Raw genomic sequence first — 57,671 nt, forward strand, 5'->3', positions numbered from 1 at the left:
CAGCATAAAGCTGTAACGCTCACCATCATGGCGAATGGGGCGAATGATGGCCCCGCTTTCCGTGACGAGATGTAGATCTGGGTCGTTTGTCAGGTTTGACTTTGCAAGAGGAACTGAAGTCGTCTGTGTCAGACAACTAGTCCGTGCTTCCAGCTTTTGGAAAAGCGGTTCAACAAAGGACCGTTCCACTCCTAAAGGTGCACCGGCGTTCTTTTCCCAGCTTTGAACCGTACCACGTAAGGTGACAACAGTACCTGTCTGACGGAAAGAAGAACGGTTGCCTGTATCCAGATAGCTTTCTGTCAGCATGCCATCAGCCTGAATGACGGAATGCTGCTCGGTTTCCACATGATAGTAATCGTAGGAGGTAATGGATTTGTCATAGAAAATAGACACGCCATTCACCAGCATACGTACGGGCACAAACCGATCTTCAAAAAACAGGCAATGTTCTGCAGTAATCAGCATGTCTTTGTAAGGCACACCATCGGCAATGGCATCCTTCAGAACACGTACAGGATATCCGGCTTCATCATCTGGTAAGCCGGGCCGAACAACAGCATGCGCCTTGCCCACCCAGACAACGGGCCGGGTCACTTCCTTGTTGTTCTTCCAGTCGAAAGCAACAACTTCATCACCAATCTGAATATCTTCTACAGCTACATCACCTTCACTCATACGGATCATGCTGCCAGACAGAAAACAGACTTCGTAGTAAAGACCACCATTACCATCAGAAATAATTTTGTTTCCGATTTTGTCGGCATCAGGAATATTCAGATGAAAATCAACACTATTTCCATTTTCATCTATACCAATAAAATCAATACCAGAAGATGTGGTGTTGATGTTCGTGACGCTCTTCAGATCAACGAGATCAATTTTACCGCCATTTTCCAAACCGCTAATCACGTTGGTGGGCATGGTGTTCCCACTGATGGTCAGCAGAGAACTACTGCCTGCCAGAAGGATATCACCACTACCGGCAGCACCGTTCAGGATCAGCTGACCACCATTGCTTACCGTAGTCGTGCCAACCAGTGTACTTGCACTATCAACATCAACAATACCGCCGCTCTCAACCGTAGATGCACTGAGCACACCACCACTGATAATATTGGCTGAACCGCTACCCAAGATGGTGGCGCTGATAACAGTGCCACCCATGTCTTTCATGACACCGCCCGACACAGTTACAACAGTGGCTGTCCCAGCGATTTTACCAGTAGAGTCTGTTTGAACATTGAACTGCCCTGCGCCAACCGTGCTGCTGGTAACAGAGCCCCCCAGCACATTCAACTGAGCCTGGTTACCATCAACAGAATTGCCTGTACCTGAGGCACCGGCCTGAATGTTGATATAACCTGCAGATGCCGTAGAACTATCTACAGAAGCTCCACTAAGAACATTCAGACTACCGCCTTGTGTTGTAATGCCAGAAGCATAACCGCCAGCTTCAACATTGGCATAATCCTGTGTCTGATTGGCTGTATCTGTGTTGTTGAGCGTACCTGAGCCTGAAATGGTGCTATTTTCAAATACACCTTTGTCGCCCACAAAAATGGTGCCGCCATTTATAGTCGCATTGTCCACCGTACCACTGGAAAGATAAATACGTCCTACAGCCGTCCCACTGCTGCCATCCTGTACACCGCTAGCTGTTCCGCCCTTGTTAACCCACAACTCACCGCCTGATAGGGTGCTATCCGTCAGCGTGCCACCTACAGCATTTAGCTGGCCGCCTTCAAAAACAGTATTACCTGTTCCGGAACCGCCAGTGGATACGTTAATATAACCGGATGACGCATGGGAACTTTCTACAAATCCACCACTACCGATGTTCAGACTACCACCCATTGTGGTAATTCCGGAGGCCGTGCCACCGCTTAGGACATTAACGTAGTCCTGCGTCTGGTTGGCTGTACCTGTATTTGTGTAGTTGCCGCTTCCAAAAATATTGGAATCGCCAATCAGGCCACCGCTCCCAATTTCAACGGCACCACCATCAATACTGCCGTTTACCAGCTTTCCACCATTACTGGCATAGGCCAGAGCATAGTTGCTGATGGTATAATCTTTAACAATTGCAGTGCCACCATCACCATGCGCGCTGATGGTGGCGACTGAAGCCACGCCGTTCCATCCTTGTGAACCAAGAGCAGTTACATAATCTACAGTGCCCCCGTTTCCAACATTCAGTGTACCACCACCATTTACTATGACATCATCTAATGATGCTTGAGCATATGGGTTACCACTAAAAACGTATGTCGTCTGGTTTACTTGTGTCGTCATAAAATCAGACCTCTCTTAATTTTGAATTACGCAAAAAAAAAGAACGTGTATTTTTTTGTCTTGAATGTTTTTGTTGCATTAACAATACTTGAGGTGTAGGCGTTTCTGTGACTATTTTACATGGCAAGAGTAGGGATTCTGCCCTTGCGTAATTCAAGAGTTTTACAAGAAACCTTTGAGTATTTTTATGTGTTTAAGATTAAATGAAATCAGAGACTACACGCCGTAAAGTGGGATATGCCCGTGTCAGCACAATCGGGCAGACTCTCGAACTTCAATTAAAAACACTCAAGGAGTTTGGATGTCGCGGTATTTATCGTGAGAAGGCTAGCGGAGCCGATGCCGATCGTTCCGAATTAAGAAAACTTCTCAAAAATCTCAAACCAGGCCAGACCGTAGTCGTCACCCGTCTGGATCGTCTGGCACGTAGTACATTCGACTTGTTCTCAATTGTTAAAACTATTTCCGAACGCAAGGCTCTTTTTTACTCTCTGGCTGAACCCTGGACTGATACCAGCACAAGTACAGGTCGGCTTATGCTTGCAGTCCTTGGTGGCTTGGCCGATGTGGAACGTGACCTGATCCGGACACGCACCTCAGAAGGACGTGCACGCGCTCAGGCGTTAGGTAAGCGTATGGGACGCCCCACCAAAATTACCGATGCACAAAGACGCGCCATCATTGATCGCAGGCAAAGAGGAGAGCCTCTAAAATCCATTGCCCTCGCCTTTGCGATAAGCGAGAGCACAGCATCACGGATAGCGCGTAGTAAAGACAGTCATCGCCATTATGGTAGAAGGGGTGGAAAGACCCCGATAACGTAGAACTATGGACTGTCATGGGATATATAAAATGGCGGAGAGAGAGGGATTCGAACCCTCGGTACAATTGCTTGCACAACGGTTTTCGAGACCGCCCCGTTCGACCGCTCCGGCATCTCTCCTATATCGCGAGCTTATAGACACGCTTTTCTAGCCCATGCAAGTACGTGAACTCCATATTTCTATTGACGCGCCCTACCCTCACCGCTTAAAAAGCCGCCCTAATCCACACAGATGGAACCATGCTGCGCGTATTGTGCAGCCAAAGAAGAAAAAGCGACCAGAATTTTCGCCTGTATCTAACAAGGTACCGCGAGAATCCAGAGATCGGAAGAGACAGTTTATGTACGCAGTTATCCGCACCGGCGGCAAGCAGTACCGGGTTGAGCCCAACATGGTGCTGAAGGTTGAAAAGCTGGAAGTTGAAGCCGGCGCAACCGTTACATTTGATGAAGTTCTGGCCGTTGGTGGCGAAAGCGGCAGCCAGATTGGTGCCCCCACCGTGGCCGGCGCAAAGGTAACGGCAACCGTTATCGCTCAAGACCGCCTCAAGAAGGTCATCATCTTCAAGAAGCGCCGTCGGCAGAACAGCCGCCGTAAAAATGGTCATCGCCAGCCGGTTACCGTTCTGCGCATTCAGGAAATCAACGCAGCTTAATCCCGCACAGGGTATTAAGCTGGTTAAGACCACGGAGGACTTAGGTCATGGCACAAAAAAAAGCTGGCGGTTCATCCCGTAACGGGCGCGATAGCGCCGGACGCCGCCTTGGCGTCAAGAAATTTGGTGGCGAGCAGGTTATTGCTGGCAACATCATCGTGCGCCAGCGTGGCACGAAGGTGAAAGCTGGCGTAAACGTTGGTGTTGGCAAAGACCACACCCTGTTTGCACTGATTAACGGCAATGTTCGCTTCGAACGCCGGGCGGAAGGCCGCGTACATGTTTCTGTGGATGCGCTGCCTGCCGCTGCTGAATAAGTAGTTCGGTTTTTCCACCGCACGTTTTCCCGTGTGGCCGGAGCAGAAACAGGGGCCGGTCCTCAGGATCGGCCCTTTTTCGCGTTCTGGAGTTGAGTAAGGTATGTCATGAAGTTTCTGGATCAGGCAAAAATCTACGTCCGCTCAGGAGATGGCGGAGATGGCGTGACAGCCTTCCGGCGGGAAAAATATATTGAATTCGGCGGCCCCGATGGTGGGAATGGCGGGCGTGGTGGCGATGTTATTTTTGAAGCCGTACCTAACCTGAACACCCTTATCGATTTTCGCTACACGCAGCATTTCCGTGCACGCAAAGGCGGCAACGGTGCCGGGTCTGACCGCACAGGGGCTACGGCCTCTCCTGTTATCATCAAGGTGCCGATTGGCACTCAGATTATGGATGATGACCGCGTCACCTTGCTGGCGGATCTCAACGAAGCCGGTAAACGCATTACCCTTTGCCGCGGAGGGGATGGCGGCTACGGCAATGCGCATTTCAAGAGCAGCACCAACCGCGCCCCTCGTCGGTCTGATAAAGGCTGGCCGGGTGAAGAGCGCTGGGTTTGGCTGCGCCTGAAGCTGATTGCAGATGTGGGCCTTGTTGGCTTGCCCAATGCTGGCAAATCTACATTTCTTTCTGTTGTTTCTGCTGCAAAGCCCAAAATTGCAGATTATCCTTTTACAACCCTGCACCCCCAGCTTGGCGTTGTGCGCCTTTCCATGACGGAAGAGTTTGTTGTAGCGGATATTCCCGGCCTTATTGAAGGCGCGCATGAAGGCACTGGGCTTGGAGACCGTTTTCTGGGCCATGTTGAACGCTGCGCCGTGCTGCTGCACCTTATAGATGGTGCCGCTGGTAGCGTTGTAGATGCATGGCGCACCATACGGCATGAACTTGCCGCTTATGATGGCGGGCTAGCAGAAAAGCCGGAAATTATCGCACTCAATAAAATGGATGCCATGACCCCGCGGGAAGCTTCTTCCCGGCGTGCTGCGCTGGAAAAAGCCAGTGGCGCACCGGTCGTGTTAATTTCTGCTGCAACCCATCAGGGCGTGCCAGAACTTTTGCGCATGCTCCAGAATCAGGTGACCGAAACCCGCAAGAACGCGGATAAAAACCCCGCCTGAACACTTAGCTGCAAGCAGGCCCCTCTAGCCCCTTTCCTTTTACGGAACTGATCCATGACCGGATACACCAGCCCCTCCCTTACCAATGCCAAACGGCTTGTTGTTAAAATAGGTAGCGCGCTGGTGGTGGACCCAGAAAAACAGGCCCCGCGTCAAGAATGGTTAGCCAGTGTAGCTGCCGATATTGCATATCTGCGCAAACAGGGTACGGCTGTTACCGTTGTATCCTCTGGTGCTATTGCGCTTGCCCGGCACACATTGGGGCTGGCTGGCGGCGCACTCCGCTTGGCAGAAAAGCAGGCGGCAGCGGCTGTGGGGCAGATTAGCCTCGCACAAGCATGGAGCAATGCCCTTTCAGCCCACGGCCTTGTTGCCGCCCAGCTTTTGCTAACCCCGGAAGACACGGAAGACCGCAAGCGCTACTTGAATGCCCGCGCAACGCTGAACACTCTGCTGGAAATGGGATGTGTTCCCGTCATTAACGAGAACGATACCGTTGCCACTGCCGAAATCCGTTTTGGCGATAATGACAGACTGGCAGCCCGCGTTGCACAAATGACGGACTCGGATCAGCTTGTGCTCCTTTCTGATATTGATGGCCTGTACACAGCAGACCCGCGCACAAACCCCGATGCACAGCATTTGCCCGTGATTGAAACTCTTACCCCAGAAATTGAGGCCATGGGAGGTGAACCGCCTCCGGGTTATTCTTCCGGAGGTATGCGCACCAAACTATTGGCAGCGGGTATTGCAACGCGCTCAGGCTGCGCCATGGCTATTGCTTTAGGGAAAACATCCCACCCGCTCCGCTCTTTACTGGAAGGTGGGCGCTGCTCATGGTTTTTGCCGCAGGATTGCCCCCATACAGCCCGCAAGCAATGGATTGCAGGCAGCCTAACACCCGCAGGTGAGATTATGGTGGATGATGGTGCTGTAAACGCTCTGCAACAAGGTAAATCCCTTTTACCAGCAGGCGTGCTTGGCGTAAAAGGCGATTTCTCTCAGGGTGATCTGGTAGAAATTATCAATACTGATGGCATCGTGCTGGCACATGGGCTTGCTGCCTACGATGCAGATGACGCCCGGCGCATTGCAGGCCATCGTTCTACCGAACTTACAGATATTCTGGGATGGCATGGACGAGACGAGATCATCCATCGTGATGACCTCGTCATGATCTAAAACTTAATCGTTTGCCGGATTTTTTCTGGGCCAGTTCAGCACAGGTTCTGCACGGCCAGTATGCTCGTCAATACGCGGCATCTGAGCAGATGGGTTGGGCTGCGGAGCCTCATGTGAAAAATCTGGCCGGTACGGTGGCTGATTAGCATCTGGCGCGCGCTGCCGACGCAAGATTTCTGCACCAGTTTCCGCTGGTGGAGATTCTGGCTCGTGCCACGGCATGCGGCGCACCACCGGCTTTGCCGGGTCTGGCGCAAGATGCGGTGTTGGTGGGGCTTCTTCTCGCGCTTCATACGCATCAGAAACCTTAGGTGTCCGCAGTTCGGGAAAAACTGGCACTGCACGAGGTGCCGCAGAAGGTTTTTTCACCTCCGGCGGACGCACCTCTTCCACCACCACGCCGGGTGATGTTCTGCCGTCCCGCTCTGCCACAACAGACAAAGCTGGCTCCTGATACGCAGGAGCACCCCGCACGGCCTGCGCACGCAATTCGGCCTGAATTTCTTCCAACTGGAGAGAAATCTCACCCAACCGCCCTTTTACCCCAAACACGGCAAAAGGCATCATCATGAAAGCAAGCCCGAACAACACGCCAAAAGCCAGAACCAGAAGCTGGCCCCAAACAGGCATCCAATCAGGAAAAGACAGAGACATCATGGGAAATAGACCCGACTAGCCTTTTACATACCCAATGCGCGACGGTAGATATCCAGCAGTGTTTCCTGCTCTTCTACTTCAGCAGGTTCCTGCTTACGCAGGCGGATGATCTGGCGAATAACCTTTACATCAAACCCGGCAGACTTTGCTTCTGTAAAGATATCCTTGATATCTCCAGCCAGAGCTTTGCGCTCTTCTTCCAAGCGTTCAACACGCTCAATAATGCTTCTCAGCCGATCTGCGGCAATACCGCCAACAGCTGCATCTTCATCCCCGGAAATGCGTTCGCCATCCATGCTTCGGCCTCCTAAATTTATATACAAACACCCAACACTGCGCAGGCAGAACCTGCTAACATTGCCAGATAGTGAAGCGCGGGCTTATCGCGCCACGTGTATGTGGTCAATGATGCAGCACATCAGAACCCCTTGCAAACACACGGGCGGCCTTCCATAAGCACAGCACCTTGTTCTTGTTCTGGGCATTTTGCCCGCAAACCACGACTTTTTTACGGCGGGCACCCCCCTCCGGCTGACCAGCGAGAACCCTGCATCATGGCTCTTGTGAACCGCACGGAACCTTTTGACTTTGTTATCTTTGGCGCGACAGGTGATCTGACACGCCGAAAACTGCTGCCTGCATTTTTGCGCCGCTTCCATGCCCGCGAATTTGATGAGGAAGCACGGATTATCTGCACGGCGAGGTCTGAACTCACCACTGAGCAGTTCCGTAATTTGTGCAGCGCCACTTTGCACGAATTTGCCCCCGATATTGCCAAAGACACAGAAACGCTGAACCAGTTTCTGGGGCTTTTGACCTATGTGTACCTTGATGCCACGCAGGATGCCTCTCACTGGCCGGAACTCAGCGCCACGCTCCCTAACCCAGAACGCACGCGGGTTTTCTATTTTGCCACGGCACCGGCGCTGTATTCCGCCATTTGCGCTGGGCTTTCCCACCATAACCTGATCACTCAGCACACACGGGTTGTGCTGGAAAAACCCATTGGCACAGACCTACAATCCGCCAATGAGATCAATGAAGGTGTGGGCCGCTACTTTTCTGAAGATGCCATTTATCGGATTGACCATTATCTGGGTAAAGAAGGCGTGCAGAATATTCTGGCCCTACGCTTTGCCAACCCTGCTCTGGAACAGTTATGGTCTTCCCAGGCGATCGCCCATGTGCAGATTACCGCAGCAGAAACAGTGGGCGTGGGAGACCGCGGCTCCTACTACGACAAATCCGGCGCATTACGAGATATGGTGCAGAACCACCTTTTGCAGGTTCTGTGCATGGTTGCCATGGATGCCCCAGCCTCTCTGCGCGCAGATGATCTGCGGAATGAAAAGCTGAAAGTGCTTAACGCCCTGCGCCCCATGACACCGGATATGGTGCGTAAAAATGTTATCCGTGGGCAATACACAGCGGGCCGCGTAAAAGGGGAAGATGTTCCGGGCTACGTGGATGATCTGAAAACGGGCCGCCCTAGTGATACCGAAACATTTGTAGCCATTCGCACCAAAATTCGTACGGCCCGCTGGGGTGATACGCCTTTTTACCTGCGCACAGGCAAACGGTTGGCTACAAAAACCACAGAAATTGTAATCCAGTTCCGCCCGCAGGTTTGGCCTATTTTTACCAACATGCCCTCTCCCGGCCGGTTGGTTATCCGCATTGCCCCGCATGAAGAACTCTCACTTGTTCTGGCAGCGCGAGACCCCGGAGCAGGTGGGTTTAGAGTGCGCAACGCCACACTGCATATGTCTTACGAAAACGAATTTTCTGTGCAGTATCAGGATTCTTACGAGCGCTTACTGCTAGACGCTGTAAGAGGAGACCCTGCCCTTTTTATCCGGCGCGATGAAGTTGAGGCCTCGTGGAAATGGGTAGAGCCTATTCTGGACTCCTGGCGCTACGCTCTTACGCCGCTGGAACCCTACCCCGCCGGAAGCTGGGGCCCTCCAACCACCCGCGCACTTCTGGCGCGTGATGGTGCCCTTTGGCACGAAGATATGCTGACATGAACACACCCTCCCCCAAAAAAATGACTGGCCGCGGGCCATTTGCAAAACGCACTCTGCGCCAACATATCCTGCGTCGGCTGGCAATCGTTCTGCCGCTTTCTTTAATGATGATTCTGTTGGCCAAAACCGGCACGCTGGATCGACTGGTGGATTCCTACACCTTCAAACCCGCAAGCTGGTTTGATGATACAGCCTTGGTGCAGCACCTGCGCCTGAAGGTCACCCATAATGGCATGACGCATGATCGGCCGGATTGTCTGCTGTTTGTGGTGAACGGAAATGATGCGCCCACGGCATCACGCATTGATGTTATGGAAAAGCATTCCGGCACTTGCCCCGGCCCGAAAGATGATTTGCCTAAACTGTTTACGTTGCGTGTAGATAGGCTGAACCGCATTGTTTATTCGGATCAGGGGTCACCGGGGGTTTTTCACCCCATTCCATAACGCACTAAGGCTAATTTTATGCGGCAAAGGCTTTCTTCAGCGCCTTACCTCCCAAGCGTAAGGCCGCCTTGCCATGCGGCATAAAGGCGTAAAAGTTCAGAAACGCATGCAAGGCACCGGGGTAACAGTGATATATCACTTTAACTCCCGCCCGCTCCAAAGCCTGCGCATAGGCCGTGCCCTCATCACGCATTGGATCACATTCGGCTGTAATGATAACGGCTGGCGGTAAGCCTTGTAAATCTGGGTTTAAGCCCGGCGCAAAACGTGGATGCAGCCAGTCTTCTTCCTTTTGAATATACTGATCTCCATACCACTGCATGGACCTGCGGGAGAGAAAATATCCTTTCTCGTAAGTGCGGTGAGATGGAAAAAGCTTCTCTCCGTATAAGGATGGATAATACAACAACTGTATAACAGGTTTGGGCCCCAGCCCCGCGCGCCCATCCTGTGCCAAAACAGCAGCCAGATTTCCACCCGCACTATCCCCCGCAACGGCAACTTTACCCCCCCAATACCGGGCAGAAGCACCAGCAAGCCACTGCAAAGCAGCCTGACTGTCATCAATAGCAGCGGGAAAAGGATGCTCTGGCGCTAAGCGATAATCGGGCAAGAGCACAGCCGCCCCAGAAGCACGCGCCAAGCGGCAGCAAATACCGTAATGGGAATTCAACCCACAGTGCACAAACCCCCCGCCATGCAGGTACAGCAACGCGCCCCTTACCCGCCCATAGGGAATAAAAAGGCGCGCCCGCATAGGCCCCGCAGCACCGGGGATAGATAATGTCACGACCCTTCGCATCGGCACAGATGAAAGACGTACCGGAAAGGAAGGCGTATCCATAGCCTTGCGCAACCGCACAAGAAACGCAGCCATTTCCTGCGCTACATTATGGGGCCTGTCTGCTTCAGGCGCATCTTTGCCCGCATACTTCCGTTTAAGCTGCTCCTGCCATGTGATACAGCGCAGCAAAAGCCGAGATGGAAGATTGGGCCGTGCGGGCACAGAGTTTTGAGGCACATCAGAAAAATCAGACATAGCTACCTGATTACCGGCAATTTTCTGCATCGTCATGCCTTCATAACATCAGTTGCGGCTTGACCTGAACGCAAGCCCGACGCAGGGTGCGCTCCGTCAGGTGGTTGGGCGGTCGCTGTCCTGCTCTTTAACGGGTAGGAGAGAGGAAAGTCCGGGCTCCACGGAAGAACGGTGCCGGCTAACGGCCGGCGAGGGTAACCTTAGGGAAAGTGCCACAGAAAACAGACCGCCTTCCGGGTCTGACTTTGTAAAATCCTTATGGGATTTTATGGGACAGGCTGAAGGTAAGGGTGAAACGGTGCGGTAAGAGCGCACCGCTCCGCTGGTAACAGAGGAGGCACGGTAAACCCCACCGGGAGCAAAACCGAATAGGAACAGCAGAAACCCTTGTGGTTTCGGGGGTTCTTCCGCCCTGCTGTTCGGGTTGGTTGCGAGAGGCATGTTGCAAAACACGCCCTAGACGAATGACCGTCCAGCCTCTTTACAGAGGTGGACAGAACCCGGCTTACAGACCACCTGACACTCTCTTTATCTGTATTCATCCCGGTTTTTTCATCAAAAACAGAACATAAAAAGAACAGAAAACGGCAATCTTTTGTTTGTCGCCATAAAATCAATACATTCGTGTCAGAAATCTTTTCTGCATGAATACTTAAATAATGGCGGTTTTCTGCTGTTTTTTCTGTCATTTTAATTTGCGTCCCATAACATCCCATGCTATCCCATACCAAACCACAAGTGTGGTGAAGGCGGTTCTGTTCCCCGCTGAATTGCGAACGGAAAGGCTGATTCTGCAAAGGCTTCTGACGTACGTGGGCGTATTTCTCGGCACGCATGAAAATCGATTCGACGCCAAGGGGCGTATTTCGATTCCTGCCGGGTTCCGTTCAGTACTCAAAACGCAGCAGACGGAAGGTGACGCGCTGATGATTCTCCGCCCCTCCCATACCCTGCCCTGTGTTGAGGCATGGCCTGCCGTGGCTTTTGCACGCCTGACCGAACCGCTTGATCGGCTAGACATGTTTTCTGATGAGCATGATGATCTGGCGGCTGCCCTATATGCTGATGCTTACCCCATAGACCCCGATCGTGAAGGCCGCATTATTTTACCCGAATTTTTACGTGATCATGCCGGGCTGGCAGATAGCCCCACGGCTGCCTTTATGGGCGTTGGTCGTATCTTTCAGATATGGGAACCTCAGGCCGCGCAGCAGCGCCGGGTAGAAGCACGCCAGCGTTCACGCCGCGTTAGCATTCCGGCTACAGGTGGGGCAGATTCAAAAGGGCGCAATGAATGAACGCTCTTTCTGCCTTTACACCCCCTGAAACGGCTCAGGGCCATATCCCCGTTATGTTGCCAGAAGTTCTGGAATATCTTCATCCCGCAGATGGTGAGCGTATTCTGGATTGCACGTTTGGTGGAGGCGGCTACAGCTCTGCCATTCTAAAAAGCGCAGATTGCAATGTCTGGGGTATTGACCGTGACCCGGACGCAATTGCGCGCGGGCAGGCACTCAGCCGTCATTTCCCTGCCGCCAATGGCACATCTCGCCTCCATATGTTGCAAGGCAGCTTTGGCAACATGCAGGCGCTTGCCAGTGCCGCAGGTATTTCCACGTTCGATGGCATTGTGCTGGACTTGGGCGTCTCCTCCTTTCAGTTGGATGAAGCTGACCGCGGCTTTTCCTTCCGTATGGAAGGCCCGCTGGATATGCGCATGGAAAAATCCGGGCCATCAGCTGCAGATATCGTCAACAAGGCACCGGAAGCAGAACTGGCAGATATTTTCCATTTTTATGGAGAAGAGCGCCACGCACGCCGTCTTGCCCGCGCTGTTGTAAACGCACGTTCGGAAATGCCTTTTGAAACCACGACACAACTGGCCAATCTTGTACGCTCTGTTATTCCCAAAGATCGTTCCGGCATAGATTCCGCTACGCGCGCCTTTCAGGGCCTGCGCATTGCCGTGAATGATGAGCTGGGCGAAATTGAGCGCGGGCTTGAACAGGCGCTGAATATGCTGGCACCCAGTGGACGACTGGTTGTTGTTTCCTTCCATTCACTGGAAGACCGTATCGCCAAACGCATGGTGCAGCATGCCACGGGCAAGGATAAAAGCTTTTCACGCTATGATCCTCGCGCCGCAGGCACCCCAGCGCCAGAAGCCGATTTTGTGGCCCTTACACACAAAGCGCGGCGGCCCACCGATACCGAATGTAGCTATAATCCGCGCGCCAGAAGTGCACGGCTGCGCGCTGTCATGAAACGTGCTTCAACCCCTGCTTCCGTAAAAAAGGGCTAAGTCCATGATCCCCCGTCCATTTACATGCTGCTGTGCGGTTCTGGCGATTGCATCTGGCTTTTTCCTTTACACAAAGAAGCACCAGACCACCCTTCTCGATCAGCAGATTTCGCAGATCGTGAAGGAAACGGAGCACGTTCGCACACAAACATCCATCCTGCGCACGGAATGGGCTTTGGAAAACCAGCCTGAACGCTTGGCCCAGCTTGTGGCGCGGCATGAGGCTGGGTTGCAGACCATGAATCCTACGCAGTTTGTACGTATGGCTGATTTGGAAAGCCACCTGCCTGCGGTTGTAAAAGATGCCCAGCCGCCTGCACCGGCATTGGTTGCAGACAAATCAACCAATGTTGCCCCCCCGCCAGTTATTGCGCCCACAGTGCACGCACCGGCTGTTGTGGCTGATGCACGCCCTGCGCACGTAACACCACCGGCAGTTCCCCATCAGGCGCGCCCCGTGGCCGCACCAACTATTGTTGCTGACATACCGCATGTTGCAGCGGAACCTGCCCCTCGTCCACGCGCAACATCTGTAGCTGATGCCGCACCTGTTCTGCATGCACCTACCTTACATCATGACCACCCTCATACTGCGCCTGAACCCGTAGCTGCACCAGTGCGTGTTGCACAGACAACCGAGCCCGCCGTACCTTCGCACCCTGTGCACCATATGGCTGTAGAAACACCGCGCCCGCAGGCTGTTGCCTCCACCAACGTGGATGACGATGCACCTGTAGCCCCGGTTCGCCACAGCCTTACCCATGCGGCATCCCCTGCCATTCGGCACGTTGCACAAGCTTCGGATGATGATACGGCGCCAATCCGCCATCCTCTGCCAGTTGCAGCGGCTAGCTGGCATGCTACACGCCCGCATCGCGCATCTTCGGCACCTTCCAGCTATATGGAAGCGCGCGCGACTTCCGGCTATAGCAGCGGTTCTTTGCTCAGCCGCGGTGGTGATGCGCTGCCGGCTCCGGTTCCGGTTGCCAACTGATTTTTGTGGTTAAAGGCCTTTCTGACCTGACATGTCTGTCTCCCCCAATGACCCCGAACCAACGCGTACAGTAGGTGTTACGGGGGACGATTTGCGCGCCCGCGCACATCGGGACCAAATGCATGTAAGGCTTTTGGGTGTTGCTGGCGGTTTTTGCCTGATTTTTGCCGTTGTCGCCATTAAGCTTACTATTGCAACCGTCGTTCACCCCATGGCGCCAGAAAAGCGACAGATTGCGCCACAGGTTCCTGAAATTCCTAAAATTGACCCCAAGGGCAGCCTTGCTGGTGATTTCTCTCTGCCACAAGTGCACCGTGCTTCCATTGTGGATCGCAACGGCCAAACCTTGGCGCTTTCTCTGCCTGTTGCGCAGGTTTATGCAAACCCGCAAGAGCTGATCGACCCCAAGGATGTTGCGCACAAGCTAAAGTCTATCCTGAAGGATATAGATGAGCAGGAAACCGCTGATCGCCTTTCCCGCCCCAAGCAGTTTGTTTACATCGCACGTAATATTTCGCCCCAACAGGAACTGGCCATCAATAACCTTGGCATTCCGGGCATCTATTTCGAACCGGGCGAAAGGCGGCATTACCCGCTAGGCCGCATGGCCGCCCAGATTATGGGCACTGTTGATATTGACGATCACGGCGTGGCTGGGATTGAAAAATACTTTGATAAGCGCCTGCTTTCTGATCATCGCCCGCTCCATCTCTCACTGGATATTCGTGTTCAGTCTGCTGTGCGTGAAGAAGTGGCAAATGCCATGCAGACATTCCAAGCCATTGGGGCATGTGGCATTGTGATGGATGTGCGCACCGGTGAAATTATCGCCATGGTCAGCCTGCCTGACTTTGATGCCAATAATTTTGCCCATGCCACTAATGATGAGCGCTTTAACCGTGCGGTTACTGGTTTGTACGAACCGGGTTCTACCTTTAAGCTGCAAACAACGGCTATGGGGCTGGAAACAGGCACTATCCATATTTGGGATCGGTTTTCATCCGTACCGTTGCATATCGGACGCTTTACTATCCGCGATATGAAGAGTGACCATTTCTCTCCGTGGCTGACATTGCCCGAGGTGATGGCTTATTCCTCCAACCCGGCAGCCGCACATATTGCGTTGGATGTTGGGGGCAAAAAACAATCCGAATGGCTGCGTTCCATGGGGTTTTTCTCCCCCGTTCCGGTGGAACTGCCAGAAGCTGCACGCCCATTGGTGCCACATCAATGGGGTATTGCCACGGTTATGACAGTTGGGTTCGGGCATGGTGTGGCAGAACCCCCATTGGCTATTGTGCGTGGCACAGCAGCTACGGTTAATGGCGGTATTCTGGTAACGCCTACTTTGCTGGATAAGGAAGACCCAGCCAATGCCACAGCCAGCGCGCCCGGCATAAGCCCGCAATTTGCCAGCGGCATTCAAAATGCAGCGCTTGAGCAAAGCGTGGAAGATGATACTCAAAGCAGCGCGGCAGATGCCCCAGTTACGCCCGCAGGCCCGCGTATTCTTTCCGAAAAAGTATCCAGCCTTCTGCGTCGTCTTTTACGGCTGGATGTTACCCACGGCACAGGGCGCACTGCGGAATCTCCGGGGTATTTTGTGGGCGGTAAAACCGGCACGGCAGAAAAAATTGGCCCACATGGTGGCTACCTGAAGCACGTCAATATCTCGGCTTTTACAGGCATTTTCCCCATGAACTCACCGCATTATGCTGTGTATGTTATGCTGGATAGCCCCAAACCCACACCCCAAACCCACGGCTGGACCACAGCAGGCTGGAACGCGGCACCTACTGTTTCCAAAATTGTTTCACGCATTGGCCCCATGCTCCAGATTTTTCCAGATACAGAGCATGCTGAGCAAATTGATGCGCAAATGGCTCTGCCCCTGCACCCTGCAGTGCCGCGTGGCGTAAGGCCACTTGGCCCTGGGAACGATCCGGGAGACCCGCGTAAAGCGGAAGCCGAACACAAGGCAGAAAAAGAAGCCCTTAAACGTGCTATGGCTGAACGCAAAAAAGCGGCTGCGGAGGTTATGGACGAATGAGCCTTCCTCTTTCCACCCTTCTTGCTGCTGTAGGGCTTCCGGCTCTGCCCAAAAATCCTGAAATTTCTTCCATTACAGCGGACAGTCGGCAGGTAAAACCGGGCACGCTTTTTGCCGCGTTGCCGGGTGTAAAAGCCGATGGCCGGGCCTTTATCGCAACTGCCGTGCAAAATGGTGCAGCAGCAGTTTTGGCACCCGCAGATACACAATGGCCGACTGATGTACCCGCCTGCCCGCTGGTTCTGGCATCTAACCCACGCCACGCACTGGCGCTTATGGCGGCTGTTCTGGCGGGGCCGCAGCCACAGCATCTGGTAGCTATTACTGGCACAAATGGCAAAACCAGCACTGCGGATTTTATGCGCCAGATATGGGCGTTGCTGGGCTTTAAGGCCGCTGCCATTGGCACTCTTGGCCTTACCGGGGCGGAAGATACGTCCATTTCATTTCCAGCACTTACCACGCCAGATCCGGTTGCCCTTGCCAATGGGTTGGCAGCGCTTACTCAAGCTGGCTTTCAGCATGTGACGCTGGAAGCCTCATCCCACGGGTTGGAACAAGGGCGGCTAGATGGTTTACATCTTGCCGCAGCGGGTTTTACCAATCTAACACGCGATCACCTTGATTATCATCTGACCATAGAGGCCTATCGCACAGCCAAATTGAAGCTGTTTGATACCCTTTTGCCAGAACATGCCATTGTGGCTGCCAATGCCGATATGGATGCACAAACGCTCCAAGCCATCCGTACCATTGCCGCACGGCGGAACCTACGGCTAAGGCTGGTTGGAGAGCACGGTACAACACTCCGCCTTGTGGCACATAACGCTCTCCCCGCCGGGCAGGAATTGACCATTGAACACGATGGCCGCACGAGCACGGTTCTGCTGCCTATTCCGGGCCGCTTTCAGGCAGACAACGTATTGCTGGCTGTAGCCTTGGCCGCACAGGATAATGCCGAAATTGCGCGTATTCTCCCCCTTCTGCCCCATCTTAAAGGGGTGCGGGGACGTCTGGAACGCGCAACAGTGCTGCCCAACGGAGCCTGCGCCTACGTGGATTACGCCCATACGCCAGATGCACTGGCACGGCTTTTGGCATCTTTACGCCCCCACGCACGCGGCAAACTGATTGTTGTTTTGGGCGCAGGCGGAGACCGCGATAGTGGCAAGCGCCCTCTTATGGGGCAGGAAGCCGTAAAAGGTGCGGATATTGCCATTATTACAGATGACAACCCGCGCACAGAAAACCCGGCCTCCATTCGTGCAGATATAAAAACCGGCGCTCCGCAAGCGCTGGAAATTGCAGATAGAAAACAGGCAATAGCAGAAGCTCTTTCCATGCTTAAAGCAGACGACGTACTGGTTGTGGCCGGCAAAGGTCACGAACAAGGACAAATTATAGGCAATACCATTTTACCGTTTGATGATGCCGCCGTGTTGCGCACACTGGCGGGCCATCCATGAGCCTTTTGTGGACGCACGAAGAACTGGAAACCGCAACGGGTGGAACGTTTTTAGGAAATGCTCCTGTTTCCGTTACCGGCATCTCAATTGATACACGTTCCCTTGCCCCCGGAGACCTGTTTATTGCCCTCAAAGGCGACAACAGCGATGGCCATGCGCACATTGCTACAGCGCTAGAAAAAGGTGCCGCGGCCGTTCTGGCTCATTCAGCCGAAGGGTTAACGGACCCGCGTATTCTGCTGGTATCTGATACCATGCTGGGCCTTCAAAAACTGGCACTGGCCGCACGGGCGCGCTTTAAAGGTAAAGTTGTAGCCGTAACGGGCAGCGTGGGTAAAACCACCACCAAGGAAATGCTGCGCCTTTGCTTGGCACCTTCTGGCCCGACACATGCGGCCGAGGCCTCCTACAACAACCATTGGGGCGTGCCGCTTACCCTTGCGCGCCTACCGCGAGAGGCTGCTTTCTGTATCAGTGAAATTGGCATGAACCATCCGGGAGAAATTCTTCCGCTTGCCAAAATGGTGCAGCCAGATGTGGCCGTTATCACCACCATTGGCTCAGCGCATCTGGGCCATATGGGCAGTCTGGATGCTATTGCGGCAGAAAAAGCCTCCATTATTACCGCACTGCCCGCAGGCGGTATTGCCATTGTGCCGGATGATGCGCACGGCACACCGTTTTTTACAGCAGCAGCAGTAAAAGCGCAGGCTGTTTTGTGGCCCTGTGGTGTAAACCCTCAAAGCATTGCACATCTAAGCCATTTGCAAACTGGTGCTGATGGCTCGCACTTTGATGTTTCCATTTTGGGCAAAACTTTCAACGTCCACCTTCCCGCCCCCGGCACTCATCTGGCCCGCAACGCCGTTGTGGCACTCGCAGCTTGTGACGCCCTAGGTGCAGATGTTGCAAAAGCCGCAGCCGCATTGGCAGCTTTCCGCCCGGGAAAAGGTCGTGGTGCCCTCACCAAAATTGCCGGTGGGGCCATTACGCTGCTGGATGAAAGTTACAATGCCTCAGCGGCTTCCATCCGGGCTGCTTTAGATGTTGTGCGCCATATTCCTGCCACGCGCCGTATTGCCGTTCTGGGCGATATGCGTGAACTGGGTGAATTTTCCATTTCCGAACATCAAGCACTTGCTGCCCCTACAGCCAGTGCTGCTGACCTCGTTTTTTGCTGCGGATCCTACATGAAAACCCTTTTTGATGCCCTTCCGCCCTCTAAGCAGGGCGCATGGACAGAAAGCGCTGCCTTACTTGCTCCTCATGTCTGCGCGGCTTTGCGCAAAGGAGACGCCGTGTTGGTGAAAGGCAGTTTAGGGAGCCGTATGCGTGATATTATTGCAGCACTCAACGCACTTCCCGCAGTGGAGTGTGCCTAATGCTGTATATGCTGATTTCTCACGCTGCGCATGATGGACACATCACAATCCTGAACCTCCTGCGCTACATCACGTTCCGCGCGGGATGTGCGTGTATGACAGCCCTTGGCATCAGCCTGCTTCTTGGCCGCCCGCTTATTAGAATGCTGCGCCGTATCCAACGCGAAGGTCAGCCCATTCGCGCCGTTGGCCCTGAACGCCACATTCTGGAAAAAACCGGCACGCCCACAATGGGGGGGGTGCTTATTTTGATTTCTCTGGTGATCTCCATGCTGATTTGGGGAGATCTGGAAAACGGGTTTGTGTGGGCCGTTATGCTCACCACGCTGGGTTTTGGCGCCATTGGGTTTGCAGATGATTACCGCAAACTTGCGCGCCGCAACACGGATGGTCTTTCCAAACGCGCCCGGCTTGGTGGAGAATTTGGTATCTCACTTATCTGCGGGTTATGGCTGCAATATCTTATGCCGCCAGAACTGGCAAACCATCTGGCTTTTCCGTTTGTAAAAGACCTTCTGCTGCCTATGGGTATTCTCTACCCTGCGTTCGCCATGATCGTGATTACCGGCTTTGGCAATGCGGTTAACTTTACCGATGGGCTGGATGGGCTGGCTATTGGCCCCGTTATTGTGGCTTCCTTAGTGTTTGCCATTCTTTCCTATCTGGTCGGCAACCACGTTTTTGCTGATTACCTGCAAATCCACGCCGTGCCCGGTACGGGGGAACTGGCCGTATTCTGCGCCGCTCTTGTGGGGGCTGGCCTTGGGTTTTTGTGGTTTAACGCCCCTCCGGCCTCGGTTTTTATGGGGGATACAGGCTCTCTTTCCCTTGGTGGCGCACTGGGTTCCCTAGCCGTAGCTATCAAGCATGAACTGGTGCTGTGCATTGTGGGTGGCCTGTTTGTGGCGGAAACACTTTCTGTGGTCATTCAGGTGTTTTGGTACAAACGCACAGGGCGGCGTGTGTTTCTTATGGCCCCTTTCCACCACCATTTTGAGAAAAAAGGGTGGGCAGAACCCAAAATTGTCATCCGGTTCTGGATTGTCTCCATTGTTCTGGGGCTGTGTGGTCTGGCCACGCTGAAACTAAGATGAACGGCTTTTCACCCTCCCTGTTTTCTGGGCAACGCTTTGCTGTTTTCGGGCTTGGCAAAAATGGCTTGCCTGCAGTGCTTATGCTGGCCAGCACAGGTGCCACCGTACAGGTATGGGATGATGGTGAAGGCGGACGCAAAGGGCTGGCAAAAGCACTTTCCACTCTTGCGCCAGATGTTGCTGCACGTATTCAGTGCAAGCCGTTTGAAAGCCTAAATGGGTTTGAAGCACTTATTCTTTCCCCCGGCATTCCACACGTCTTACCCAAGCCACACCCTATTGCCCTTATGGCCAAGGAAGCGGGCATTCCCATTCTTTCCGATGCGGAACTGCTTTATCGGGCTGTGCGCAAATCTGGCAGCAAAGCCCGTTTTGTTGGCATTACAGGCACCAACGGCAAATCCACCACCACCACTTTGCTGGCCCATATTCTGGCAGAAGCCAAACTGCCCGTAGCCGCTGGTGGCAACCTGGGGCCAGCCGCCCTTGCCCTGCCTTTGCTACCGGATAACGGCGTATATGTGCTGGAAATGTCGTCCTACATGCTGGAACGTCTGGATACCCTGCGCTTTGATGCCGCATGTTTACTGAACCTGACGCCAGATCACCTGGACCGTCACGCAGGCATGGATGGCTACGCTCAATCCAAAAAGCGGGTGTTCACCGGCCAGACAGGCAAGGATATGGCTGTTGTTGGCATGGATGATACATGGTGCCGCACCATTGCAGCAGAGCTGGAACATGGACCTGCCAAATGTGAAACCATTTCTGGCACTAATCCGGCCTGTTCTTACTACGGCAAGGATGGCGCCATATGGCACCACAGCACATGCATAGCACAAACCGGGCTAAGCCTTCCCGGTGCCCATAATGCAGAAAATGCCGCTGCTGCTATTGCAATAGCGCGCTTTCTGGATGTGCCAGATGCAACCATTGCGCAGGCTGTAGCCTCCTTTCCCGGCCTTCCACACCGGCAAAAGCTTGTAGCTTCCTGCAACGGGGTGGATTTTGTGGATGACAGCAAAGCCACCAACGCAGATGCAGCCTCACGCGCCTTGGGGTGTTATGAAAAACTGGTGTGGATTGCAGGCGGCACGGCAAAAGAAGGCGGCATTGCCTCTCTCACGCCCTATTTCCCGCATATTGCACATACATTCCTGATCGGGCGGGATGCTCCGCAACTGGCCCAAACACTAAAAGAACACAACGTGCCTTTTACTATGGCAGAAACACTGGAAAACGCCGTGCCTGCGGCTTATACGGAAGCGCACCTTACGCATACGCCTGTTGTGCTGCTTTCACCCGCCTGCGCCAGCTTTGATCAGTTTTCTGGGTTTGAGGCACGTGGCCTGCGCTTTCAGGAACTGGCAGATGAGGTTTGCGCCCGGCATGCGGGCATGACAGAGCAGTGAGAGACTGATGGCCGGTTCTTCCCGCACCGATGATTCCCCGTTTGGCCGCTGGTGGCGGAATGTAGACCGGACAACTCTGATCTGCACCTTCATCCTTATTGGTTTTGGCTACATCCTTATGCTGGCCGCCAGCCCTGCTGTGGCCGTGCGTATTGGCGCATCGCGCAATATGTTCATTTTCAAGCAGGTGATGTTTTTAGGCATTGCGGGGGTTATCGTGGTGGGCATTTCCATGCTCTCCCGCAAGGCTGTGCTGCGCCTTTCCATAATAGGCGGTATGCTGATGCTAGGGGCAACAGCACTTACCCTTGTGCATGGCATAGAAATTAAAGGGGCGCGGCGCTGGATTGCCCTGCCCATGATGTCTCTCCAGCCATCCGAGTTTTTAAAGCCCTGCTTTGCCGTTGTTACAGGCTGGCTGCTGACGCAGCGCCGTGTTTCACGCTACTTTCCCGGTATGCTTATTGCCTTTGCCCTATATGGGTTGATTATGCTGCTGCTGAAATCTCAGCCGGACATTGGCATGCTTACGGTTATTACGGCCGTGTTTCTGGTGCAGCTTTTTGTAGATGGCCTCAACCTCATTCTGGTTGCATTTGGCTTTGGCTGCATGATTGCCGCCGGTATTGCTGCGTTTTTCATCTTCCCGCATGTGCGTTCCCGCGTTGAGCGCTTTATGCACCCCGGCGTGGGAGACCACTACCAGATTGATACCGCCCTGCGCGCCTTTGGCAATGGTGGCCTACTGGGCCGTGGCCCCGGTGAAGGCCGCGTAAAAGATCTGCTGCCAGATGCGCATGCAGACTTTGTGTTTGCTGTGGCGGGGGAAGAATACGGGCTGGTTGTGTGCATGCTCATTATCTGCGTATTTGGCGTGATTGTGGTGCGCACCCTGCTGCGGCTGATCCGTGAGGACGATCCATTTGTTGTGATTGCCACATCTGGCTTGGTAACAGGCTTTGGCCTGCAAGCATTTGTGAACATGGCTTCTTCCTTGCATCTTATTCCCACCAAGGGCATGACACTGCCATTTATTTCCTATGGTGGGTCTTCTGCCATGTCTGTTGCGTTGGCTATCGGCATGGTGCTTGCTCTTACACGGCAACAACAGGGGCGTTCCCTGGCTGGCAATAGTTTTGTAACCACACTCAGACAATGGCGGTCAGCATGAGTTCACGTACTATCGTCATTGCCGCAGGCGGCACTGGCGGACACTTTTTTCCGGCCGAAGCGCTGGCAGATACATTGGCAGAACGCGGCCACCACCTTGTGCTTATGACAGATGGGCGCGCTGGTAAGCGGGAAAGTGGTGTATTTGCCCGTGGCCCGCAATATGTTCTCAATGGTGCTGGTGTGGCTGGGCGTGGGCCAATCCGTGCCATTCGTGCAGGCGTCACCCTGTTGGCAAGTGCATGGAAAGCGCGTGCCATTCTCCAACAAATCGAGCCTGATGTAGTGGTAGGTTTTGGGGGCTATCCTTCCGTGCCGCCTTTGCTGGGCGCACGGCTGATCGGGCGTAAACACCCCGCCCTGATTATTCATGAGGGCAATGCTGTGTTGGGTAAGGCCAATGCGGTTCTTTCCCGCTTTGCGGATGTTATTGCTACGTCTTTCCCTTCCGTTGCCAAGCTACCTATTGGCGCGCGTACCGTGTTTACAGGTATGCCCGTACGCCCCGCCATTGCCGCCCTTGCGGGTGAAGGATGGGGGCCACCAACAGACCATATTAACCTACTGGTATGGGGTGGTTCTCTGGGGGCGCGTATTTTCTCTCAGGTTGTGCCTGCTGCTATAGCCAAATTGCCGGAAGGCCTGCGCCAACGTATCCATATTACACAGCAGGCGCGGCAAGATGATCTGGATGCCGTGCGCACTGCATATGCAGAAATGGGTGTGCAGGCACGTGTTGAATCCTTCTTGCAGGATGTGCCCGAACTTCTAGCCTCCGCCCATCTGGTTATCGGGCGTGCTGGCGGCTCTTCTGTGGCAGAAATTACAACAGCGGGCCGCCCGTCCATTCTGGTGCCTTTGCCCATTGCCGCCAGCGATGAGCAAACGGAAAATGCCCGCGCCATTACCAATGCCGGAGCAGGCTGGATGATACGCCAGCCAGACTTCACCTCTGCGGCCCTTGCCAGCCGCCTGAATGATCTTTTCACCGCGCCGGATGAACTGGCACAGGCAGCCCAAGCCGCTGCCACGCTTGCCCGCCCGGATGCTGCCCTCCGCTTGGCCGATATAGTAGAAGAATGCTTCACTCCTTCCCCTGCACCCGCCCATCCGACGACCTCCAGCGAGACGGAGACACGCGCATGAGAGCCCTCCCCCTTTCCATCGGAACCATCCATTTTGTCGGTATTGGCGGCATTGGCATGTCCGGCATTGCGGAGGTGCTGTGCCTGTTGGGATATTCTGTGCAGGGCTCGGATATTGCAGAAAACGCTAACGTTAAACGCCTGCGGGCTGCGGGTATTCCTGTAACCATTGGTCATAAAGCCGAAAATCTGGGTGATGCACAGGTGGTGGTTATTTCCACTGCTGTTAAGCGCGATAACCCGGAAGTTGTTGCCGCACGCGCCAAGCTAATTCCGGTTGTACGCCGGGCAGAAATGCTGGCTGAACTCATGCGCCTGCGCTGGTCTGTTGCTGTGGGTGGCACACATGGCAAAACTACCACCACCAGCCTTGTAGCTGCCGTGCTGGAAGCCGCCAAGCTGGACCCGACAGTTATTAACGGTGGTATTATTGAAGCCTACGGCACCAATACCCGTATGGGGAAAGGTGACTGGATGGTGGTTGAGGCAGATGAGAGCGATGGCTCCTTCCTGCGCCTGCCTTCCGTTATTTCGGTTGTTACCAATATGGACCCGGAACATCTGGACCATTGGGGCTCCCCCGAAGCAATGGAAGCAGCTTACGACCAGTTTGTTTCCAACGTGCCATTTTACGGATTTGCCGTGCTGTGCATTGATCACCCAGCCGTGCAGCAGATGATCCCGCGCCTGTCTGACCACCGGATTGTCACCTATGGGTTCTCTCCACAAGCCGATGTGCGCGCAGAAAAACTGATTACTGACAAACTGGGCGCCACGTTCGAAGTCACGCTAACAGATCGCGTAAGCCGCCACACCCGCAAGGCTGGCCCCTTCCGTCTGCCTATGCTGGGTTCTCACAATGTGCAGAACGCTCTGGCCGCCATTGCTGTAGCAACGGAAATGGACATCAGTGATGACGTCATCCGTTCAGGCCTAGCCAGTTTCCGTGGTGTAAAACGCCGCTTTACCCGCACGGGGGAAGCCGGTGGCATTACGGTGATTGATGATTACGGCCATCATCCTGTTGAAATTGCCGCTGTACTGAAAGCTGCCCGGCAAGCCGGTGCCAACCATGTTATTGCCGTTATGCAGCCGCATCGCTATTCGCGCCTGAAAATCCTGTTCTCAGATTTCTGCGCCTGCATGAATGATGCAGATACCGTGATTGTGTCAGATGTGTACGCTGCTGGTGAAGACCCATTGCCCGATGCCAGCCGCGACAAGCTGATTGAAGGCCTGCGTGAACGTGGGCACCGTTCGGTGGTACCATTGTCCAGCCCAGACCATTTGGCAGAAATGATCAACGCCATCGCCAAACCGGGGGATTATGTTGTGTGCCTTGGCGCAGGCACTATTACCAACTGGGCGCAGGCTCTACCTGCCCAGCTTGCTGCCCTGCAGGCAGAAGACAAGGGTGGCAACGCGGCATGAACAATCCGGCCTCCATGCAAGATATGGTCAAGCATGCCTTTGCTAATATGCGCGGAAGGCTAACACCACAGGCACCTTTGGGCCCACGCACGTGGTTTCGGGTTGGTGGGGCGGCAGAATGGCTGTTTCAGCCTGCTGATGCCGAGGATCTGGCTGGTGTTTTGCAACGCCTTTCCCCCGAACTGCCCATAACGGCTTTGGGAGCTTGCTCTAACGTCATCATCCGTGATGGTGGGTTGGAAGGCGTGGTGGTGCGTATGGCGCGTGGCTTTGCTGACATTACGGTAGAAGCTGACGGCATTATAGCTGGCTGCGCCTGTCTGGATGCCACCGTGGCCGAACATGCTGCACAGGCTGGGCTTGCCGGGTTGGAATTTCTGGCTGGCATTCCCGGTTCCATTGGAGGAGCTGTGCGGATGAACGCAGGCGCTTATGGGTCAGACATCGCCAATGTTCTGGATTGGGCCGAAATTATTACGAGGGACGGCAGCCTGATCCGGCTGGATAACGCTGCCCTGCGGTTTGGCTATCGTCGCTCTGGCCTGCCGGAAGGTGCATTTGTTATTCGTGCCCGTTTGCGGGGCACACCAGCAAATGCGCAAGATGTTGCCAACCGTATTGCAGAAGTACGCGCCGCGCGTGAGCTTTCTCAGCCTGTGCGGGCACGCACCGGGGGCTCCACCTTCCGCAATCCAGATGCAGAAACATCTGCTCGTAAAGCTTGGGAACTGATTGACGCCGCAGGGTGCCGTGGGCTGCGCCACGGAGATGCGCAGGTAAGTGAAAAACACTGCAATTTCCTCATCAATCTAGGCAATGCCACAGCAACCGATCTGGAAGAATTGGGGGAAGACGTGCGCACACGTGTTGCCCAGAATTCTGGCGTTTCCCTGCACTGGGAAATCAAGCGGCTAGGTAAAACGGAGGCCTCCCCCAAATGAGTGCACCAAAACGCGTTACCGTACTGATGGGCGGAATGTCTTCCGAGCGCGTGGTCAGCCTTTCCTCCGGGCAAGGTGTGGCTGAAGCGTTGCGCAGCACAGGGTATGATGTTTGCACGTTGGATGCCCAAGCAGATCTGGCAGCACTGGTTGAAACACTGAACACACAAAAGCCGGATGTGGTGTTTAACGCCCTACATGGTCGTTTTGGTGAGGATGGCTGTATTCAGGGCATTCTGGACTGGATGGGCATTCCCTATACCCATTCGGGTATTCGGGCCTCGGCCACTGCCATGGATAAAGCTGCTGCCCGTGCTATTTTCCAAACTGCCGGATTGCCTGTAGCCGAAGGGATGGTGGTAGATATTGTCACCCTTGCCGATGCAGATCCCCTACCCACACCATATGTTGTGAAACCACTCAATGAAGGCTCGTCCGTTGGGGTTTCCATTGTGCGCACGGGTTCCAACACGCGGGCAGATATTGTTAAAAACTGGACTTTTGGCCCACAAGCCCTTGTAGAAGCCTTTATTCCGGGCCGTGAAATTACCGTAGGTGTTATGGGGGATCGTGCTCTCACCATTACGGATATTACCCCCACCGGCACGGGGCATGATTTTTACGACTATGATTCCAAATATCAGGTCGGCGGTTCTGCCCACGTTCTGCCTGCACAAATTGATGCTTCTAGCGCCAAACTTGCGCTGGAAGTTGCTGTAAAGGCTCATCAGGCTTTGGGCTGCTCTGGCGCATCGCGCTCTGATTTCCGGTTGGATGATACCAATCCGGAGCAGCCACACCTCATTCTGCTGGAGGTCAACACGCAACCGGGTATGACAGCAACTTCCCTGTTACCCGAACAGGCCGCCTATTGTGGCATCAGCTACCCGGAACTTTGCGCGTGGCTGGTTGAACAGGCTACCTGCCGACAATGAGGGTACCCCCATCTCCTGCTGACAGGCCCTCTCGCATCGGGCTTTTTCTTAGGCGGCAAAAACGCTTGCTGCGGCCTATTACCGGGCTGCTGTTTCTGGCCGTTCTGGGTGGTGCTGGATATATCAGCCTGAAAATTCCTGCTGTGCAGGAACAGCTCGCCCCTTTGCGCGATAAGCTGCTGGGTACCTCTGCCCTGCGCGTTACCAGCATTCATATTGACGGTGCACAGCTCACCAGTGAGCAAAGTATTCGGGATGCATTGGGTGTGGAAGTTGGAGACCCCGTGCTAGATTTTAGTGTTTCCGCTGCACGGGAAAAACTGGATACCCTGCCTTTTGTTGATCACGTTACCATAGAACGCCATCTCTCTGGCGAAATTGACGTGCATATTACCGAACGCCTGCCCTATGCTGTCTGGCAGCATCAAGGGCATTTTGAACTGATAGATAAGCAAGGCAACCGTGTGCCAGACCAAGGCATGACAGGTAAGGATGCAGAAGCCTTTACCAAATTGCCGTTGGTTGTGGGGGATGGCGCAAACACATCCGCTGCCAGCCTGATTGATATTATAGCACAAGAACCAGACATTAAAGCCCGTGTTACGGCTGCTGTACGTGTCAGTGACAGGCGTTGGAATCTTACACTGCGTGATGGCGCAACCGTGCTTTTGCCAGAAGGCGAGGAAGCTCCGGCCATTCACAGGCTGGCAAAAATCAACGCTACAACACGGCTATTGGATCGGCCCGTGCTGCTGATAGATATGCGCTTGCCAGACCGGTTGACCATTAAGGAAAAACCACCTGCATCTCCACCACCATCGGATGCAGGAAATAACACGCAAGATACTTCTGCACCGCACAAGGCAGATGCTACCAAACCGGTCTCGCATCCTGTGCACCCTGCGGCTAAAGAAGCAAAAAAAGATAACCCGGAGGAAAACCCAGATGAGTGACCCCACGCGTTCACCCGCTTCCTCTGGATTTAGTCTTTCTGATCGGCTGCATAAAAAGCGCACGACAGCGGCAACTGGATCTTCCCTGCTGATGAGTGGCGGGGAAAGCTCTCTCCCCTTGCCACCTAGCGAGAAAAACAAACGGCCACATACATGGCGCAATGGTTACACCGCTGTTCTGGACATTGGTTCCACCAAAATCACCTGTCTGATTGGCAAAGGTGAGCCCAACGGCAATTTACGTGTGGTTGGTTATGGCTGGCGGCGTTCTGCTGGTGTGCGTAATGGCGCCATTACAGAGTTGCAGGAAGCAGAAGCTGCCATTCGGGCCACCGTTGGGCAGGCCGAAACCATGGCAGAGCGCCCGATTGACAAGGTGGTGGTTAATCTTTCCTGCGGGCATCCGGCCAGCCGTCTGTTTAACGTGCGCTGGCCTATTGGCGGCCGGGTTGTCACAGAAGCAGATATTCGGCGTGTGGTAACGGAAGGCCGTATTCAGGCCACCGTTCAGGGGCGTGAAGTTATTCATACCCTCCCCATAGATTTTACCGTGGATGATACGGAAGGCGTTTCAGACCCACGGGGCCATCTGTGCGAAACGCTCAAAGCTCGCCTGCATATTATAGATGCGGCCACCACAGCACTGATGAATCTGGAAACTGTGCTAAGCCGTGCGGAACTGAAAATGGAAGCCTTGGTTTCGTCTCCTCTCGCTTCTGGCCTTTCCGTGCTGGATGCAGATGAGCGAGACCTTGGCACTACCGTAGTGGATATGGGGGGTGGCACCACATCTCTGGCGGTGTTTGGTGAAGGGCAAATTCTGCATACGGCTCAGATTGGTGTGGGCGGCCTGCATGTTACGCGTGATATTGCACGCGGACTCAGCACCTCCTTGGAAAATGCCGAACGCCTGAAAACCTTTTACGGCAGCGCAGATCTGGCATCAGATGTTGAAGATGAAGTGCTTACCGTTGAACTTTTGGGCAATGATGTCCCGCATTTTGAGCAGGTTTCACGCGCACAGCTCGGCCATATTATCCGCCCGCGCGTAGAAGAAACATTGGAACTGGTGCGTGAAAAACTGGATGGAGCAGGCCTTGGCACTGCGGCCAGTGGGCGCATTGTGTTAACTGGCGGCGCATCCTTGCTAGATGGCATTCGCCCTATGGCAGAACGCATACTTGGCATGCCAGTCAGTTCTGGACGTCCTTCTGGGGCTGGGTTTACGCGCTCCGTTCGCCTTGGGCGGCCTAAGCATATTATTGGTCTGCCCGAAAATACTGCTGCTGCTGCGGGCTTTGCAACAGCCGCTGGATTGCTGTTCTGGGCTGCCAGCGCAGAACGTCCTTTTGGAGACGTGGAGTTTCGGGAAGCAGCCCCTTCCGGCTTTTTACAAAAACTCGTTGCTTTTATTCGAGAGAGGGTTTGATTTAGCTTACAAATTCTTGGTAATCTGAATGTAATCTTATTTCTCTAAGCATATACCGGTAAGCTGCAGCCGTTCGGGAGACACACATGACACTCAACCTGACCGTTCCACCCCAAACACATGCTGATTTTTCCCCAAAAATCACAGTTATTGGTGTTGGCGGTGGGGGAACGAACGCAGTTGACAACATGATTGCGTCCAACCTGCAGGGTGTTGATTTTGTTGTTGCCAACACCGATGCCCAAAGTCTGGAAAAAAGTCTGGCAGATAGCCGAATCCAGCTTGGCCCACATCTGACCCACGGTTTGGGTGCCGGCGCAAAGCCAGAAGTAGGCCGGGCTGCGGCAGAAGAAGCCGCAGATGAAATTGCACGGTATCTGGATGGCGCTCACATGGTTTTTATCACCACCGGCATGGGTGGTGGCACGGGCACAGGCGCAGCCCCCGTTATTGCCCGCATGGCGCGTGAGCGGAATATTCTGACCATCGGTGTTGTCAGTAAGCCTTTTGCTTATGAAGGCAAACGCCGTGGACGTGTTGCGGATGAAGGTATCAAGGAACTTCAGCAGTATGTTGATACGCTGATTGTTATTCCCAACCAGAACCTTTTCCGTATTGCCAACGAACGTACGACCCTACGTGAAGCCTATCAACTGGCTGATCAGGTGCTCAACATGGGCGTGCGCGGCGTAACCGATCTGATGATGGATCGTGGTTACGTTAATCTGGATTTTGCCGATATCCGCAGCGTGATGGCTGAAATGGGCAAAGCCATGATGGGCACAGGTGAAGGTGAAGGTGAAAACCGCGCTGTAGAAGCAGCAGAAGCCGCTATTTCCAACCCGCTGCTGGAAGATACCTGCATGTCCACCGCCAAGGGCCTGCTGGTGAACGTAACCGGTGGCGAAGACATGACCTTCTTTGAAGCAGAAGAAGCATTTAACCGTGTCTGCCGTGAAGTGCCTGAAGATGCGAACATGATCTTCGGGACTGTTATTGATGAAAAAATGAGCGGCCGTATCCGGGTATCCGTGGTTGCCACTGGCATTGATATGCCTTCCGATTCGACCGATCGTCCGCATTTGGTGGCGGTTGAGGGTGAAGCTCCGGCAGAACAGCCGCAGGCTGCTGTTGGTGGCGCCGCGCCAGCGCCGACTGCTGCGCCTGTTCCACCAACAACAACGCAGGCTGCGCCTTCTACACAGGCCACAGCGGCACCGCAGCATGCGCAGGTTTTTCAGCCCGCTGGCGCCAATAATGTTTCTGCTCCGCCAGCACATACAGTGCCGGTACAGGCTGCGCCAACAGCAGCCACCAACCACCAGCCTCAACAGCTACGCCCGGCGGTATCTCCCCGCGCTGGTCTGTTTACTGAAACGCCGCGCCAACCCGCCGCAGCCCCTCAGCAGCAGGAAGCCCCAGCACATCGCAGCCTTTTTGGCCGCGTAACTGGTGCGTTCCGCCGCAACGGAGCCGATGCTTCCCGGCAGGAACCCAACGCTCAGCCGCGCCCCACCATCAGCCAAGCTGATCAGGGATCTGGCCTGCGTTCTGGTGAAGGAGATTCGGGGTTGGAAATTCCTACCTTCCTGCGCCGTTAATTTTTTATACTTTACTCTATAAATGCGTCGCCTTTCATAAGGCGGCGCATTTTTTATGTAATAGATGGCAATAATCGTTGACTGGCTTCTCCCAGAAACAAGCTTTAGCGTTGTCATAACTTTCTATCTACGCAAGCATAGGATGCCCAGATAATGGACGGTCTGCTAAGGGAGCCTCTCCTGTATTCCGATATTGTAGAAAGCCCAGTATCTTTTATGCCATCTGTAAGGAAAACCCCGTCTGCTTTGCAGCATACGCTTCGTCATGCCATTTCGTGCACTGGCACGGGGCTGCATACGGGGCAATCCATTCGCATGAGCTTGCATCCTACCTGTGCCGGACATGGCATTGTGTTCCAGCGTACAGATCTGCCCAATGCGGCCCCCATTGCGGCCCGGTACGATAACGTGTTGGAAACACGCCTAAGCACCGTTTTGGGTGAAGCTCAACGCCCAGAAAACCGGGTGGCTACGGTTGAGCATCTTATGGCGGCCTTGAATGGCTGCGGCATAGATAACGTGCTTGTTTTGATTGACGGCCCGGAAACTCCGGTTTTTGATGGGTCTGCTGCCGATTTTGTATTCCAGCTGGATTGCGCCGGGCGGAAGGCGCAGGATGCCCCCCGCCGTTTTATTGAAGTTTCCAAGCCCATTCGGATTTGCCATAATGATTCATGGGCAGAGCTTCACCCCATAGCAGGCCACCACCTTCATCTTTCCCTGAGCATTGATTTTCCGGCAAAAGCCATTGGCCAGCAAAGCTATAGCGCCGAGCTTACGCCGTGGTCTTTCCGCCATGAACTGGCAGATAGCCGCACTTTTACCCTTAAAGCGGAAATTGAAGCCCTGCATCGCGCCGGACTGGCACGCGGTGGCTCGCTCGACAATGCCATTGTGGTGGATGATGACCATATTCTCAACCCATCGGGCCTGCGTAAGCCGGACGAATTCATTCGGCATAAAGTCATGGATGCGGTGGGGGATCTCTACCTTGCCGGTGGTGTATTGTTGGGTGAATTCCGGGGCCACAGATCTGGGCATGCGTTGAACAACCAAGTTTTACGCGCCCTTTTTGCAGACCAGAATGCGTGGCGTGATATCACGACATCCCTACCCGCTGCGTCCGCCGCCTGATGCCTTTTTGGCGCAATAACGAATCAATAGCTGTTTCATTGCTTTTCTTGCGCAGTGGGCATGCTATAAGATGCCGTCTCTAAATGAAGAGCCGGTATGTCTGACATTTGTATCAAACCACAGTTACTTCGCCACGTCCTGCCCCGCGTGCTTTCAGTTGCCCTGCTGACGAGCCTGGCAGGCTGTGGCTTGTTTAATGAAAACAAGAAGCTGCCGCCGGCTCCCAAAATTGCTGCGCCTGAAACCCTTTACAATAATGGCATTGATGCCCTGCGCACTCGGCGCTATGCCCTTGCAGCTTCAGAGTTTGAAACGCTTCAGCAGAATTACCCCTATTCTGGTTACATCGCGAATGCCCAGCTTATGGAAGGCTACGCGTATTACCTGAAAGGGAAATACCCCGAAGCCGTGCAGCAGCTTAACCGCTTTATTAGCCTACACCCCACCAGTTCAGATTCCGCCTATGCCTATTATCTGCGCGCCCTGTGCTTTTACGAGCAGATTGCAGATGTCCAGCGCGATCAACAAGGCACGGCAGAATCTATGGATGCGCTGGAAGAAGTGATCACACGCTTTCCGCAGTCCAAATACGCACGTGATGCGCAGCTAAAAATTGACCTCTGCCGAGACCATCTGGCCGGTAAGGAAATGCTGGTTGGCCGCTATTATCAGCGTGAAAAGAACTACGAAGGCGCGATCAACCGCTACCAACGTGTGGTGCAGGATTTCCAGACCACCAACCATGTGCCCGAAGCATTGGAACGCATGGTGGAAGTGTATCTGGATCTGGGATTAACGGATCAGGCGCGTAAATCTGCCATTGTGCTGGGTTACAATTACCCTGGCAGCAAATGGTATCGCTATGCCTATGATAATCTGCACCGCTATCATTTGCTAACGGATAAGTTCCCTATTCCCGGCAAGATTGTTTCTGCATCTGATATGCCCAAAGATGCCGAACCCGGAACAGCTGGCGCCAAAAAAGGCACAGCTATGGAACCAGATGCTCTGGCAACAGATACGCGTAATGAAAACACACAGCCGCAGGCCATGCCTATTAAGGCAGCACCTGTTACACCTGTAAAAGCAGAACCTACCGCTCCGGCCGCCCCTGCAAGCTCACCTGCAAAATAAAGAACACATAGAGAACATTTTTCTGGCGGCTCGTGCCTGAAATGAGTATTGTGCATTTGCCGCCCCTCGCGGGCGGGGCAAGCAGGAAGCTATTGGCTTTTGTGTTTTGCCGTCTTTCCTGTCCTTTGGGCGCAAGCCCGGAAAACCGGATGCCATTATGCTAACAAGCCTTTCCATCAGGGATGTTGTTCTGATTGAAACGCTCGATCTCTCACTCCACGCAGGTTTTACTGCACTTACAGGGGAAACCGGAGCGGGCAAATCCATTCTGCTAGACAGTTTGGGCCTTGCCATGGGTGATCGTGCAAGCGCTGGCCTAGTACGTGCCGGTGCACCAGAAGCGCGCGTAACTGCCAGTTTTGATGTTTCTGCTTCACACGAGGCATTCGGCATTCTGCAAGAGCAGGACATTCCCGCAGAATTACAGGAGCCCTTAGTTCTACGCCGTGTTATCTCCAAGGAAGGCCGCTCCCGCGCGTGGATCAACGATCAGCCTGTTGGTATCACGCTTTTGCGGCGCGTGGCCGCAACCCTCATTGAAATTCAAGGCCAGCACGAGCAAATGGGGCTGGCCGATTCCAGCACACATCGCGGTTTGCTTGATGCTTATGGTGTCAAACCTTCCTTATTAAGTGGTACTGCTGGTGCGTTTGATCGTTGGCAAACCCTGCGCTCAGAACTTGCCAATGCACATCGCGCATTAGAAGAAGCTGCGCGGGAAGAGGAATGGCTGCGCCATACGGTTGATGAACTCACAGCCCTCGCCCCGCAACCGGGTGAGGAAGAGGAATTAGCCCAACAACGCCATGCGCTTCAACAAGCTGAACGACGTGGAGAAGCTGTAGCCGCAGCCCTTTCCGAACTCACCCCCAAAGACAGACGCTCCCCCGGCCCGGCCGCCGCCTTACGTGGCGCAACCCGCGCCCTGCTGCGCCTTGTGCCAACAAATGCGTCCGCTCCCTCCCCAACATCGGCAGAAGCCGAACCGTTGGAAACCCGCACAACAGAAGCCCTCACAGCGCTGGAAAATGCCGAAAACGCTTTGGCAGAAGCCGAAACCCTGCTCTCCCGCTTAGCTGCGGACACAGAAGCCAACCCGCGCCTGTTGGAAGATACAGAAGAGCGCCTGTTCGCCCTTCGCACCGTGGCACGCAAACATTCCATTCCCGTAGATGATCTGGCAGAGTTGCTTACTCGGCTTTCTAGCCGCCTGACAGCACTGGAAAACGGCACGGCGGCGCTGGAATCTCTTAAAATTGCAACTGAAGAAGCGCGGCTAACATATATTCAAAAAGCCAAAGCGCTGCACGAAGCCCGCACCAAAGCTGCCAGCAAGATGGAGCAGGCCGTTACCGCAGAATTAAAGCCTATCAAACTGGAAAAAGCCCGCTTTCTGGTGGATATCAAGCCGCTTCCTGCTGAACAGTGGAGCAGGCAGGGTATGGAACAGGTGATCTTTCTAATCGCGGCCAACCCCGGCCAACCAGCAGGGCCTTTAGCTAAAGTTGCGTCTGGTGGTGAGCTTTCCCGCCTTATGTTGGCGCTTAAACTGGTTCTGGCTGGTCAATCAGGTATTGGTACACTGATTTTTGATGAAATTGACGCGGGCGTTGGGGGAGCTACAGCCGCCGCCATTGGTGAACGCCTGCATCGGCTTGCGCAAAATGTGCAGGTTCTGGCTATTACCCATAGCCCTCAAGTGGCGGCCAGCGCAGATGCACATTTGCGTATTGGCAAACTTACCCGCAACGGCCAAACCGTAACACACGCCACCCCACTTACAGACACAGAGCGTAACGAGGAAATTGCGCGTATGTTGGCCGGTGATACAGTAACCGATGCCGCCCGCGCCGCTGCCGCCAGCCTACTTGGACATGACAATAATGCCTGAACCCGCCTTTCTTCCCGCTACAATGACACTCCAACAAGCACGGGAAGAACTGGAGCACCTTGCTGCCGAAATTGCCCACCATAACGCGGCTTACTATCGGAACGATGCGCCAGAAATCAGCGATGCAGAATATGATGCCCTGCGCAGGCGGTATGATGCCATTGTGGCTCAGCACCCACAGGCCGAACCAGAAAACAGCGCAGCCCAAGCCGTAGGGGCCGCACCCGATACAGCTTTTGGCAAGCACATCCACCTTGTGCCCATGCTCTCGCTGGACAACGTGTTTGACCGGGAAGATTTTGAAGGCTTCATCAGCCGCGCCACACGCTTTTTAGGGCTGGATCAGGAAGCGACAGAACAACTGATTTTTGTAGGGGAGCCCAAAATTGATGGTCTTTCTATCAGCCTAACCTACGAAAAAGGCCGTTTTGTACGTGGCACCACCCGCGGCGATGGCACTGAAGGCGAAGACGTTACCGCCAATTTGCGCACGCTTAAGGATTTGCCGTTACGCCTTTCTGGCTCCTACCCCGATCTCATCGAAATTCGTGGTGAGGTTTTTCTTTCCAAAAAGCACTTTCTGGAACTCAACGCAGCGCAAGAAGCTGCAAACAAACGACTGTTTGCCAACCCGCGTAATGCAGCAGCGGGTTCATTACGGCAGCTAGATTCCAAAATTACGGCACAACGCCCGCTGTCCTTATTTGCTTATGCGCTTGGTTTCTGCTCAGAAAAAATCAGCCGCAGCCATTGGGCTTATCTGGAGCAACTCAAAGCATGGGGTTTTCCGGTTAATCCGCTTTCTCGCCAGATTAAAGGCGTAGAAGATGCCGAAGTCTTTTTTGCGGAAGTCAGCCAGAATCGGGCTGAACTTGCCTACGATATTGATGGCGTTGTTTACAAAATTGATGATCTGGCCCTGCAAGAACGCTTAGGCTTTGCTGGCCGCGCCCCGCGCTGGGCCATTGCGTGGAAGTTTCCGGCGGAACAGGCGGTTACCCGCCTGAAAGAAATAGAAATTCAGGTTGGCCGCACAGGTGCGCTCACCCCTGTTGCACATCTGGAGCCGGTAAATGTTGGTGGTGTGCTGGTTATGCGCGCAACCTTGCATAATGAAGATGAAATTGCCCGCAAGGATGTCCGCCCCGGTGATATGGTTTTTATCCAGCGGGCGGGGGATGTTATCCCTCAAGTGTTGGGCGTTGCCCCTTCTACAGATAGCACGCCCCGGCAGGCACCTTATCACTTCCCCGATCATTGCCCTGCTTGCGGTGCAGCGGCGGTGCGGCCAGAAGGCGAAGCTGTGCGCCGTTGCACAGGTGGGCTTACCTGCCCCGCGCAGGTTGTGGAGCGGCTGATCCACTTTGTTTCCCGCCAAGCGTTTGACATTGAAGGCTTGGGAGACCGCAGTATTCGTGAGTTCCACGATATCGGCCTGATTTTAACACCTGGTGATATTTTCCGTCTGCATGAACACGCCGCAGATATAGAAAAGCGCGATGGTTGGGGCGAGCAATCTGTTCAAAAGCTGTTGCAGGCCATAGAGAGCCGCCGCACCATTTCTCTTTCTCGTTTTATTTATGCGCTTGGCATCCGTCGGATTGGCGCCAGCAATGCCCGCCTGCTGGCACGCCACTATGGCACCTATGAAAACTGGTTTAACCAGATGCAGGCTGCCGCCATTATTGGATCTGACGCACGGCTGGAACTGGGTTCCATTACCGGTATAGGCACAACCACAGCGGAAGATCTGGTGGCCTTTGTGGCAGAAGAACATAATCTGCAAACATTGGCGGATTTACGCGCAAATCTGACCATAACGGAAGAAACCGCAGCATCCGAAGGTGCCTTGGCTGGCAAAACCATTGTGTTTACCGGCACCCTACACACCATGACACGGCCAGAAGCCAAAGCAACGGCAGAACGCATGGGCGCTAAGGTTTCGGATTCTGTTTCCAAAAAAACAGATCTGGTTGTTCTGGGGGAAAAAGCTGGCTCAAAGGCCAAAAAGGCTGTGGAACTTGGCCTTCAAACCATGGATGAAGCAGAATGGAACGCTTTTTGCTCCGAGCAGGAATAGCGCAGCGCGGCACACGTTTTTTTGTATTCTGATACAAAAGAGAGATTGCCCGCCCAGCAAAACTGCGTCATGCTACTTTCCAACGAAGGGATGGATTACAAAGTCGTCCAAAACCAAGAATAAAAATAGCACGCAGGCCAGCCTATCGCCCCGTTATCTCCTTTTCCTCCCCTCGGTCGGGGCTTTTGGCTTTACTGTGTGCAGGAATGAAGTGAACGGCACATGACCAAGTGGATCTACAGTTTCGGCGCCGGCCAGAGCGAAGGCAACGCCGGGATGCGCAATCTCCTCGGCGGTAAGGGAGCTAATCTGGCAGAAATGGCCAATATTGGCCTGCCCGTCCCCCCGGGGTTTACCATTACCACTGAAGTCTGCACGGCGTTCTACGAAAACGGACGGAAATACCCGGCTGAACTGGAATCCCAGCTTGAAGAAGCCATGGGTCTGGTTGAAAAAGCCATGGGTCTGCGCTTTGGCGATGCCAATGCCCCTTTGCTTGTTTCTGTCCGTTCTGGCGCACGTGTTTCCATGCCCGGCATGATGGATACAGTTCTCAACCTGGGGCTGAATGACAGCACCGTTGAAGGGCTTGTAAAGTCATCCGGTGATGCCCGGTTTGCATGGGATAGCTACCGCCGCTTCATTCAGATGTACGGCTCCGTTGTGCTGGGTGTTGCCCACCACCGCTTTGAAGATCTGCTTGAGCAGATCAAGCGTGCCATCGGCAAGGAAGATGATACATCTCTGAGCGCTGAGGAATGGCAGGAAGTCGTTAAAGGCTACAAACAGATTGTTCTGCAGGAAACCGGCACCGCTTTTCCTGAAAGCCCGAAAGAGCAGCTTTGGGGCGCCATTGGGGCCGTATTTGGCTCATGGATGAACCCACGCGCCAACACTTACCGCAAGCTGCATGATATTCCGGCAAGCTGGGGCACGGCTGTTAACGTGCAATCCATGGTGTTCGGCAACATGGGTGATGATTGCGCCACAGGCGTCTGCTTCACACGTGATCCTTCTACCGGTGAAAATATTTTCTACGGTGAATACCTGATCAACGCTCAGGGTGAAGACGTTGTGGCAGGTATCCGCACACCGCAGCCCATGGCCGCATCCCGTGCGGCTGAAGGCCAAGTGCCTATGGAAAAGGCCCTGCCCAACGCGTATCAGGAACTGCTAAAAGTGCGCGATCTGCTGGAACGCCACTACCGCGATATGCAGGATATTGAGTTCACGGTGCAGGCAAACAAGCTGTACCTGCTCCAGACTCGCTCTGGCAAACGCACAGCCGCAGCCGCCCTGCGCATTGCCATTGATATGGCCAAGGAAAATCTGATCACGCAGGAAGAAGCCGTTAACCGCGTGCCTCCTGCATCTCTCGATCAGCTTCTGCACCCTGTGCTGGACCCCAAAGCAGAACGTCAGCTTTTGACACGCGGCCTTCCCGCTTCTCCGGGTGCGGCAACGGGCGTTATCGCGTTCTCTGCTGAAGATGTGGAAGACCGTGCAGCCAAAGGTGAAGATGTTATTCTGGTGCGTGTTGAAACCTCTCCAGAAGACGTGCACGGCATGCACGCTGCTCGCGGTGTGCTAACAACACGTGGCGGCATGACATCCCACGCTGCTGTGGTGGCCCGTGGCATGGGCCGCGTGTGCGTAGCCGGTGCTGGCAGCATTGCCGTGGACTACAAAGCCCAGACCATGAAGGTAGATGGCCACACGCTTAAAGCTGGTGACTGGCTTACACTGGATGGTGGCACGGGTGCTGTTTACAAAGGCCGTGTTCCCACCATTCCACCAACACTCTCTGGTGACTTTGCAACCCTTATGGGGTGGGCAGATTCCATCCGTCGCCTTGGTGTGCGCGCCAATGCTGAAACGCCAGAAGATGCGGCAACAGCCCGCCGCTTTGGTGCAGAAGGTATTGGCCTGTGCCGGACGGAGCATATGTTCTTCGGCCCTGATCGTATTGGCCATGTGCGCCAGATGATTATGGCGGATGACAAAGCCACCCGCGCCAAAGCCATTAACGCGCTTCTGCCCTTCCAGCGGAGTGACTTTACAGAACTGTTCCGCATTATGGCGGGGCTACCTGTAACCATTCGTCTGCTTGATCCGCCGCTGCACGAATTCCTGCCGCATGGTGAAGCTGAGCTAGAAGAAGTGGCCAAAGCGCTTGGGCAGGATGTTGAAACCCTGCGCGCACGCCGGTCTGCACTATCTGAAGCCAACCCGATGCTGGGCCATCGTGGTTGCCGTCTGGGCATTACATACCCAGAAATCTACGCCATGCAGGTGCGTGCCATTGCAGAAGCGGCTCTTGATATTGCCAAGGAAACAGGCAAGCCTGTTGCTCCAGAAATCATGATCCCGCTGATCAGTACCAAGGCAGAACTGGATCTGGTGCGTAAAACCTGTGAAACAGCCATTGCTGATGTTCTTTCTGAACGGAAGGCAGAGCTATCTTACAAGATCGGCACCATGATCGAACTGCCACGTGCAGCCATTACGGCAGATCAGATTGCGCAGAGCGCAGACTTCTTCTCCTTCGGCACAAACGATCTGACACAGACCACCCTTGGCCTTTCCCGCGATGATGCTGGCTCCTTCCTGCCAGAATACGTGGAAAAAGGGCTGCTTCCGCAAGATCCGTTTGTCTCGATCGACCGCGAAGGCGTTGGCGCACTGGTGCGTATGGGTGTGGAAAAAGGCCGTACCGCCAAGTCCGACATCAAACTGGGCATCTGTGGTGAACATGGGGGCGATCCGCTTTCCATCTCCTTCTTTGAAGAAGTTGGGTTGGATTACGTCTCCTGCTCTCCCTTCCGGGTGCCCGTTGCCAGATTGGCCGCAGCACAGGCTGCACTGGCTGCCAAAAACAACAAGGCCGTAAAAGCCTGAACAAAAAGGTGGCCGCCTCTCACCGAGGCGGCCATTTTTGAATCTAGATCATGCAAAAAAAAATCACGCTCCACCTTGTCTCCGAAGCAACGGGCCAGACACTGGATTCCGTTGCCCGCGCATGTATTGCGCAGTTTCCCAACACAGAAGTGCATCTGCGCCACTGGAACCTTATTCGCACGCAACTTCAGCTCCGCCGGGTTTTGCGCCATATCGCGCTGGATCGTGGGCCAGTTATGTCTTCCCTGACAGACCCGACCTTGCAGGCTGATATGGAAGCAGGCTGTGCAAGCCTACAGGTGCGGCTATTAGATGTGCTAGATAACGCCTTGCACTTTCTTACGGAAGAAACGGGAGAAGAAGCTACGCTTCATCCGGGTGGCCAGTACATCATGGATGAAACCTATTATCAGCGCATTGAAGCCATGCATTATGTGCTGGCGCATGATGATGGGCAGGAAACCAAAGGTCTGAACGAAGCTGATGTTATTCTAGTTGGTGTCTCGCGCGTTTCTAAAACACCTACCTGCTTTTATCTGGCAAATCGGGGCCTAAAGGCAGCCAATGTTCCCTTGGTAATGGGCATTGAGCCGCCGCAGGATCTGTTTACTACCAATAAACCCGTTATCGGGCTGACAATAGACCCAGAACGCCTCATTGAAATTCGCCGTAACCGTTTGTCTCAAATGGTGCCATCCAAAGCCAAGATCGATCCTGTGGCAGATTATGCCTATATTGATCTGGAAAAAGTGCAGGAAGAATTGCACTGGGCGCGCCGCTTGTGCCGCCGCCATAACTGGCCGGTTATTGACGTTACGCGCCGATCTATTGAAGAAACATCCGCTGCTATTCTGGATCTGATTTCCGCTGGGTAAAAACACCACCTTCTTCCTGTATGCATACAGGAAGAAGGTGGAAGTCCGTTCTAGTCAGCCATTTCTTCTGGAGTCAGGTGCTGGATGCGTATCGCCTGCCCTTGCGCATTATAATAAATAATGCTGCTTCCACGCCGCTGTGCATAACCATCTGGCTTGCCATCCTGTGTCCAGAATAACAACCGGTTGGCATCTGGCTGTTCCTGCACTTTATCGCCCTCTGGCTTGTAGCGATATTTGCTAAAATCCTTATGGGCACGGGGCAGCGGCGGCTTGGTTGCCAAGTTGTGCATATCTGCTGGACGATGCGTTTCTGCATCGTCATCGTCGCCCAACCCACCTTCTGCCATAGCAGACGGTATATTCAGACTAGGTAGAGCAACTGCGCAAACACCTGCCAGAACCAAACACTTCTTACGCAACACAGGCGCCATGCTGCTGCTTTCCTTTTTCTGCTCCACTGCTAGCAGATACATAATCTGCAAAGCCGCGAAATGCGATTGTTTCCATATATTGGAACAAAACGATCCTACACCCAACAGAGCAAGCCTGTTTTTCACCATCCTGTCATGCCATTTTACCAAAGAAACAACCTTAATAAGGCCATAACTTTGGCTTTCTCATCATACATCCATCAGAATACATATTTGCTGGGCTTTAGGCAGGTTGTATCATTAAGCGCATGACCGAAACGCTTCTAAGCCCCTTTACTCTGGAACGGGATATTAAAAAAAGCCGCTTTCTTGCCAATGCTACGCCCATAAACAGCATAGAAGAGGCCGAAGCTTTTATCAGCCGCATTGCAGCGGCAGGGCCAGATGCCACGCATCATTGCTGGGCGTGGCAATTTGGCCCACATTGCCGCTGCCATGATGCCGGAGAGCCATCAGGCACTGCTGGGCGACCAATTTTACAGGTTGTTCTTGCACAAAAGCTTGATCGGGTTGCCATTGTGGTATCGCGCTGGTTTGGCGGTATCAAGCTTGGGGCTGGCGGCCTTGTGCGTGCTTATGCTGGCACTGCGGCAGAATGTTTGCGGGAAGCCCCAAAAGAACCGCTGATAGACCGTATCAAACTGAGCTTTCATTGCCCGTTTTCATTGATCGGGCTGCTACAGTCTCGTTTGCCTGAATGGGGAGTGGAGGCTGACACGCCAGAATTTGATGCTCTGGGTGCTCAATTTATTCTTACGCTGCCCACAGACTGGCAGGAAAACATCACTCAACGCATCACAGACCTGACGAATGGTCAGGCCCAGATACGCTTGGTGGAAGAAAATTAGCGCGGGATAACCCACCCATTGCCGGTAGAATCCCCAACCTGCCCGGAACCAAACGGGCTGCTACTCTGATAGGCAGAACCATATTTGGAAATATCGGAACCGGTTACCGAGTCACGATGCACCTTGGCCAGATGATCCGGGTCTGCGCCATGCTGAAAATCCATGGATGGTGCATCCTGATACCCCGGTGGCAGGTTACGATGCCCATGCACGGTCTTCTTTTCAGAAGACTGGCTCTGCTGGCCATTAGAATCGAGGCTGCCAGAACCTTCAGAGAAGGAAACATTATCATCAGGCATCAGGGCTGGATCTGCATAAGCTGCAGAAATACCAGCCATAAGGCCAAATCCAACACATATGCCCGAAAGCGCCGTTACAAACGGTTTACGCAGCTGCGCCATTGCGCGTTACCCCGCGAAAAAATGAAAATTTACCCTGCCCGAAAAACCGTTCCAGCCGGGTTGTGCTGGTGCTATATTGCACCAACATGGCAAAATGCCAAACCAAGCGGCCATATGCCCGCCATACATTAAAGGCAAGCGCACGCGTTTGGCATTAAAGATGAAATTTGCCTATTGGCGCTGTTTTAGACATAAAGGCTTCCCCTTGGCATCCGTACGCGGGTGTAAGGTGCTTTATGTCTCTTTATTCAACCTCTGACCTGACCACCCTTAAACTGACAGGAACCGCGTTATGAGTGCAACGCTCACCCAGCCCAACCCGACGTCTGCGACCTGGATGCCGGATAGCTGGCGTTCGTTTCCCGTAAAGCAGATTCCCAGTTATCCGGATCAGGCCGCGCTTAAAACGGTTGAAGATCGGCTAAGTTCCTATCCGCCGCTGGTATTTGCCGGGGAAGTACGCACCCTGCGCAACCATCTGGCGCAGGCTGCTACCGGGCAAGCCTTTGTGCTGCAAGGTGGCGCATGCGCTGAAAGCTTTGGTGAATTCAAAGCCAACATCGTGCGTGATACCTTCCGCGTGCTGTTGCAGATGGCCGTAGTGCTGACATTTGGCGCCAAAGTGCCGGTTGTTAAAATTGGCCGTATGGCTGGCCAGTTCGCCAAGCCGCGCTCTTCCGATACGGAAACCGTAAACGGTGTTACCTTGCCGTCTTACCGCGGCGATATCATCAACGGTTCGGACTTTACGCCGGAATCCCGTATTCCAGACCCTGTTCGTATGGAAACCGGCTACTTCCAATCCACCGGTATCCAGAACCTTCTGCGCGCGTTCTCTCACGGTGGGTATGCCAACCTGCATCAGGTGCATCGCTGGAATCTTGGCTTTGTTGAGCGTTCTCCGCTTTCCAACCGTTACCGCGTTATGGCGGAACGTATTGGCGAAACGCTGGCATTCATGCAGGCATGCGGGCTGAACGCAGCATCTGCCCCGCAGATTGATGAAACAGAGTTCTACACCTCTCACGAAGCGTTGCTGCTACCTTATGAGCAGGCTCTGACACGCATCGACTCGACATCTGGTGAATGGTACGACTGCTCCGCCCACTTTGTGTGGATTGGGGACCGCACCCGCCAGCCTGATGGCGCGCATGTTGAGTTCCTGCGCGGTGTGCGTAACCCTATCGGCATTAAGGTCGGCCCCACTACCAGCGTGGAAGACATTAAAAAGCTGACAGAAATCCTCAACCCGAAAAACGAAGCCGGGCGTATTACGCTTATCTCTCGTATGGGTGCGGATAAGATTACAGAAAAACTGCCCCCGCTTATGCGGGCCGTAAAAGCTACTGGGCAGACTGTAACGTGGCTGACAGACCCCATGCACGGCAACACCACCTCTACGCAGCAGAAGATCAAAACACGCTCCTTCGATTCCATCGTGAAGGAAGTGAAAGGGTTCTTTGCCGTGTGTGCGGCAGAAAACGTGCCTGCTGGTGGTGTGCATCTGGAAATGACAGGCCAGAACGTAACTGAATGCGTAGGTGGCGCGCATTGCCTGACAGAAGAAGATCTGGGCAACCGTTATGAAACTTTCTGTGACCCGCGCCTGAATGCTGAACAGTCTTTGGAACTGGCCTTCCTGATTGCGGAAGAACTCAAAAGCGAACGCTAAGGCATACACGCTTTTATGAACTCAGCCTGAACACTCAGGCTGATCACAGAACCGGGGGGTGGGGTTTACCTTGCCCCCCGTTGTTCCCATCATCCCTGCAGCCCCAATGGCAGAAAGAGCAGATCAGGATGACACATTCCTTCTCCAAACCTACAGCAGGCGTCTGTTCCGCCCGCACAGCAGCACCGCTTCCCGATGCGGAAATTCGCGCGCGTACAGATTCCTATTTTAATCGTACCCGCCAGATTGTCGGCCGGTTTGGAGATTGCGAGGTTACATACGCCTTCTTTATCCGTCGTCCTGTTATTTCTGCTCCGGGGCTGATGCTGGAATGGCTGAAAAACGTTATGGCCCAGCGCCAAGCCCCCTACTCTGTCGATGTGGTGCACCCAGAAGGTGAATGGGTGGGCGCTGGCGAGCCATTGGTTTACGTAACAGGCTCCTTTACCCATCTGGCTGATCTGGAAACACTGCTGCTGCAAAAACTTGGTAGCCCTTGTGTTGCGGCACATCGCGCTTATCAGATGGCACTTTCCCTGCCGCATACCCGCTTTTTAGCCATGGATGCCCGCCATTGCGCTGGGTATGAAATGCAGGAGCTTATGGCCTATGCGGCTTCTGTTGGGGGGCGTGAAGCGCAGGAAAACGGCGCTATCGGATTTGTAGGCACAGCCAATGATGCCGTTGCACCCTTTTTTGGCGGCACGCATGGCGCAGGCACCATGCCACATGCTTTAATTGGATATGCAGGTTCCACCGTGCGTGCGGCTGAAATGTTCCACGCGGAATTTCCTCATACAGATCTGGTTGTTCTGGTTGATTACTTTGGCCAAGAAATTACGGACGCGCTGGCCGTTTGCAACCGCTTTCCCAAACTGGCAGCAGAAGGCAAGCTGGCTGTAAGGCTGGATACACATGGCGGCCGCTTTATGCAGGGGCTGAATCCGCAGGAATCTTATGCGGTCGTCAACCGCCATGCGCCTGAAGCACTACGCCGTTACCGTTCTGATAAAGAACTGCGCTACCTGATTGGCACAGGTGTTTCTGCCGCAGCTATCTGGAAAATGCGCGAGGAACTGGATCACGCAGGCTTCCCGCATGTTAAAATTATTGCGTCTTCTGGCTTCGGTGTTACCAAATGCGCCTGTATGGCAGACGCACACGCCCCCGTTGATGTTGTGGGTACTGGCTCCTTTATTCCTGAACTATGGAACGAAACCTACGCCACAGCCGATATTGTCTCCTACAACGGCGTTGAACGGGTAAAAATTGGGAGGGAATTCCTACTTCCCTCCTTCCGCAAAACCACCAAAGGCGAACAGACATGACCGACAAAACCGATACCGAAGACAAAACATGGAAAGTTCGCATTCTGGATCTTTCGGGCGGTGCGGAAGATAACATTGTGGAAGATGTTGGCGTTTTTCATGATCTGGCACACGCCAATGCATTTGCCCGCGCCTATGTGCGCGACAGTATAGAACGCTGCCGCACCCCCGGCGCCAGCGCCAAGGATGTGCTCACAACGTGGTTCAGCTTTGGTGAAGATGCTGTGGTACTAGATGCAGGTGAAGATGGCTGGCATTCCGCCAATGAGCTGGATGATTTTACAGCCCACCGCGCAACACCCATGGAACGAGACTGGCGTATGCTGGACCCGCGTCGGCTGGTTGAAGATAATGAAGACCTGACAGACCTTTACGCAGCGCCGGACGATGCAGATAATGGTGGCCACCAGCACTAACACAGCATAACGCTGTGGCTGGCCTTTCCTGTTCATTCGCGCCATAAGCTTCTGTCATGAAACTCCGTTTTGCTCCCAGCCCTACCGGCCTCCTGCATGTTGGCAATGCCCGTCAGGCACTTGCCAATGCCCTTTACGCCCGCCGCCACGGTGGCCAATTCCAACTTCGTATTGATGATACGGATATCGGCCGCTCCCGCGAGGAGCTGGTGGAAGCTATCCAGAAAGATCTGCACTGGATGGGCATTCAGTGGGATGAAACCTTCCGGCAGACAGAACGGCTGGACCGCTACGCTGCGGCCATTGAAAAACTGAAGGCCTCTGGCCACCTTTACCCCTGCTTTGAAAGTGAGCAGGAACTGGCCGCCAAGCGCGAAACACAGATCCGCCAGCGCCGTGCTCCGGTTTATGATCGTGCCATGCTGAAAATGACTGCCCAGCAGCGCGCACAGGCTGAAGCAAACGGTAAAGTACCCTACTGGCGCTTCAAACTGTCCAACACCACTGTACGCTGGCGCGATATGGTGATGGGTGATTGCCAGGTAAAACTTCCTTCTGTTTCAGACCCCGTTCTGGTGCGCACAGATGGCACAGTGCTGTACACACTGGCTTCTGTTGTAGATGATCTGGAAACAGGCATTACCCACATTATTCGTGGGGAAGACCACGTAACCAACACCGGCGTGCAGATTGATATTGCCCAAGCTCTTGGGGCACATCCTGATCACTTCCGTTTTGCGCATCTGCCACTGCTGCTTGATGAAAATGGCGGTAAACTTTCCAAGCGGTTTGATGCGTGCTCTCTGCGCACATTCCGGCAGGATGGCATAGAAGCAACAGCGCTTATCTCCTACCTTGCTCGTCTGGGGTCTTCGGATGACCCGGTGTTGCTGCCGTTTGATGAACAGGCCAAGATCTACGATATCTCCCATATCTCCCGCTCTGCCGCTCGGTTTGATACCCGCCAGTTGCTGGCCATGAACCACAAACTACTGGCCCAGACACCTTATGCAGATGTGGCAGACAGATTACCTAAAGGGGCCACAGAGGCATTCTGGCTGGCTATTCGCGGAAATATCGAACTGCTTTCAGAAGCACGCCTTTGGCATAATGTAACGGATGGAGATATCATCCCCCCCGTGCAGGAAGGAGAAGATGACTTCCTGAAAGAAGCCGCAAGCCTGCTACCTGCCGAACCGTGGAATGAAACCACATGGAAAGCATGGACAACCGCTGTGCGTGAAAAAACAGGCCGTTCTGGCAAAGCCCTGTTTCATCCCCTTCGTCTGGCCCTGACAGGTGAAGAACAAGGGCCGGAACTGCGTGATCTTCTACCATTAATTGGCCGCAATCGCGCCTTGGCGCGGCTGCTCCCTTCCGCATAAAGAATAACACGCATGCCCCCGCAATCAGCGCCTTTCCCGCCTACCTTTATACCGGGCAAAAGGGATGCGCTGATTGTAGTGGATGTGCAGAACGATTTTCTGCCGGGCGGCACCCTGCCTGTGCCTAAAGGCCATGCCATTGTGCCTGTTATCAACAAATTGGCACGTTTACCTTTTGGGATGATCGTAACCTCGCAGGACTGGCACCCACCTGATCATGTTTCTTTCAATACCCACCATCAAAAGGGTTTGTGGCCCCCGCATTGTGTAGCCCATACATACGGGGCAGATTTTCCCAAAGATTTACACCTACCCGACCATACCCTGCATGTGTTCAAAGGTGCGCAGGCCGATCAGGATAGCTACTCTGCTTTTGGGGCCAAAACAGAATTGGGCCTATTGCTGGATACAGTTTTAAAACAACATGGCATCATGCGTGTTTTTGTGTGTGGCTTGGCATTGGAATACTGCGTGCAGGCCACAGCAATAGATGCACACAAAGCCGGATATGCAAGCGTGCTTCTAACAGATGCCACCCAAGGGTTAGAGGCTGATCCCACCCGTGCTCTTACGGCCTGTCAGGCAAAAGGCATTTTGCTGTATTCTGGGTTACAATTACACATATCTTGCCCAACGTGCTGATTCATACCCTACGCAAACCAGCCAGAGGTTTTTATGCGTAACAGTTTTTCTCGCCGTCGTTTTGGTCTTTGCTGTGCTGGTATGGGCATTTCTGCTCTGGCTGGGCCACCCATTGTTGCACGTGCAACATCCATTCCCGAACTGATGGAACGCGAACCGCCCATGCTGGAGACCCTTAAATGGGCACCGCATGTGCATAAGGCCATTCAGAACGTTATCAACGCCAACGGGCAATATTCTTCCATCTATAATCCGCAACGTCGGCCTTATGTGGTGGTGGACTGGAACAACACAACCATTGTGGGCGATGTGCAGGAAACGCTGTTCCTCTACATGCTGGAACACTTTAGCTTTCTAATGCGTGCAGATGAATTCCGGCACCTTATCCACGTGCATGCATTTGCGCACCCCTTGCCAGCACCATTTTTTAATATGGCTGGGCAACCCGTTTCCTTCCCGGTGCTGGTGGATGATCTGATAGAGGATTATCGTGCGCTGGCGGCCCGTTACGGGCATATGCCGCATCCGCTCCCACGCGATGTGTTGGCAAAAGATATTACTCTGCAAGCTTTTCGGGCCAGAATGGCCTTTTGCCAACAGGCCGTTGCCACACTGCACGGGCCAGAAGCCGCGCAACGCTGGATGATACGGCTGGTGGCTGGACAAACGGCAGCAGATGTTATTGCCCTAAGCCGCGCGGCAAATGAATGGTGCCTTGGGGCCTCCATTACCACACAAACGTGGGAATGCCCGGCAGAGCGCCCCGGCAAAGCTGGCCCTGTATCTGCCAAAGTTGTGCAGGCCCTACGGCTTACGCCAGAAATGGCCAACCTGTTCCAGATTTTGCAAGAACATGGGATAGACCCGGTTATCTGCACCTCCGGCATGGAGGATATTACTGCGCTGTTCGCAACATCAGCAGAGTATGGATACAACCTGCCGCGTGAACATGTTTTTGGCGCACGTTTGGCAGAGCGCAAAAAAATCCTGCTTTCTACCGAGGCTGCTCATTACCCCTTCCCGGCAGATGCTGGCAAAACAGCCATTATTCACAAATATTTTGTCGCAAAACGGCAGATGCCACCGTTAATGATTTTTGCGGGGGAAGACTGCTCCGCTCATATGCTGGACGCTTTTCCTGATACCAAGCTGTGTTGCCTGATTAACCGCAAACAATCTGCCCCTATGCAGAAATTTCTGCAAAAGGCTGCACAATCTGCATCAGACACCACGCCTCGCCAGTTTTACTTGCAAGGGCGTGATGAAAACACAGGAGAGTGGTTGCCAGAAGAAGGCAGTATTTTACTTGGTGAAACCAATCCTTCTTTACCCACCTGATGTTATCAGGATTTGGGCTTCCACCGGTTTAGCAACAGAGAATTGCTGACAACAGAAACAGAACTCATGGCCATAGCAGCCCCTGCCAGCACTGGGTCCAACTTACCAAGTGCCGCTAGTGGCAAACCGAGAATGTTGTAGATAAAGGCAAAAAACAGGTTCTGCCATATTTTGGAAACCGTGGCGCGAGAGAGGGAAAGCGCATCCACCAAGGCCATCAGGTTGCTGCGCATCAGCACAACATCAGCCGTTTCCAGCGCAATATCTGCTCCAGCCCCTATGGCAAACCCAACATCGGCTGAGGCAAGGGCCGGGGCATCATTTATACCATCGCCCACCATGCCAACGCACTTACCCTGCTCTTTCAACTTACGAATTTCGGCTGCTTTGCCATCTGGCAGCACACCAGCAATAACTGTTTTTATACCCACCTGCTGGGCCACAGCCTGCGCAACACGGGCGTTATCCCCCGTTAGCATGACCACATCCAGCCCCTGCTGCTGCAAGGCCGCTACAGCTTCATGCGCTTCTGGTCGGATCTGATCTGCCAGCGCAAACCATGCCAGAACCGTTTGCCCCTGCGCCACCCCCACAACCGTACGCCCCTGCTGCTGCCAGCTTTGGGTGAATTCATGATCTACCTTACAGCCAAGAGTGCTGAGATACGTAGGAGAACCCAACGCGGCAGATTGCCCCTGAAACTCTGCGGTAACACCTTGCCCCGGCACCGCCTGAAAGCCAGATATCTCTGCCGCTGTTACATCCTGCGCACGTACATAATTAACAACTGCACGCGCCAATGGATGTTCGGATTGGCTTTCCAGCGCATATGCCAGAGCCAGCGCATTTTGTGCAGAAGCAGGCGCTATAACCTGAACATCCACAACTGCGGGCTGCCCTTGGGTTAAGGTGCCTGTTTTGTCCACCACAAGCGTTGTAAGCTTACGTGTCTGCTCCAGTGCATCCGCATTACGGAACAAGATACCCGCGCGCGCGCCCAGCCCCGTGCCCACCATAATGGCGGTAGGAGTTGCCAACCCCAGAGAACATGGGCAGGCGATCACCAACACGGAAATAGCGTTAACAAGGCTTTGGTCCCACACGCCTGTCAACAACCAGCCTGTTGCAAATGTCAGCACAGCCAGCGCCAGCACAACCGGCACAAAAACAGATGCCACCTTATCTGCCAGCCGCTGCACACTGGCTTTGCTACCCTGCGCCTGCTCCACCATATGCACAATGCCTGCCAGAATGGTCTGGCTGCCAATTCCGGTTACTTTGGCCCGCAGCGCGCCAGTCTGGTTTAATGTGCCTGCAAACACATTGGCTCCGACCTGCTTGGTAACGGGCACGCTCTCACCCGTCAGCATGGCTTCGTTCACATCCGATGCGCCAGAAAGCACCACGCCATCTACAGGAATACTCTCACCCGGACGCACCAAAAACACATTGCCAATTTGCAATTGTTCTACGGGTTCATCCGTTATCTGCCCGGCACGTTCAACATGCGCCGTTTTGGGTTGGAGCCGTAGCAGACTTTCCATCCCAGCCCCTGCACGCGCCTTGGCCCGTGCTTCCAGCAGACGCCCCAGCAAAACCAGTGTAATAACCAGCGCGCTGGCCTCAAAATAAACAGGCTGATCAAGCCCAAACAGCACCACAACCGCGCTGAAGCCATAGGCAATGCTGGTGCCCAAAACCACCAACACATCCATAGTAGCAGCACCACTGCGTAATGCATGCCATGCGCCTGCATAAAAGGAACGGCCACACCAAAACTGAACTATAGTGGCCAGACCAAGCTGTACCCATAGCGGCAACATAACCGCATGGTGTGCGCCTACCATCATACCCACCATTTCCAGCAAAAACGGCAAGCTTAAAACCGCTGCCAGCACAAAACCCGTAAGCGCTGTGCGCCATTCCTTCTGCCGCTGATGCTTGGCTTCTTCTGATGTTTTCTGCTGGAAAACACTTGCGCCATATCCGGCTTTTTCCACCGCTGCTATCAGCGTTTGCACCGTTACAATACCGGGAACAAAGGTCACATGCGCACGCTCGGTAGCCAGATTAACATTTGCATGCACGGATGGCAGGGCGTTCAGCACCTTTTCCACCCGCCCGGCACAGCCTGCACAAGAAAGCCCTGTAAGAGCCAGATCTACGCTGGATGTCTGTGCCCCAAACCCGGCTTTGGCTACGGCACCTAACACATCTGTTACGCTGCTTGCACCGGCCCCCAGATCAACCTGTGCTTTGGCCGTTGCAAAATTGACAGAGGCTTGCACGCCCTCCAACCTGTTCAGCACTTTTTCCAGCCGGGCAGCGCATGCAGCGCAGGACATCCCTTCTACCGGGAAACTGATTGTCTGGCTCATTCACCCTACTCCGCCTGTAGCTGCACACCTGCGTATCGCACCAAAACCAACTTATGATACGACTTTCTGCGTTGCAGGACATTTTCTTGCTCTCATACACACATTGCAGATATGGTGGCGAGATGATGGATCGCATCCTGCCTTTCAGAAAAATTCTGAGCGGCCTGCTTTTTGTAGCAGTGCTGGTGGGTTTGCATGCGCTTCTGCCGGGCAAGGTGTTTGCATCTACCCATGCAATGGGTGGGTGGCCTATAAGCATGCAGTCCGCCGAATGCCATTCTCATGATGCCATGAGCATGCCGATGGAACATTCGGCAGTTGCACCACCGGCAGCCCATGCGGCCCATTGTGCCTTGCAAAACCATGCACACCATCATCAACAGCATTGTTGCCAGACAGACTGCTTTGCATCTGGGCTTTCTGCGCTTCTGCCTTATGCGCCTGTGCATGAAGCCGCATGGCAAATACCTGCGCATCGGTTACGCAGGAATGTTCTGTTTCTGCCAGATTACGCTGCCGCACCTCTGCTAAGGCCACCCAAACTGCATAACGCCTGATTTTTCACACGTTTTAATCAGTCGGTCTGCGCGTTCTTACATACGTGCAGCATAATGCAGAATGGACAATACCCATGCATATTCCTCCTACCTTGAAAGGGAGAAATGTGTCTCGTCGGCAGTTTATAACTGGCGGCAGCGCATTGGCGGCCATGTATGCTTTTCGGCCACCTCAACAGGTTTTTGCTTCTTCCCACACATCCGGAATTGTAACCCCGCACACCAGCAGTAATTTTGATCTGACCATCGGTTGGGCAAACGTAAATATTGTGGATAAGCCGCAGCGCGTACCCACCATGAATGGCGGTGTGCCCGGCCCTATCCTGCGGTGGCGTGAAGGCGATGATTTACGCCTGAACATTCATAATACGTTGGATGAAACAACCTCCATCCACTGGCATGGCATACGCTGCCCGGCCCATATGGATGGGGTGCCGGGGCTAAGCTTTGCGGGCATTGCACCCGGCGCACACTTTACTTATCACTTTCCTATCAAACAGAGCGGCACATACTGGTACCACAGCCACTCCAACATGCAGGAAGCCATGGGACTGTACGGGGCCATTGTGATTGACCCCAAGGAGCCAGACCCCAACAGTTATGACCGGGATTACGTTATCCTGCTTTCAGACTGGTCTGATGTGGCGCCCCATACCATCATCAACAAGCTGAAGTTTCAGGACGACTACTATAATTTCCGTCAGCGCACGGCTGCCTCGTTCTTTCATGATGCCAAGAAATCTGGCGTCTGGCCTACACTAAAAGACCGTATGCAATGGGCAGGCATGAATATGTCCGCTACGGATATTTCAGACGTCAGCGGCATTATTTATACCTATCTGATGAATGGCTGCACGCCTGCTGCCAATTGGACCGGTATTTTCAAACCCGGTGAACGCGTCAGGCTGCGGTTTATCAACGCCTCCGCCATGACCTTTTACGATATCCGCATTCCCGGCTTACAGATGGATGTCATTCAGGCAGATGGAAATAATGTTGAACCCGTGCGGGTAGATGAATTCCGCATTGGTGTGGCGGAAACGTATGATTGCATTGTGCAGCCACAAGGCAACCAAGCCTACACCATTTTTGCCCAAAGTGAGGACAGAACAGGATACGCTCGCGGCACGCTCGCCCCCCATTCCGGCATGAGTGCGCCCATTCCCCCCATGGATGAACGCCCCGTACGCACCATGGTAGATATGGGTATGGCCATGCATGGGGGCCACGATATGGGTGACATGGATATGCACGACATGCCCATGCATCAGGTAGCAAAAACACATGCGCCACCCTTGAATGTAGAAAACCAAAACCGTGCCGCCATGCCCATCAACCGGCTGGCAGACCCCGGTGATGGCTTACAAAACAATGGCCGACGGGTTCTGGCATACGCAGACCTACGCGCCACCCACCCAGCCACAGATCAACGCCCACCCTCGCGCGAGATCACGCTGCATCTTACCGGCAATATGGAGCGTTATATCTGGGGATTTGATGGTAAAAAATTCTCGGAAGCTGAGCCCATTCCGCTGCGTTTGGGCGAACGGGTACGCTTTACCCTGATCAATGACACCATGATGGAACACCCCATCCACTTGCACGGCCTTTGGAGTGAACTGGAAAATGGGAACGGCCTGTACAACCCCGTAAAACACACCATTATTGTGCAACCGGGCGGGCGGCTTAGTTACTTGGTGTCTGCCGATACACCGGGTTTATGGGCTTTTCACTGTCATCTGCTTTACCACATGGATCTAGGCATGTTCCGCACGGTGGTGGTGTCATGAAAACATGTTTTTACCGCCAGATTTTGTATCGTTGGCTCCTGTTGGGCATGCCTGCTCTGCTTATGGCTTTTACGGTTATTCCGCAGGCTAAAGCGGCTTCCATGCACCATGCAGGTATGGAAGGCATGGATGATATGGATATGGGCGACATGGACATGCCAGCCCAAAAACCTGCGCATCCGCAAAGCTCGACACCCGCGCACCATTCTACGCAAAGCGTAGCACCCAACAAAAACGACAAACCGGGCACTTCCGCCTATCCGCCCGTTACACCCAGCGCACAATGGCCAGCCACACCGCCACTTGTGCCCAAAGTGCATTACGTGCAGCATATCCACCCGGTTATGGACCACAACACGTATTTCCATGCGCTTCTGGAACAGTTCGAGGGCCGATATACTCCGGGCAACAGCCTATTCCGCTATTCTGGCCAAGCGTGGTTTGGCACAGATTACAACAAGTTCTGGGTGAAGTCCGAAGGCTTACTAGATGGCCACCATCGTTTTTCAGACGGCGATCATGAATTCTTTTACGACCGCGCCATTTCCACTTATTTTGATGTGCAGGCAGGTATCCGGTTAGATGTAGATAGCGGCCCTACCCGCGCATGGGGTGCCGTAGGTGTACAAGGGCTGGCACTTTACTTTTTTGATGTATCTGCCACGGCATATTTCAACAACACAGGAGTGGCAGGCAAACTGGAAGGTTCTTATGACTTCCTGATAACCAACCGCCTGATCTTACAGCCACAAGCCGAGCTGAACTTTTATTCTCATGCAGACCCAGAGCGTGGTGTCAGCCGGGGTTTTTCTGACATAGATGCAGGTTTACGCCTACGCTACGAGTTCAAACGCCAGATTGCGCCATATATTGCCGTTACCTATGCCGGGCATTATGGCAACACCGCCAGCGTAGCCAGAAACAACACCCGCATGGCGGAAAATGGGCCAGAGGATTTACGTTTTACCTTTGGCATCCGCTCATGGTTTTAACAGCAAGATAGCCCCAAAACAGAAAAAGCCCTGCCACACATGAGGTGGCAGGGCTTTTTGCCAAGGCTAACGCCAGAACTGAATTAGTTCTTGGTTTTGTCAACCAGACGGGATTTTGCAATCCACGGCATCATGCCACGCAGTTTTTCACCAACGGCTTCAATCTGGTGCGCATCGTTACGAGCACGTGTAGCTTTGAAGAACACGTTGCCAGACTGGTTTTCCAGCACAAAGTTACGCACGAACGTACCGTTCTGGATGTCTGTCAGGATACCCTTCATGGCTTTTTTGGTTTCTGGCGTAATCACACGCGGGCCAGACACGTATTCACCATACTCAGCAGTGTTGGAGATGGAGTAGTTCATGTTGGCAATGCCGCCTTCGTAGATCAAGTCCACGATCAGCTTCATTTCGTGCAGGCATTCAAAGTATGCCATTTCCGGTGCGTAACCACCTTCAACCAGCGTTTCAAAGCCAGCGCGGATCAGTTCAACCAGACCGCCGCACAGAACTGCCTGTTCACCAAACAGATCGGTTTCAACTTCTTCCTTGAAGGAAGTTTCGATCGTGCCTGCGCGGCCACCACCGATAGCGGAAGCATAGGACAGAGCAATATCCAGAGCTTTGCCAGACTTATCCTGCGCAATAGCAACCAGACAGGGCACACCGCCGCCACGCTGATATTCGGAACGCACAGTGTGGCCAGGGCCTTTTGGTGCAATCAGGAACACGTCCAGATCCGGGCGTGCTTCGATCAGACGGAAGTGAATGGACAGACCATGAGCAAATGCCAAAGCGGCACCCTGCTTCAGGTTCTTTTCCAGAGATTCTTTGTACAGAGCACCCTGGCCTTCATCCGGCGTCAGCACCATAACAACATCTGCCCATGCGGCAGCTTTGTCTGGGGTCATCACGGTGAAGCCAGCAGCCTTGGCTTTTTCAACTGCTGAGGAGCTTTCACGCAAGCCGATCACGACATCTTTTACGCCGCTGTCCTTCAGGTTGTTTGCGTGGGCATGGCCCTGGCTACCATAACCAATAATGGCAACCTTTTTGGATTTAATCAGATTCACATCGGCGTCACGGTCGTAATACACGCGCATTGCCATGATTTTTGCTCCTTTTAGCAAGCCGGAATAGCTTTTCCGGCTTTTCTCATACTTCAGATGCTCTGAATTGTCTGCGGTCCGCGGCAAATGGAGGCCACGCCTGTGCGTGAAACCTCAGCCAGCCCAAGCGGACGCATCAGCTCGATAAAACTGTCCAGCTTTTCTGTAGAGCCAGTCAGTTCAAACACAAAAGAACTTGCCGTGGTGTCCACTGCCCGTGCACGAAATGCCTGCGCAATCCGCAGGGCTTCCGTACGCGGCTCGCCAGAGGAAACCACTTTCACCAGCGCCATTTCCCGCGCCACATATGGGCCTTCTGCCGTAAGATCCACAACGCGGGATACGGGCACCACACGCGCAATTTGGGCACGTATCTGGCGGATAGCGGAGGGGGTGCCAGTTGTCACCACATTCACGCGGGATGTGGTCTGATTTTCATCAACCGGGGCAACTGTCAGGCTCTGGATGTTGTATCCGCGGCCAGAAAACAGCTCCACAATACGAGCCAGCGCACCACTTTCGTTGTCCACCAGAAGAGAGATAACGGCAGAACCGGAAATTTCCTGCTGCATTGTCAGTGTATCCTGAAATCAGACTGGAAGAAGAAAGAAACTCTTGGGGGCAACCCCCAACTGGTCTCAGACCAGCATCTGCCCTTCCTTGGTGATCTTGGCTCCGCTTTCTTCCTGCTCTGGCCCCAAAATCATTTCATTATGGGCAGCGCCAGAAGGAATCATGGGGAAGCAGTTTTCGCCTTCCGCCACGCAGATATCCACAATCACCGGCCCATCATGCGCAAGTGCCTGCCGGATGGTATCATCTAACTGACTAAGCTGCGTGACACGCAGGCCCGTGCCATGAAAGCTTTCTGCCAGCTTTACAAAATCTGGCAGCGCATCGCTGTAGCTTTCAGAATAGCGTGAGCCATGCAGCAACTCCTGCCACTGGCGCACCATGCCCATGTAATGGTTGTTGATGATGAAGATTTTTACCGGCAGACGATACTGCGCAATGGTGCCCAGTTCCTGAATATTCATCAGGGTAGAAGCCTCACCAGCAATATCCATTACCAATGCATCCGGGTGCGCAATCTGCGCGCCAACGGCCGCGGGCAAGCCATAACCCATAGTGCCAAGGCCACCAGATGTTAGCCAACGGTTGGGATGATCGAACTGGAAGAACTGCGCAGCCCACATCTGATGCTGCCCAACTTCGGTTGAAACATAGGTATCGCGCCCGGTTTCGCGCGCCAGTTCATAAATGCGGCGGATCGCCTGCTGGGGCTTGATAACCGCATCCGGAGCCTGATCCTGCGTAAAGCGCAAGCAATCCAGCGCACGCCATGCATCAATCCGGTTCCACCATTCAGTCAGTTCTTTCTGATGCGTGAAGGCGGGTTCTTTTTCCCATTCCTCAAGCATCATGGCGATGGTTTCACCCACATCGCCAATAATGGCTTCATCTACGTGGATAATCTTGTTGATCTGTGCCGGA

49 protein-coding genes, 1 tRNA gene and 1 other RNA gene (1 of these 51 running past the window's edge) are annotated in these 57,671 nt (G+C 53.8%); 40 read left to right on the plus strand and 11 right to left on the minus strand.

All coding sequences use genetic code 11. The annotated features are described in order from the left end of the window. On the minus strand, nucleotides 1-2,295 hold a 2,295-nt coding region (locus FKW31_RS16505), incomplete at its 3' end, for a Hint domain-containing protein (RefSeq protein WP_238332869.1). Nucleotides 2,296-2,498: 203 nt separating this feature from the next. Here FKW31_RS16505 and FKW31_RS14455 point away from each other — a divergent pair. Further along, on the plus strand, nucleotides 2,499-3,119 hold the full coding sequence (locus tag FKW31_RS14455; protein ID WP_006117400.1) for a recombinase family protein: 621 nt from the start codon (nucleotides 2,499-2,501) through the stop codon (nucleotides 3,117-3,119). A 29-nt stretch (nucleotides 3,120-3,148) separates the two neighbouring features. On the opposite strand, the gene FKW31_RS14460 is transcribed toward FKW31_RS14455, so the two are convergent. Further along, nucleotides 3,149-3,238: transfer RNA gene (locus tag FKW31_RS14460), tRNA-Ser, on the minus strand. A 221-nt stretch (nucleotides 3,239-3,459) separates the two neighbouring features. On the opposite strand from FKW31_RS14460, the gene rplU reads away from it, so the two are divergent. The 4 genes from rplU (at nucleotide 3,460) to proB (ending at nucleotide 6,401) form a co-directional block, all read left to right on the plus strand. Further along, nucleotides 3,460-3,774 carry a 50S ribosomal protein L21 gene (gene rplU, locus FKW31_RS14465; protein WP_026019364.1) on the plus strand — a complete coding sequence of 105 codons (315 nt, stop codon included), beginning with the start codon at nucleotides 3,460-3,462 and terminating at the stop codon, nucleotides 3,772-3,774. Nucleotides 3,775-3,821: 47 nt separating this feature from the next. Then, nucleotides 3,822-4,091 (plus strand): 50S ribosomal protein L27, encoded by a 270-nt coding sequence (rpmA, locus tag FKW31_RS14470; RefSeq protein ID WP_003623041.1) that lies wholly within the window; start codon nucleotides 3,822-3,824, stop codon nucleotides 4,089-4,091. A gap of 108 nt (nucleotides 4,092-4,199) precedes the next feature. Further along, nucleotides 4,200-5,219, plus strand: a complete 1,020-nt coding sequence (gene obgE / locus FKW31_RS14475) for a GTPase ObgE (protein ID WP_150178910.1) — start codon at nucleotides 4,200-4,202, stop codon at nucleotides 5,217-5,219. 54 nt (nucleotides 5,220-5,273) lie between these two features. Continuing rightward, nucleotides 5,274-6,401, plus strand: coding sequence for a glutamate 5-kinase (gene proB / locus FKW31_RS14480; RefSeq protein ID WP_150178911.1), 1,128 nt, complete (start codon nucleotides 5,274-5,276; stop codon nucleotides 6,399-6,401). A gap of 3 nt (nucleotides 6,402-6,404) precedes the next feature. Here the strand turns inward: proB and FKW31_RS14485 are convergent, their stop codons facing one another. Both FKW31_RS14485 and FKW31_RS14490 read right to left on the minus strand, forming a co-directional pair. After that, nucleotides 6,405-7,058 carry a hypothetical protein gene (locus FKW31_RS14485; RefSeq protein WP_006117404.1) on the minus strand — a complete coding sequence of 218 codons (654 nt, stop codon included), beginning with the start codon at nucleotides 7,056-7,058 and terminating at the stop codon, nucleotides 6,405-6,407. Nucleotides 7,059-7,081: 23 nt separating this feature from the next. Then, the gene (locus tag FKW31_RS14490; RefSeq protein WP_003623048.1) at nucleotides 7,082-7,354 is read right to left on the minus strand and encodes a DUF2312 domain-containing protein; all 273 of its coding nucleotides are present in this window, start codon (nucleotides 7,352-7,354) and stop codon (nucleotides 7,082-7,084) included. Between the two features lie 96 nt (nucleotides 7,355-7,450). Between FKW31_RS14490 and zwf the strand changes: the two genes are divergently transcribed. Together zwf and FKW31_RS14500 are read left to right on the plus strand one after the other, a co-directional pair. Then, nucleotides 7,451-9,085: a glucose-6-phosphate dehydrogenase gene (gene zwf, locus FKW31_RS14495; protein WP_150178912.1), complete on the plus strand. Its 1,635-nt coding sequence runs from the start codon at nucleotides 7,451-7,453 to the stop codon at nucleotides 9,083-9,085. Then, on the plus strand, nucleotides 9,082-9,531 hold the full coding sequence (locus tag FKW31_RS14500; RefSeq protein WP_035351951.1) for a hypothetical protein: 450 nt from the start codon (nucleotides 9,082-9,084) through the stop codon (nucleotides 9,529-9,531). Before zwf ends, FKW31_RS14500 begins: the two co-directional genes overlap by 4 nt. Before the next feature lie 16 nt (nucleotides 9,532-9,547). On the opposite strand, the gene FKW31_RS14505 is transcribed toward FKW31_RS14500, so the two are convergent. Further along, the gene (locus tag FKW31_RS14505; protein WP_150178913.1) at nucleotides 9,548-10,606 is read right to left on the minus strand and encodes an alpha/beta hydrolase; all 1,059 of its coding nucleotides are present in this window, start codon (nucleotides 10,604-10,606) and stop codon (nucleotides 9,548-9,550) included. 60 nt (nucleotides 10,607-10,666) lie between these two features. Between FKW31_RS14505 and rnpB the strand changes: the two genes are divergently transcribed. The 23 genes from rnpB to FKW31_RS14620 all read left to right on the plus strand — a co-directional run bounded on the left by rnpB (nucleotide 10,667) and on the right by FKW31_RS14620 (nucleotide 40,887). Further along, nucleotides 10,667-11,094: RNase P RNA component class A (gene rnpB / locus FKW31_RS14510), an RNA gene on the plus strand. Nucleotides 11,095-11,382: 288 nt separating this feature from the next. After that, nucleotides 11,383-11,868 carry a division/cell wall cluster transcriptional repressor MraZ gene (gene mraZ, locus FKW31_RS14515; protein WP_150178914.1) on the plus strand — a complete coding sequence of 162 codons (486 nt, stop codon included), beginning with the start codon at nucleotides 11,383-11,385 and terminating at the stop codon, nucleotides 11,866-11,868. Continuing rightward, complete coding sequence (gene rsmH / locus FKW31_RS14520) at nucleotides 11,865-12,872, plus strand: 16S rRNA (cytosine(1402)-N(4))-methyltransferase RsmH (RefSeq protein WP_150178915.1); 1,008 nt, start codon at nucleotides 11,865-11,867, stop codon at nucleotides 12,870-12,872. Before mraZ ends, rsmH begins: the two co-directional genes overlap by 4 nt. A 4-nt stretch (nucleotides 12,873-12,876) precedes the next feature. Then, nucleotides 12,877-13,866, plus strand: coding sequence for a hypothetical protein (locus tag FKW31_RS14525; protein WP_150178916.1), 990 nt, complete (start codon nucleotides 12,877-12,879; stop codon nucleotides 13,864-13,866). A gap of 31 nt (nucleotides 13,867-13,897) precedes the next feature. Next, nucleotides 13,898-15,916, plus strand: a complete 2,019-nt coding sequence (locus FKW31_RS14530) for a penicillin-binding protein 2 (protein WP_150178917.1) — start codon at nucleotides 13,898-13,900, stop codon at nucleotides 15,914-15,916. Next, a complete protein-coding gene (locus FKW31_RS14535) occupies nucleotides 15,913-17,382 on the plus strand; it encodes a UDP-N-acetylmuramoyl-L-alanyl-D-glutamate--2,6-diaminopimelate ligase (RefSeq protein ID WP_150178918.1) in 1,470 nt (489 codons plus the stop codon). The genes FKW31_RS14530 and FKW31_RS14535 overlap by 4 nt, the downstream gene beginning before the upstream one ends. Continuing rightward, nucleotides 17,379-18,764 (plus strand): UDP-N-acetylmuramoyl-tripeptide--D-alanyl-D-alanine ligase, encoded by a 1,386-nt coding sequence (gene murF, locus FKW31_RS14540; protein WP_150178919.1) that lies wholly within the window; start codon nucleotides 17,379-17,381, stop codon nucleotides 18,762-18,764. Before FKW31_RS14535 ends, murF begins: the two co-directional genes overlap by 4 nt. Next, complete coding sequence (gene mraY, locus FKW31_RS14545) at nucleotides 18,764-19,858, plus strand: phospho-N-acetylmuramoyl-pentapeptide-transferase (protein ID WP_063354414.1); 1,095 nt, start codon at nucleotides 18,764-18,766, stop codon at nucleotides 19,856-19,858. Before murF ends, mraY begins: the two co-directional genes overlap by 1 nt. Continuing rightward, nucleotides 19,855-21,270: a UDP-N-acetylmuramoyl-L-alanine--D-glutamate ligase gene (murD, locus tag FKW31_RS14550; RefSeq protein WP_150178920.1), complete on the plus strand. Its 1,416-nt coding sequence runs from the start codon at nucleotides 19,855-19,857 to the stop codon at nucleotides 21,268-21,270. Before mraY ends, murD begins: the two co-directional genes overlap by 4 nt. A 7-nt stretch (nucleotides 21,271-21,277) precedes the next feature. Continuing rightward, a complete protein-coding gene (locus FKW31_RS14555) occupies nucleotides 21,278-22,441 on the plus strand; it encodes an FtsW/RodA/SpoVE family cell cycle protein (protein WP_006117418.1) in 1,164 nt (387 codons plus the stop codon). Next, nucleotides 22,438-23,586, plus strand: coding sequence for an undecaprenyldiphospho-muramoylpentapeptide beta-N-acetylglucosaminyltransferase (gene murG / locus FKW31_RS14560; RefSeq protein ID WP_150178921.1), 1,149 nt, complete (start codon nucleotides 22,438-22,440; stop codon nucleotides 23,584-23,586). The genes FKW31_RS14555 and murG overlap by 4 nt, the downstream gene beginning before the upstream one ends. Beyond that, on the plus strand, nucleotides 23,583-25,016 hold the full coding sequence (murC, locus tag FKW31_RS14565; protein ID WP_035351936.1) for a UDP-N-acetylmuramate--L-alanine ligase: 1,434 nt from the start codon (nucleotides 23,583-23,585) through the stop codon (nucleotides 25,014-25,016). Before murG ends, murC begins: the two co-directional genes overlap by 4 nt. Beyond that, nucleotides 25,013-25,957: a UDP-N-acetylmuramate dehydrogenase gene (murB, locus tag FKW31_RS14570; protein WP_035351934.1), complete on the plus strand. Its 945-nt coding sequence runs from the start codon at nucleotides 25,013-25,015 to the stop codon at nucleotides 25,955-25,957. The genes murC and murB overlap by 4 nt, the downstream gene beginning before the upstream one ends. Further along, complete coding sequence (locus FKW31_RS14575; RefSeq protein ID WP_150178922.1) at nucleotides 25,954-26,892, plus strand: D-alanine--D-alanine ligase; 939 nt, start codon at nucleotides 25,954-25,956, stop codon at nucleotides 26,890-26,892. The genes murB and FKW31_RS14575 overlap by 4 nt, the downstream gene beginning before the upstream one ends. Next, complete coding sequence (locus FKW31_RS14580; RefSeq protein WP_150178923.1) at nucleotides 26,889-27,845, plus strand: cell division protein FtsQ/DivIB; 957 nt, start codon at nucleotides 26,889-26,891, stop codon at nucleotides 27,843-27,845. The genes FKW31_RS14575 and FKW31_RS14580 overlap by 4 nt, the downstream gene beginning before the upstream one ends. Then, on the plus strand, nucleotides 27,838-29,274 hold the full coding sequence (gene ftsA, locus FKW31_RS14585; protein ID WP_063354421.1) for a cell division protein FtsA: 1,437 nt from the start codon (nucleotides 27,838-27,840) through the stop codon (nucleotides 29,272-29,274). The genes FKW31_RS14580 and ftsA overlap by 8 nt, the downstream gene beginning before the upstream one ends. Before the next feature lie 86 nt (nucleotides 29,275-29,360). Then, complete coding sequence (gene ftsZ, locus FKW31_RS14590; RefSeq protein WP_089179340.1) at nucleotides 29,361-30,875, plus strand: cell division protein FtsZ; 1,515 nt, start codon at nucleotides 29,361-29,363, stop codon at nucleotides 30,873-30,875. A 153-nt stretch (nucleotides 30,876-31,028) separates the two neighbouring features. Then, entirely contained in the window at nucleotides 31,029-32,009 is a 981-nt protein-coding gene (gene lpxC / locus FKW31_RS14595) for a UDP-3-O-acyl-N-acetylglucosamine deacetylase (protein WP_150178924.1), read from the plus strand. A gap of 96 nt (nucleotides 32,010-32,105) precedes the next feature. After that, nucleotides 32,106-33,143: an outer membrane protein assembly factor BamD gene (locus FKW31_RS14600; RefSeq protein ID WP_063354424.1), complete on the plus strand. Its 1,038-nt coding sequence runs from the start codon at nucleotides 32,106-32,108 to the stop codon at nucleotides 33,141-33,143. Nucleotides 33,144-33,300: 157 nt separating this feature from the next. Next, nucleotides 33,301-35,034, plus strand: coding sequence for a DNA repair protein RecN (gene recN / locus FKW31_RS14605; RefSeq protein ID WP_166443424.1), 1,734 nt, complete (start codon nucleotides 33,301-33,303; stop codon nucleotides 35,032-35,034). Beyond that, complete coding sequence (gene ligA, locus FKW31_RS14610) at nucleotides 35,027-37,114, plus strand: NAD-dependent DNA ligase LigA (protein ID WP_050793182.1); 2,088 nt, start codon at nucleotides 35,027-35,029, stop codon at nucleotides 37,112-37,114. Before recN ends, ligA begins: the two co-directional genes overlap by 8 nt. Nucleotides 37,115-37,336: 222 nt before the next feature. After that, the gene (gene ppdK, locus FKW31_RS14615) at nucleotides 37,337-40,012 is read left to right on the plus strand and encodes a pyruvate, phosphate dikinase (protein WP_150178926.1); all 2,676 of its coding nucleotides are present in this window, start codon (nucleotides 37,337-37,339) and stop codon (nucleotides 40,010-40,012) included. A gap of 50 nt (nucleotides 40,013-40,062) precedes the next feature. Next, nucleotides 40,063-40,887 carry a pyruvate, water dikinase regulatory protein gene (locus FKW31_RS14620; protein ID WP_006117432.1) on the plus strand — a complete coding sequence of 275 codons (825 nt, stop codon included), beginning with the start codon at nucleotides 40,063-40,065 and terminating at the stop codon, nucleotides 40,885-40,887. A 50-nt stretch (nucleotides 40,888-40,937) separates the two neighbouring features. Here FKW31_RS14620 and FKW31_RS14625 read toward each other — a convergent pair whose 3' ends face one another. After that, nucleotides 40,938-41,321: a hypothetical protein gene (locus FKW31_RS14625; RefSeq protein ID WP_370513071.1), complete on the minus strand. Its 384-nt coding sequence runs from the start codon at nucleotides 41,319-41,321 to the stop codon at nucleotides 40,938-40,940. Nucleotides 41,322-41,569: 248 nt separating this feature from the next. Here FKW31_RS14625 and FKW31_RS14630 point away from each other — a divergent pair, with 248 nt between their 5' ends. Next, the gene (locus FKW31_RS14630; RefSeq protein ID WP_006117434.1) at nucleotides 41,570-42,169 is read left to right on the plus strand and encodes a YigZ family protein; all 600 of its coding nucleotides are present in this window, start codon (nucleotides 41,570-41,572) and stop codon (nucleotides 42,167-42,169) included. Here the strand turns inward: FKW31_RS14630 and FKW31_RS14635 are convergent. Next, nucleotides 42,166-42,570, minus strand: a complete 405-nt coding sequence (locus FKW31_RS14635; RefSeq protein WP_089179346.1) for a hypothetical protein — start codon at nucleotides 42,568-42,570, stop codon at nucleotides 42,166-42,168. The genes FKW31_RS14630 and FKW31_RS14635 overlap by 4 nt on opposite strands. 292 nt (nucleotides 42,571-42,862) lie before the next feature. Between FKW31_RS14635 and FKW31_RS14640 the strand changes: the two genes are divergently transcribed. The 6 genes from FKW31_RS14640 (at nucleotide 42,863) to FKW31_RS14665 (ending at nucleotide 49,351) form a co-directional block, all read left to right on the plus strand. Then, nucleotides 42,863-44,242 carry a class II 3-deoxy-7-phosphoheptulonate synthase gene (locus FKW31_RS14640; RefSeq protein WP_006117437.1) on the plus strand — a complete coding sequence of 460 codons (1,380 nt, stop codon included), beginning with the start codon at nucleotides 42,863-42,865 and terminating at the stop codon, nucleotides 44,240-44,242. An 80-nt stretch (nucleotides 44,243-44,322) separates the two neighbouring features. Then, complete coding sequence (locus FKW31_RS14645; protein ID WP_150178927.1) at nucleotides 44,323-45,570, plus strand: nicotinate phosphoribosyltransferase; 1,248 nt, start codon at nucleotides 44,323-44,325, stop codon at nucleotides 45,568-45,570. Continuing rightward, entirely contained in the window at nucleotides 45,567-45,986 is a 420-nt protein-coding gene (locus FKW31_RS14650) for a hypothetical protein (RefSeq protein WP_063354428.1), read from the plus strand. The genes FKW31_RS14645 and FKW31_RS14650 overlap by 4 nt, the downstream gene beginning before the upstream one ends. Before the next feature lie 56 nt (nucleotides 45,987-46,042). Next, nucleotides 46,043-47,371: a glutamate--tRNA ligase gene (gltX, locus tag FKW31_RS14655; RefSeq protein ID WP_063354429.1), complete on the plus strand. Its 1,329-nt coding sequence runs from the start codon at nucleotides 46,043-46,045 to the stop codon at nucleotides 47,369-47,371. Nucleotides 47,372-47,383: 12 nt separating this feature from the next. Then, on the plus strand, nucleotides 47,384-48,013 hold the full coding sequence (locus FKW31_RS14660; protein ID WP_150178928.1) for a nicotinamidase: 630 nt from the start codon (nucleotides 47,384-47,386) through the stop codon (nucleotides 48,011-48,013). Nucleotides 48,014-48,046: 33 nt separating this feature from the next. Then, complete coding sequence (locus FKW31_RS14665; RefSeq protein ID WP_150178929.1) at nucleotides 48,047-49,351, plus strand: lipoprotein pyruvate-formate lyase; 1,305 nt, start codon at nucleotides 48,047-48,049, stop codon at nucleotides 49,349-49,351. A 5-nt stretch (nucleotides 49,352-49,356) separates the two neighbouring features. On the opposite strand, the gene FKW31_RS14670 is transcribed toward FKW31_RS14665, so the two are convergent. Next, nucleotides 49,357-51,729, minus strand: coding sequence for a heavy metal translocating P-type ATPase (locus FKW31_RS14670; protein ID WP_150178930.1), 2,373 nt, complete (start codon nucleotides 51,727-51,729; stop codon nucleotides 49,357-49,359). Between the two features lie 122 nt (nucleotides 51,730-51,851). Here FKW31_RS14670 and FKW31_RS16155 point away from each other — a divergent pair, with 122 nt between their 5' ends. The 3 genes from FKW31_RS16155 to FKW31_RS14685 are packed head-to-tail and all read left to right on the plus strand — an operon-like array spanning nucleotide 51,852 to nucleotide 55,068. Further along, on the plus strand, nucleotides 51,852-52,286 hold the full coding sequence (locus FKW31_RS16155; RefSeq protein WP_193562090.1) for a hypothetical protein: 435 nt from the start codon (nucleotides 51,852-51,854) through the stop codon (nucleotides 52,284-52,286). A gap of 44 nt (nucleotides 52,287-52,330) precedes the next feature. Beyond that, nucleotides 52,331-54,076, plus strand: coding sequence for a copper resistance system multicopper oxidase (locus FKW31_RS14680; protein ID WP_150178931.1), 1,746 nt, complete (start codon nucleotides 52,331-52,333; stop codon nucleotides 54,074-54,076). Next, on the plus strand, nucleotides 54,073-55,068 hold the full coding sequence (locus tag FKW31_RS14685) for a copper resistance protein B (RefSeq protein WP_150178932.1): 996 nt from the start codon (nucleotides 54,073-54,075) through the stop codon (nucleotides 55,066-55,068). The genes FKW31_RS14680 and FKW31_RS14685 overlap by 4 nt, the downstream gene beginning before the upstream one ends. Nucleotides 55,069-55,151: 83 nt before the next feature. Here the strand turns inward: FKW31_RS14685 and ilvC are convergent, their stop codons facing one another. The 3 genes from ilvC to ilvB form a co-directional block, all read right to left on the minus strand. Continuing rightward, nucleotides 55,152-56,171 carry a ketol-acid reductoisomerase gene (gene ilvC / locus FKW31_RS14690; protein WP_035351970.1) on the minus strand — a complete coding sequence of 340 codons (1,020 nt, stop codon included), beginning with the start codon at nucleotides 56,169-56,171 and terminating at the stop codon, nucleotides 55,152-55,154. A 59-nt stretch (nucleotides 56,172-56,230) separates the two neighbouring features. Next, on the minus strand, nucleotides 56,231-56,749 hold the full coding sequence (gene ilvN / locus FKW31_RS14695; RefSeq protein WP_003628530.1) for an acetolactate synthase small subunit: 519 nt from the start codon (nucleotides 56,747-56,749) through the stop codon (nucleotides 56,231-56,233). A gap of 66 nt (nucleotides 56,750-56,815) precedes the next feature. Next, nucleotides 56,816-57,671, minus strand: partial view of a biosynthetic-type acetolactate synthase large subunit gene (gene ilvB, locus FKW31_RS14700; protein ID WP_193562091.1) — the 3' end only. The gene runs 995 nt beyond the window's last position; 856 of the gene's 1,851 nt are visible here — the last part of the coding sequence; its start codon lies beyond the right edge, outside the window; it ends in the stop codon at nucleotides 56,816-56,818.

The sequence above is a fragment of the Acetobacter sp. DmW_136 genome (assembly GCF_008690365.1).
GTDB lineage: Bacteria > Pseudomonadota > Alphaproteobacteria > Acetobacterales > Acetobacteraceae > Acetobacter > Acetobacter oryzifermentans.

Excerpts from the sequence above, each read along its gene's own strand:
- FKW31_RS14525 (WP_150178916.1), top strand. The coding sequence starts at position 12,877 with ATGATCCCCCGTCCATTTACATGCTGCTGTGCGGTTCTGGCGATTGCA.
- murD (WP_150178920.1), top strand. The coding sequence starts at position 19,855 with ATGAACGGCTTTTCACCCTCCCTGTTTTCTGGGCAACGCTTTGCTGTT.
- ftsZ (WP_089179340.1), top strand. The coding sequence starts at position 29,361 with ATGACACTCAACCTGACCGTTCCACCCCAAACACATGCTGATTTTTCC.
- FKW31_RS14635 (WP_089179346.1), bottom strand. The coding sequence starts at position 42,570 with ATGGCGCAGCTGCGTAAACCGTTTGTAACGGCGCTTTCGGGCATATGT.
- ilvC (WP_035351970.1), bottom strand. The coding sequence starts at position 56,171 with ATGCGCGTGTATTACGACCGTGACGCCGATGTGAATCTGATTAAATCC.
- recN (WP_166443424.1), top strand. The coding sequence starts at position 33,301 with ATGCTAACAAGCCTTTCCATCAGGGATGTTGTTCTGATTGAAACGCTC.
- rplU (WP_026019364.1), top strand. The coding sequence starts at position 3,460 with ATGTACGCAGTTATCCGCACCGGCGGCAAGCAGTACCGGGTTGAGCCC.
- murB (WP_035351934.1), top strand. The coding sequence starts at position 25,013 with ATGAACAATCCGGCCTCCATGCAAGATATGGTCAAGCATGCCTTTGCT.
- FKW31_RS14685 (WP_150178932.1), top strand. The coding sequence starts at position 54,073 with ATGAAAACATGTTTTTACCGCCAGATTTTGTATCGTTGGCTCCTGTTG.
- gltX (WP_063354429.1), top strand. The coding sequence starts at position 46,043 with ATGAAACTCCGTTTTGCTCCCAGCCCTACCGGCCTCCTGCATGTTGGC.
- FKW31_RS14660 (WP_150178928.1), top strand. The coding sequence starts at position 47,384 with ATGCCCCCGCAATCAGCGCCTTTCCCGCCTACCTTTATACCGGGCAAA.
- ftsA (WP_063354421.1), top strand. The coding sequence starts at position 27,838 with ATGAGTGACCCCACGCGTTCACCCGCTTCCTCTGGATTTAGTCTTTCT.
- murF (WP_150178919.1), top strand. The coding sequence starts at position 17,379 with ATGAGCCTTTTGTGGACGCACGAAGAACTGGAAACCGCAACGGGTGGA.
- FKW31_RS14580 (WP_150178923.1), top strand. The coding sequence starts at position 26,889 with ATGAGGGTACCCCCATCTCCTGCTGACAGGCCCTCTCGCATCGGGCTT.
- rsmH (WP_150178915.1), top strand. The coding sequence starts at position 11,865 with ATGAACGCTCTTTCTGCCTTTACACCCCCTGAAACGGCTCAGGGCCAT.
- obgE (WP_150178910.1), top strand. The coding sequence starts at position 4,200 with ATGAAGTTTCTGGATCAGGCAAAAATCTACGTCCGCTCAGGAGATGGC.
- murG (WP_150178921.1), top strand. The coding sequence starts at position 22,438 with ATGAGTTCACGTACTATCGTCATTGCCGCAGGCGGCACTGGCGGACAC.
- FKW31_RS14640 (WP_006117437.1), top strand. The coding sequence starts at position 42,863 with ATGAGTGCAACGCTCACCCAGCCCAACCCGACGTCTGCGACCTGGATG.
- ilvN (WP_003628530.1), bottom strand. The coding sequence starts at position 56,749 with ATGCAGCAGGAAATTTCCGGTTCTGCCGTTATCTCTCTTCTGGTGGAC.
- ligA (WP_050793182.1), top strand. The coding sequence starts at position 35,027 with ATGCCTGAACCCGCCTTTCTTCCCGCTACAATGACACTCCAACAAGCA.
- FKW31_RS14490 (WP_003623048.1), bottom strand. The coding sequence starts at position 7,354 with ATGGATGGCGAACGCATTTCCGGGGATGAAGATGCAGCTGTTGGCGGT.
- proB (WP_150178911.1), top strand. The coding sequence starts at position 5,274 with ATGACCGGATACACCAGCCCCTCCCTTACCAATGCCAAACGGCTTGTT.
- FKW31_RS14650 (WP_063354428.1), top strand. The coding sequence starts at position 45,567 with ATGACCGACAAAACCGATACCGAAGACAAAACATGGAAAGTTCGCATT.
- ppdK (WP_150178926.1), top strand. The coding sequence starts at position 37,337 with ATGACCAAGTGGATCTACAGTTTCGGCGCCGGCCAGAGCGAAGGCAAC.
- FKW31_RS14530 (WP_150178917.1), top strand. The coding sequence starts at position 13,898 with ATGTCTGTCTCCCCCAATGACCCCGAACCAACGCGTACAGTAGGTGTT.
- FKW31_RS14670 (WP_150178930.1), bottom strand. The coding sequence starts at position 51,729 with ATGAGCCAGACAATCAGTTTCCCGGTAGAAGGGATGTCCTGCGCTGCA.
- rpmA (WP_003623041.1), top strand. The coding sequence starts at position 3,822 with ATGGCACAAAAAAAAGCTGGCGGTTCATCCCGTAACGGGCGCGATAGC.
- FKW31_RS14665 (WP_150178929.1), top strand. The coding sequence starts at position 48,047 with ATGCGTAACAGTTTTTCTCGCCGTCGTTTTGGTCTTTGCTGTGCTGGT.
- murC (WP_035351936.1), top strand. The coding sequence starts at position 23,583 with ATGAGAGCCCTCCCCCTTTCCATCGGAACCATCCATTTTGTCGGTATT.
- FKW31_RS14620 (WP_006117432.1), top strand. The coding sequence starts at position 40,063 with ATGCAAAAAAAAATCACGCTCCACCTTGTCTCCGAAGCAACGGGCCAG.
- FKW31_RS14625 (WP_370513071.1), bottom strand. The coding sequence starts at position 41,321 with ATGGCGCCTGTGTTGCGTAAGAAGTGTTTGGTTCTGGCAGGTGTTTGC.
- FKW31_RS14455 (WP_006117400.1), top strand. The coding sequence starts at position 2,499 with ATGAAATCAGAGACTACACGCCGTAAAGTGGGATATGCCCGTGTCAGC.
- FKW31_RS14505 (WP_150178913.1), bottom strand. The coding sequence starts at position 10,606 with ATGACGATGCAGAAAATTGCCGGTAATCAGGTAGCTATGTCTGATTTT.
- FKW31_RS14500 (WP_035351951.1), top strand. The coding sequence starts at position 9,082 with ATGAACACACCCTCCCCCAAAAAAATGACTGGCCGCGGGCCATTTGCA.
- FKW31_RS14630 (WP_006117434.1), top strand. The coding sequence starts at position 41,570 with ATGACCGAAACGCTTCTAAGCCCCTTTACTCTGGAACGGGATATTAAA.
- FKW31_RS16155 (WP_193562090.1), top strand. The coding sequence starts at position 51,852 with ATGATGGATCGCATCCTGCCTTTCAGAAAAATTCTGAGCGGCCTGCTT.
- FKW31_RS14600 (WP_063354424.1), top strand. The coding sequence starts at position 32,106 with ATGTCTGACATTTGTATCAAACCACAGTTACTTCGCCACGTCCTGCCC.
- FKW31_RS14555 (WP_006117418.1), top strand. The coding sequence starts at position 21,278 with ATGGCCGGTTCTTCCCGCACCGATGATTCCCCGTTTGGCCGCTGGTGG.
- FKW31_RS14485 (WP_006117404.1), bottom strand. The coding sequence starts at position 7,058 with ATGATGTCTCTGTCTTTTCCTGATTGGATGCCTGTTTGGGGCCAGCTT.
- FKW31_RS14575 (WP_150178922.1), top strand. The coding sequence starts at position 25,954 with ATGAGTGCACCAAAACGCGTTACCGTACTGATGGGCGGAATGTCTTCC.
- mraY (WP_063354414.1), top strand. The coding sequence starts at position 18,764 with ATGCTGTATATGCTGATTTCTCACGCTGCGCATGATGGACACATCACA.
- FKW31_RS14535 (WP_150178918.1), top strand. The coding sequence starts at position 15,913 with ATGAGCCTTCCTCTTTCCACCCTTCTTGCTGCTGTAGGGCTTCCGGCT.
- lpxC (WP_150178924.1), top strand. The coding sequence starts at position 31,029 with ATGGACGGTCTGCTAAGGGAGCCTCTCCTGTATTCCGATATTGTAGAA.